The sequence below is a fragment of the Alteromonas lipotrueiana genome (assembly GCF_019249245.1).
Classification (GTDB): domain Bacteria; phylum Pseudomonadota; class Gammaproteobacteria; order Enterobacterales; family Alteromonadaceae; genus Alteromonas; species Alteromonas lipotrueiana.
In genome coordinates this window covers 1-57,671 of the sequence record NZ_JAESDK010000004.1, presented here as the reverse complement: position 1 = coordinate 57,671, position 57,671 = coordinate 1, and the positions used below count along the sequence as shown (strand labels likewise).

Sequence of the window (57,671 nt, the reverse complement as noted above, 5' to 3'; positions counted from 1 at the left end):
TTATCATCAAGCCCGTTATTCAGAATAGCGGGTTTTTTAATAGCCTGAATTTGTATCGGTTAAACAGCGTAATGGCTTGTTGCCAAACCGGCCCTGGCATTCCTGTACCTACCGTGTGCTCTGCAATACTGACAACCGGAGTAATTTCTTTACTCGAACTTGTTAACCATACCTCCTGAGCATCAAGCAACATAGCTTTACTTATCGCGGTTTCTACAACGTCAATACCTTCTCTTGCAAGGCTATTAATAACCAGCTGTCGGGTAATGCCTGGCAATAACTGATAGTCCAAAGCAGGGGTATAGATGGTATTGTCATGTACTACAAAAACATTGCACGAACTGGCTTCTGTTACTTCATCATTGCGGTTAAGTAAAATAGTTTCCTGTTTACCCTGAGCCCTGCCCTGCTCAAAATGCATGACATTGCCTAATAGCGAGGTAGACTTTATATGGCACCGCTCCCAGCGCCGGTCTTTTTCCAGGGCCACCTGTAAACCCGCTACCTGATCGATGGTACATTGCGGGGGGGCCGGCAGTGAAAATCCATAGCCGAAAATAGTGGGGGTGATATTTTCAGGAAACGCATGGCCCCGGGTCATTTGGGTTCCCCGGGTTATCTGTAAATAAACACCTATATAGTCGCTGGCTAAGTGTTCGCGATTTTTACTGATTAGTGTATCGATGACCGATACCCACTTATCCTTCGTAAAGGGATTTTTAATCTGAAGCTCTTGTAGACCGGCGTCCATGCGCTGTAAATGCGCGTTTATCCCTATCGTGCGACCATAATGGCTGGGAATAACTTCATAAATGCCATCTCCAAATAAAAAACCCCGGTCCATAGGTGATATTGTGGCTTGTTCTAAGGGCACGTATGCGTTGTTTAAAAACGCTGTTGTCATAACTAATTTTTACCTTCAAATAATTGTCGATCGAGCCGGTTTCTGAGTAACCATTTGGAGCGGGCATTATCAATATCAACCTTGGAAAAGGTAATAATATCGCCCGGCACAGCCTGAGCCAGCCGATAAATGTCGTATTCAGCCACACACCCAATTTTGGGGTAACCCCCCAGCGTTTGTCGGTCAGACATCATAACGATGGGCTGACCATCAGGCGGTAACTGTATGGCGCCAAAATTAATGCCTTCTGAATACATTGTACTTATTTGAGGCTCAATGGGCTGTCCTTTTAAACGGTATCCCATTCTGTCAATCTGGTGGGTGACCTGGTATTCACTGGCCAGGAATAACGGCAACTGCCAGCCTTCAAATGTTTTAACCTGATAACCAGGAATCATTTCTAATGGAGCGTTAAGACTGTAATCAGGAATTTCACGGTCTTTTAAGTGACGATGCGTATGTGTAGCCGCTTGCAGTGTATCAACTACAATTTCATCATTCGCTTTTAAAGGTTTACCGGCGTTGTTCAGGCCCCCGGCGTGTTCGCGCATTACAATAGACTGGCTTTGCGCTACATAGGGTAAGGCCCATTTACCCGCAATACCAACATAGCTGCGGGTGCCTAATTTTGCCGGAGTAACAGTTACATTGTCACCTGCAGCAAGTTGCTGTGTTTGCCATGCCTGAGCCGGGCTATCATTAATATGTAAACTTAAGTCCGGGCCTCCAACAGCAATAGTACAGGCGGCATCTACGCTAAAGCAAAATGTACCAATGACCTCGAATGTAGCACTATGGCGGGGATCGCCACACAGCCAGTTTACCAGATGATAACTACGAATATCAGCGGCCCCTGAGACGCAAAATCCGACTTCCTGCATGTTTACGCTACGCCCGGCATCCACAACCAGTGCCAGCATGCCCGAGTCTACTATTTTAACGGTAATATTACTCATTACACAGAGCCCTGTAGTGTTGCTCGTCTATGGCGTAAAACCGGACAGTATCGCCAGGCTGCAATTTAACCGGTTGCTCCCAGTCTAAATTGAACAACGGCGTTGGACATAAACCCAGCAGATGCCATCCGCCTGGTGATTCACTGGGATAAACAGCGGTCTGCCGATCGGCGATAGCCACCGCTCCCTTAGGAACCCGATTGCGTGGGGTGGCCAGACGCGGACAGCTCAACGCTTCAGGCAGCTCGCCCATATAACCAAAACCGGGCGCAAACCCGATAGTAAATACCTGAAAATCAGACTGAGTATGTAAGTCTATAATTTCTTCCTGACTCAGCCCGGTATGCTCACAGACCAAGTCAAAGTCGTTGGCCTGAGGTGCCTGATACCAAACGGGAAGCTCAAAATGCTGAGTCTTATCTTCGCTGCCCTGCTCTGGTACCGCATTACGTAATGCCTGATAAACGGTATGAACATCGGCTTTTTGCAGATCAAATAATACTAATAAAGAATCATACCCTGGAATAGCAGCGTTCAGCCATTGCGGGTAATGCTTCTTTAACGCAAGTTTCATTGCCTGAACTGCCTGGTTGGTCTGCGTCAGCGTCGGCCGCTCAAAATAAACAATAAGACCGTCAATTCCCGCCGGTTCGATGCGTTTTATACTGCCAAACGCTTGCATGGTATTTATCCCTCTGCGTTGGTGATGATTTGTTGTCGTATGGTTTTGGCCATCGCTACTGCTCCGGCGGTGTCCCCATGCACACAGAGCGTATCCACCTTCAGCTTAAGTTTACGGTGGTTCTGAGTAACAATAATACCCTCGTTTATCAAACGCTGGGTCTGGGCGATGGCATCATCATAACTGAGTACCGCGTCGGCACAATTTCGCGAGACCAGATAACCCTCATCGGTATAGCGCCGGTCTGCGAACGCTTCAAACATAAGGTCAACATTGTATTGCCGGGCTTCTTGTTGAAGCTGCTCGTAATCGGGATGCGCCTGTACCATCAGACTAAGCTGGTGATGGCCAAAACTACCAACCGCTTCAAATACAGCCTCTCGCAGATGACGCTGTTGCATCATGTCATTGTACAAGGCGCCATGCGGTTTAACATAAGTAATCTGCCCCCCCTGCACGGTAGCCATACCGCTCAAAGCGCTAATCTGGTACTGCAATGCAGCGATAATCTCGGGGTTACTCATTGCCATACTTCGCCGGCCAAATCCTTCACGGTCAGGATAGGAAGGGTGTGCCCCCAATGACAGCTTGTTTTTTATGGCCTCGGCCAGCGATTGTTGCAAGGTTACCGGGTCTCCCGCATGAAACCCGCACGCAATATTGGCCTGGTCAATTAATGGCATAATGGCCGAGTCTACGGGCATCTTCCAGGCACCGTAGCTTTCTCCTAAATCGCAATTTAACCACATAGTTTCTTCGCTCTTATTTCCATAGTGCGATATCATAGTAACTGTAATTTCACAGACAGTCAGGTTCAATGATACAGGTTGGTAAAATAAACGAGCTGCAGGTATGCAGCCAATTTCCTTTTGGTTTTCAGTTGCGTGATCCGAATGCTGAAGATCAGTTTGACGAACAAATGGTCACCTTGCTTAGCAGCGATGCTCCTGCTGAACTTAAAACAGGTGCAACCGTAAATGTGTTTGTGTTGCCCGATGAAACCGGCGCATTGGTTGCTAAAACTACGCCCCCTGCCATTTTAGCGGGTCAGACAAAAGTATTGAGAGCCGTGAATGCGACCCATTTTGGCGCCTTTTTCGACTGGGGTTTAGACAAAGACTTGTTGGTACCCACTCAGTATCAGGAAGCGTCTATTGATCCAGGTCGCTATTATGTAGTGCATGCTTTTTACGATAAAAAAACGCAACGGATTTTGGGCGCCACCCGTCTTCATTATTTTCTGGAAGAACACAACGACGACCTTGCACCTAAACAAAATGTTAGCGCACTGGTTTATGCAAAAACTGAACTTGGTTTTAAAGTGGTCATAGATGAGCGCTTCACCGGTGTTATTTTTCACTCTGATGCTTTCAAACCCCTTCGTATTGGCGAGCAGGTCGATGCTTTTGTAAAAGAGATCCGCGAAGACGGTAAGCTTAATATTGCACTTCAGCGCACCGACAAAGTGGGCCGCAGTAATCTTGAAGAAGCAATTATTGAAGATTTAGAAGCCCATGGCGGCATTTCCACGCTCACAGACAAAGCCCAGCCAGACGAAATATACTCTCGTTTTCAGGTGAGCAAAGCAGCATATAAAAAAGCATTAGGTGCGTTGTACAAACAGCGCAAAATTGTTATCGACAAACAGGCTGTGCGCCTGAACAGCAATAAAGGATAAAACATGAAAGCGACGGTTTCCTGGAATCAGGATCTTAGTTTTACCGGTGTCACTGAATCAGGGTACAAAACGGTTATGGACGGTAATGGTAAAGCCATTTCGCCTATGGAATCAGTACTACTGGCAGTCGGTGCATGTTCAAGTATCGATGTGGTCGATATTCTTAAAAAAGGTCGAAATGATGTCACCCACTGCGAATGCGAACTTGACGCTCAGCGCGCTGAAGAACCCCCTAAGGTTTTTACTTCCATTCATGCTCACTATGTAGTGACGGGTCAGGATTTAAGTGAAAAAGCCGTATCGCGCGCAGTAAAATTATCGGCTGAGAAATATTGCTCGGTCATGCTGATGGTAAAAGATACTGTTACCATTACCACCAGTTTTACGCTGAACACCGCGCAACAATAACCCATCAATGAAAGCTTAGGTAAACTCTTACAACCTAAGCTTTTTAGCGTTATTCATAAGTACGCGCCCGTTTGGTAACTATGGTGTCAATGTAGGCGTGCCAGGTGGCATACCCCAACAGCGGCATCAGCACTAAAAAACCAATAAAGCCGGTGATAAAACCTAGTATTACGGTAAAAAAGATAATGCTCGCCCAAATTATCATTGGTAATTTGTTCAGCCACACCGCATTGACGCTGGTAAGTAAGGCGGTGGCCAGGTCCACTTTGCGTTCCATCAAAATGGGCTGGGTAAACGCACTGATAAATAACAACAGCAGCGCAAAGACGGCTCCAATTGCAGAGCCAATAATTATGAATGGCCACAGATCACTTAAGGTTTCATCAAGATACGGTGGATATAGTGCGTGAATCAGTGACGCTACCCGCAGCCAGAATATCATCAGAATCAGCAACACTACGGCAAAACCCCAGCCGTTTACGGCATTCCGCTTTATTGCTTTTAGTGAATGACCAAAACTCGGCCGATGCCCTTTTTCCAGCTCCCAGCTAACATCATATAATCCCGCAGCTATAAAGGGCCCTATCAGCATAAAACAGACAATGGCCGGCATAATAATTAAATGCCACCCGGTAAGGGTCACGAGATACGTTATAAGTAACGGTACTAACGTAAATACGACGCCATACACCAGGGTATGTACCGGCGCGCGTTTCATATCGCGAGCTGCCAGGGTGAGCCATTTTAACGGATCGCGAACAGATAATTGCCGACACGGTATTACCCGTGCAATGCCACTGTCGGTAATCGCATTATGGGGCGTTTCTTTAAACGGTTGTGACATGAGCCGGCCTCGCGGTTAAATAGGTGTGTCAGCGCCCTTTTGCAAAATAAACCTCGAATTTGCTGTTTTAACCATAGCGCAACCACCAGTTTTAACAAGTCATTAACGTTTGTTATCATTAATTTTAAAATGATAAATGTTTAATTCATCCGTTTAAAATTAACCGACTAAACCGACAGGTGTTTCTTTTTGATTATAAATTGAGAGCTAATTTGAAGATTTAGAATAAATCATGTGTTTATGATTGTTTTAGCATACTTTTTTTACAGAAATGCATATATACCCATCGCAAGTAATTGGGCTTTACGATAGTCTGAATGTTCCATGTATTGATTAAGCAGGATCATGAAGCCAGTAGCTCGTTCACATAAACTTGATAATGTTTGCTATGACATTCGCGGCCCTATCGCTGCCCGGGCTCGCAAAATGGAAGATGAAGGTCATCGTATACTCAAACTAAATATTGGTAACCCGGCACCTTTTGGTTTTGAAGCACCTGATGATATTGTCAAAGATGTTATTTATAACCTGCCTACCTCGCAGGGCTATTCAGACTCTACGGGTATTTATGGGGCCCGCGTGGCGGTGATGCAGTATTACCAGCAGATGAATGTTAAAAACCTTCAGACCAGCGATGTATTTATCGGCAACGGCGTCAGTGAGATGATCATGATGTCGATGCAGGCGTTGTTAAACACAGGGGATGAGGTATTGCTGCCTGCTCCTGATTATCCGCTATGGACCGCCGCGGTAAGTTTGTCCTCTGGCACACCCGTGCACTATCGCTGTGATGAGCAGGCCGACTGGTTTCCCGATATTGACGATATTAAAAGCAAGATTACCTCGCGCACCCGGGCTATCGTTCTTATTAATCCGAACAACCCCACGGGGGCGGTGTACAGCGTAGCACTTTTAAAAGAGATTGTGGCACTTGCGCGCGAGCATGGGCTGGTCATATTTTCAGATGAGATTTATGACAAAATTTTGTACGACGGCCATCAACATACCTGTATAGCATCGCTGACCGACGATGTGTTTGTGGTTACCTTAAGCGGACTTTCAAAAAATTATCGGGTGGCCGGCTTTCGGGCTGGCTGGATGGTGGTTAGCGGCAACAAACGTATTGCTAAAGACTATATCGAAGGACTGAATATTTTGTCGTCCATGCGAATGTGTGCAAATGTACCTTGTCAGGCTGCGATCCAAACCGCATTAGGCGGGTATCAAAGTATTCAGAATTTAGTGAGCGAAGGTGGCCGGTTACGCCAGCAGCGTGATGTTACGGTCAATATGCTTAATCAAATTGAGGGAATTCATTGTGTTAAACCTAAAGGGGCTATGTATTGCTTTGCCCGGGTCGACGCCGCTAAATTTAATATCAACAACGATGAACAAATGATATTTGATTTGCTGAATGCCGAAAAAATATTGTTAGTTCATGGACGTGCATTTAATTTAAACGAAGGTATTTACTTTAGATTGGTTTTTTTACCGCATGTTGATGTACTGACACCGGCATTGACCAAAATAAACACGTTTTTTTCTCGTTACCAACAGGTTTGATGTACCCGATGACCGAACAAAGTCACTTTTTTGCGCACCTGGCCCGAATGAAGCTAATCAATCGCTGGCCCCTCATGCATAACGTTCGTACCGAAAACGTACAGGAGCATTCGCTACAGGTTGCTATGGTTGCGCATGCTCTTGCATTAATACGTAACCGTTTTTTCGACGGCAATTTAAATGCCGAACGTATTGCCACGATAGCGCTCTTTCACGATGTTTCAGAAGTGATAACCGGTGATTTACCCACGCCCGTTAAATATTTTAACAGTACAATTGCCAACGAATACAAAAAGATAGAAAAAATAGCTGAACAAAAGCTGATTGGTATGGCACCGGAAGCGTTCAGACAGGATTATGCTGAACTTATAGATGGTCAGCAGCACAGCAAAGACGAAGCATTCGTGGTTAAAGCGGCAGATGTGCTATGTGCTTATTTAAAAACATTGGAAGAACTCAACGCAGGTAACCAGGAATTCAAACTGGCAAAAAACAGGCTTGATAAGCTGTTAAAAGAATATCAGTCTCCAGAGGTTAACTATTTTGTAGAAAAATACGTACCTAGCTTCTCGTTAAGTCTGGATGAAATAACCCAGGACGATGCTCCTGAAAACTAAATGCTGATTGGCTAATTTACGTAGACGAGCCTATGACCCAAACCAAAGTATCTGAACCTTCTTCACCTTGGGAAGCCCGGCTTCTGCCCCGAAGCATTGTGCGAGACGGTGATCATCGCGACAGTTTTCAACGTGATAAAGCCCGGGTACTTCATTCTGCTGCGTTTCGGCGCCTACAGGCTAAAACCCAGGTGTTGGGGGTTGGGTTAAGCGACTTTTATCGCACCCGCCTTACCCACTCATTAGAAGCTGCGCAAATTGGTTCAGGCATTACCGCGCAGCTACATTCAAAATATCCTGAACTAACTCAGCAACTTGGCCTTGATAGCAACCTTATAGAAACACTCTGTCTTGCCCATGATATTGGACACCCACCGTTTGGACATGGCGGTGAGGTAGCGTTGCATTTTATGATGCACAAATATGGAGGATACGAGGGCAATGGTCAGACATTTCGAATTGTGACGCAACTTGAACCTTATACCGCCGAACATGGCATGAACCTATGTCGTCGTAGTATTTTAGGGCTGGTTAAGTATCCTAATTATATCGAAACGCTGACGAACGCACAGTGTTATGGCAGTGTCGATGGTGCCCTGCGAACAATTAAAGCTTCGCAATGGTATCCCCCAAAAGGGTTGTATCGGTGCGATGAAAACAGGTTTAACTGGTTACTTGAACCACTCACCCACAACGACCGCGAAACCTTTGTTCAATACCATTTTAAAGAAGGTCAGCATCACCACACTTGTTTCAAATCGTTTGACTGCACCATTATGGAGTTGGCCGATGACATTGCCTACGGAATTCATGACTTAGAAGATGCTATTGTTATGAATATGGTGAATAAAGACCAATTTATAGCGTATGTTGTTAAACCCTTAAGCGAGCTTGAAGTTCAAGGTTTATCTAAGCAAATAATGCCTCTTTCGGACCAGCTGTTTAGCCAACATCCGTATGAGCGTAAAAATGCTATTGGTGCGTTGGTGAATGTATTTATCACAGCGATACGTATTGAAGAAAATCCTCGCTTCGAACTCGACTTGTTACGCTATCAGGCGTGTCTTCCCTCCTCTTTTGAGTCAGCTTTAAGTCTTTTCAAAAAATTTATTTATGAACAAGTCATTTGCCAGTCACAAGTGCAGGTTTTAGAGTACAAAGGACAGCAAATTGTTATGTCTTTATTTGAAGCTTACAGCAGCGATCCAGAACGTTTATTGCCTGAAAACACAAAAAAACGCTGGCAAAAAGCCCAGGACGAAAATAATGGTCATCGCATTATCGCAGATTATATTTCGGGTATGACCGATGAATTTGCTTCCAGACATTATTCAACTTTGTTTGCAGCCAAAGGTAATTTTTAGCCCCGTTAACATGAAAATTATGTAACGTTGACATGATTTGTGCTCATCTTCGGGTCTGCTTCGTAATACAACCTATGTTTGTTATGCCAGGTTACCTATAAAAACATGCCCGGAACCGGATGCCACTATTGGAGTTAACTATGCCAAAACCTTTCAAACCCTCTGTACGTCTCACTGATAACGATGTTACTGACGAAGATGTTTATAAAGACCGTCGACGCTTACTAAAATCAATGGGGTTTGTGGGAGCCAGTGCGTTATTAGCAAATAAAGCCCATGGGATTGGTTGGTTTGACGATGATGAAAAAGAACCCTTTAAAGGCAAGCCGTTAGAGTTTTCAACTAACTCTGAGTACAGTACCGAACAAGCGCAAACGCCTTATGACAAAGTGACCAGCTACAACAATTTTTACGAATTCGGAACAGACAAAGGTGACCCGGCTGAATACGCCGATAAGCTGACCTATAACCCCTGGCAACTTAAGGTAGACGGGTTAGTTGAGAACCCGGTTACCCTTAATTACGATGACTTACTTAATACTTACTCACTTGAAGAACGAATTTATCGTCTGCGCTGTGTAGAAGCCTGGTCTATGGTGATCCCCTGGACGGGTTTCGAATTAGCCAAATTGCTTAAACAAGCCAAACCATTATCGGGAGCGAAGTATGTTGCTTTTGAAACCTTATATCGCCCGTCTGAAATGCGCGGCCAGAATAGCCGGTTTGTGGGCGGCGGCGTAGAGTATCCCTATGTCGAAGGGCTGCGGCTAGATGAAGCAATGCATCCGCTTACGTTAATGTCGGTGGGGGTATATGGAAATACATTACCTCCACAAAATGGCGCCCCTATCCGACTTGTAGTGCCATGGAAGTATGGATTTAAAAGTATAAAATCGGTAGTGCGCATCGCGCTGACTGACAAAGAGCCGCCGACCACCTGGAACCGCCTGGCTTCAAACGAGTATGGTTTTTACGCCAACGTAAACCCCAAAGTTGATCATCCACGGTGGAGTCAGGCAAGCGAGCGCCGTATCGCTACCGGCGGGTTGTTTGCCAGAAACCGCATTGAAACCAAAATGTTTAATGGTTACGAAGAAGTTGCACCGTTATATAAAGACATGAACCTGTCGCGTTACTATTAATTTATGCGACGTCTTTTATCACGCCCGGCACGTTTGACCCGAGCCCAAATAATCACAGGAAAAACGTTAGTCCACCTTATACTGTCTGGGTTGTTGGCCTTTCAGTTTTTTCTTGGTGTGACTAATCAGTTAGGGGCGGACCCAGTAGAAGCACTGATTAACTTCACCGGGCTCAATGCTATTCATCTGCTGTTTATTACTCTGTTGGTTTCGCCGGCAGCCCGCCACTTACCGTGTGGCGATATTATGCGATACCGGCGCTTGCTGGGCCTGTACGTTTTTGCCTATGCCGTATCTCATTTACTGGTATACATTTTCTTTGAGCTACAACGTGACTGGTCGTTGCTTGCGAGTGAGATTATCGAACGTCCCTATATTATCGTGGGGCTGTGTGCGTTAATGATACTCACTGCCCTGACTGTGACCTCTTTTGAATCGCTTCGCAAAAAAATGGGACGACGTTGGCAATCTCTGCACAACCTGATTTATGTATGTCTGGTACTGGTATTACTGCACTTTAGCTGGTCGCAAAAAACAATTATTGCAGAGCCGCTTATTTACTGGGCTGTAGCAGCAATACTCCTATTACCCCGCAAAGACAAAATTAAAACCTGGTTTGGGTTTTCCAAACGAAAGCGCCGTTAATCAGCCGTACTTTTTACCGGCGCCCTATAACGTAGAGCACATCAGCATAACCGTGGGCGCTGTTTAACAAAGAAACAACAAAGCATTAAATTAACTGACTTCATCAAAATGATAAACTTGTCGGTCTAGAGCGGCCTGACGCCCTATTCTTAGAATCATTAACGAGGTCAGATATGAAGCATGCAGAACACTCTGCTCCCCCGGCGGCTGAACAACAAGGCTATTCATTGCGTGTCGTCACTTTCTGGCTGGCGTTCGGTACTTTTGTGATTGGGTGCAGTGAGTTTGCGGCAATGGGACTGCTGCCCTATTTTGCTAAAGATTTTGATATCACCGAAGAGGTAGCCGGGCATGCGATTAGCGCTTACGCCCTGGGTGTTGTTGTTGGTGCTCCACTAATTACGCTGCTTTTTTCGCGACTGGCCCGCCGCACCATGCTTATCTCTATGATGATTTTTTACGCCGTCGGGAATCTGCTTACCGCCCTGGCCTGGTCTGAATGGGCTATGAACGCTGCTCGTTTTATCGCGGGCTTACCTCATGGTGCCTATTTTGGTATTGCCATGTTATTCGCCGCAGATATTGCCGGTAAAGACAAAAGGGCTCAAGCAGTCAGCAATGTCATCATGGGTCTAGCCATCGCCAATATTATTGGCGTACCGGCTATTAGCGGAATCGGGCAGTTGTTTGGCTGGCGTACCGGCTTCTTTTTAATCTCAGCCTTTGCATTGATAACATCGCTGATGGTCTGGAAAACAGCTCCGTTTCGTGGCTCAAATTCTAACGCTAAACCCCTAACAGAATTGCAGGCTTTAAAAAATAAAGATGTGCTGCTGGTTTTACTGATGGGCGCGATTGGGTTTGGCGGTATGTTTTCAGTGTATTCCTATTTTAGTGCTTCTTATCTTAATACTACTTCAGCGCCCGAATGGGGCATTTCAGTTACATTGCTGATCTATGGTATCGGCGTGACGTTAGGTAACATTATTGCAGGCCGTTATTCTGAAGGTCGCTTGCTGCGCAGTGCGATATTATTTCAGGTACTACTGGGCCTGTCTGCTGCTGCGTATGCTGCGTCTATGGGTAATGCATTTTTGATGACCGTATCATTGTTTTTCATCGGCATTGGAGGGGGCATGGTAGTGCCGCTGCAAACCCGTTTGATGGACGTTGCCGGTAATGCGCAAACACTTGCCGGAGCTATGAATCACGCTGCATTTAATACAGCCAACGCGCTGGGACCCTGGCTGGCCGGAATGGCGCTGTCGGCCGGTTATGGCTACGCTTCTACGGGTTGGGTGGGTCTGGCTTTGGCTGGGGGCGGTGTTCTGGTCTGGATTCTTATCGTACTGAGTCAGTCTGCTAAAACTAGCCAGCCTGTAGAGCAAGGTGCCGGTTAATCGTTCTCAATAAAATCAGAGGCAGGCTTTGTTAAATAACAGGGCCTATTTCATGTGAACCTTACCGCCAATCATTTTATAGGCGGGCGCGCCCCTAATCATGGTTTCGCGGGCAAACTCCTGGCCGCAGCCCGGACAATGGCAGGGTGACAGGGTGTGATCTTCAACAATGCGTTCAATAAAACATTTCACCAGAGCGCCCTTTCCGCCTTTTCGATATTTAAAAATAACGGCTTTGCATTGCAGACAAGAAATTTGTACGGTGCGTACCGGTCCTTTTTTTCGTGGCTTGGCCATAACCTACATTGTTTGTCGATTGATGGCTCACAGGGTAGCGATTTCACCAATAAAATGCGAGCACACAAAGTATCGTTATCAATGCTTTATGTTTGGTTGAAACCAATAGGGCTTTTAGTTGAATTTATGCGTCTTTTTTAAACAAGCTGCCTTTTAAAAACTAAACAGAGTTTTTACTTTATAGTTTGAATAGCAGATACGATAAGTTCATTCTGTCTTCCAGTTTATAAAGGTGAGTCGTTGTCAGTCACGCAATTTTTAGGTATACACCGCAACAAGGTTTCGGTTAAAGAAAAAGCAGTCGCCACCTTCACCGGGGCCCTCGGTATCGGTTTAGTCATATTCTCGGCGACGCTGGCAAAAGCGCAATCGCCAATATTTATAAGTACCGCTGTGCTTATACCTATTGCCGCTACCGCCGTACTCGTTTTTGCAGTACCGCATGGGGCGTTATCACAACCCTGACCAGTAATTGCTGGCAACACTTTTAGCGCCATTGTAGGTGTTCTTTGCTTTTCTATGTTAGGGGATAGCATATACAGCATGGCAATGGCGCTAGGAGTGGCTGTGCTTATTATGAGTATAAGCCGGTGTTTGCATCCCCCAGGCGGTGCTACGGCGCTTAGCGCAGTAGCAGGCGGCGAAGCAATAACCACTTCTGGTTTTGAATTTGTATTATTTCCGGTATTTTTTTGTTCTGTTGTAATAGTTCTTGTGTCGGTGCTGTTGAACCTGCCTTTTAAATGGCGTTTGTATCCGGCGCATTGGTTTCACTTAAACAAAAAGGTTGAACCGGTTACCACAAAAGACCGGGATGCCGAGCTCACCTCAGAAGATTTTTTGCTGGCGGTCCAGCAGCATGATTCTTTTATCGACGTTACTGAAGACAGCTGGGTAGAATTGCTTGAGCAGGCTAAAGTAAATGCGCAAAAAAAACCTCAGCATCCCGAACACATCAAACCTGATGCGTTTTACAGCAACGGAAAACTTGGAAAAAATTGGCAAATTCGACAGGTCGTACGGTTAGAAAGTGAGACATATCCCAAGGCCAAACTGGTGGTGTATCGTACACTCAAAAATAACTCCCCTGGCGTCGAGCAGGTCCAGTCGCTACATACTTTTTTACAATGGGCGCGTTTTGAAGTGATTTATGAAAACCATCACTGGAAAAGAGCTCGGCAGTAGCCGGTATTTCACTCCAAACTCAGCCTAAGATGAAATCACTTCACTTCTATCAAAACTTCATTGCGCCGAAACATAGGCAGTGTAAATGGGCCGTTATAAGCTGCAGTCATTGCTTCGCCCTGAATCTGTAAATTCTGTTCAGCAACCCAGTCTTTGAGCCTTTTTGTGTGTTGCTGCTTATTGTCTTCACTCAACGTGCCGCTAAATGTAATCGCAGCAACGCTTAGATTGGAAACTTCACTGACCCAAATATCCGGACTGGTTGGCTCAGGCGTTGACTGACGGGTGAAATTCTGGGGCATGACGAACGACATAACCGACTCACCGCGGCTACTATTCATAAAAACGGGCGCGGTCATAGCGATGTTCTGACCTTGCTGAGCCTTATTCTCATTTTTGTTTTCCTGCCTGTTCATAAAAACCGGCGCGGTCATTGCAATCTCTGAAGACGCTTTATTCGCCCCTGAAATATAATCAAACAAACGCTTGAAGGCTTCGCCGTCTTTATCGGGAGCCATAAAAGTAGATACCAATACCATTTGTTTATATTCACGAAGCTCAATATCATTGTCTTTACTTGCTTTTACAACGGTATAAGGAGCATGGTTGACATCGCTTTTGCCTACTACTGAACATCCCGATATTAAAGTGAGCAACAACATCGGTAATAACTTTTTCATCAGACTCTCCATTGTAAATAGCGTGCGGTCACCAAGTTATGCAAAAAGCCTCGGTAGCCATTTATCGGTATAATTACGCGTGAGTTCGACAAAGGCATCAGTAATAAAAGATTAACTCTGCGTAAGCTATTTGCTTGAGCTGTGACAAACAAGCGTTACTAATTTGGGGTGTTTTGCTGAGCCTTCCACAATTTAGCGTAATGCCCCTGTAATTGCAGTAACTCACTGTGCCTGCCCTGCTCCACCAGTACACCGTGGTGTAATACTAATATATTGTCGGCATCGGTTATGGTAGAAAGTCTGTGCGCTATGACCAGACTGGTGTGAGCCTGAGCAGCTTGCTTTAAGGCGTGTAAAATAGCCTGCTCACTTTGACTGTCCAAAGATGATGTAGCTTCATCAAAAACCAGAATACGCGGATTTTTTAATAATGCTCTGGCAATAGCAACACGCTGTTTTTCGCCGCCCGAAAGTTTAAGTCCGCGCTCGCCTACCTGGGTCTGAACCCCGTTGGGTAAACTTTTTATAAAGTCGTCCAGCGCGGCAAGTGAAATAACCTTATGTACTGCTTCATCACTGGCCTGCGGGTTACCGTAGCGTATATTTTCAAGTAAGCTGTCGTTAAATAAAACGGTATCCTGGGGAACAATACCCAACGCTTCACGAACACTGACCTGCGTACAGTGCATCAGATTTTGTCCATCAATAGTTACACGCCCTGCGGTAGGGTTATACAAGCGGAATAACAACTTAACCAGGGTCGACTTACCCGCCCCGCTGGCGCCCACTACCGCGACTTTTTCGCCTGATTTTATTTTAAAAGAAACCCCCTTTAATATGGGCCTTTCAGGGTGATAATCAAAAGCCACCTGCTCAAAGCTTATCTCGCCGTGCTCGGCAACCAGTGTTTGTGCATTGGGTGAGTCCTGGACCTTCGGGTCGCGTTCGAGCAATTCAAACAAGTTGTGAATGTTGGCCATAGCGCCGCGTATTTCACGGTAAACAAACCCTAAAAAGTTTAGTGGCATAAAAAGTTGCATGGTGAATGCGTTGATCAGTACAAAGTCACCTAATGTCATTTCGTTAGCCATGACACCTAACGTCGCGTTCACCATCATGGCGGTAACCGCAATTGCGATAATAAGCGCCTGGCCTGAGTTCAACGCAAACAAAGATAGCCGGTTTTTTCGGCGGGCCTGTTCCCACTCTGCCAGCGAATCATCATAGCGACGGGCCTCAAACCCGGCATTATTGAAATATTTAACCGTTTCAAAGTTAAGCAAACTGTCTATCGCACGGGTATTTGATGAAGAGTCGGCCTGGTTTAATGCATGTACAAAGCGTGTGCGCCAGTTGGTCGCTTTAACCGAAAAAGACACGTAGGCGATAACCGCTGTTACAATAATCAGGGCGAAAGACAAGCCGTATTGCTTTAGCAATATACCTACCACAATAATAATTTCTAAACAGGTAGGCAGAATATTGAATACCAGAAAACGTAGTAAAAAACTGATGCCACTGGTGCCTCGTTCAATATCTCTGGAAAGACCGCCTGTCTGCCGGCTTAAATGAAAATCGACATCCAGCGCATGCAGGTGATTAAAAACTTTTAACCCCAAACGTCGCATAGCACGTTCGGTTACCCGACCAAATAATGTATCGCGTACTTCGCTCAATATGGTATTTAGAAACCGTAACGCGCCATAAGCTATCACCAGCGCCACAGGTACGCTTAACGCTATCGCTGCAGGGTTTTCAACATCCAGCGTGTCGACCACATGTTTAAGCACAAAAGGTAAGCCGATACTGGCCAGCTTTGCGGCAATAAGGCAACCCACCGCTACCACTACCCTTTTTTTAAACTCAAACAAAAAAGGGAGTAATTGCGATAAAGTGTGCCAGCGCACGGGAGTATCAGACGGAGCAGAAAAACGATGGCGGGGCATAGCGCCTCAAATATAGGTGCGTAGAAAATAATATGCTATCGCATCGACATTCTCAGAGCTATAAGCATGTTTGCGTAAATAATGTCGGTTCAGAAGAAAAAGTATCGCGGTAATACTACGAGCGAATTTAGGATCACGTGGGGTAACGCTGCTGCAAAATAAGCATAGTTAAATGAATGCTTTTGCCATATCATATAACTATGGGTAAAAATAAAAAAACTAAAAATGGTACCAAAAAAATTCATCGGCGCAATGATTGCGTGTAATCCACCCCATATCAACGCACTTATTATACAAATCATCAAATGCGACATTTTCAGGTGCTTCATCCCGGCGACCATGAGTACTATAAGAAATGTTTCTATAATCGGCGCTAAAACGATATAACCAAATACGTCAATCAACAGTACTGAAGCATCGTTGTTGTCGGGTATTAAATTAAGAGAAAAAATTTCGTTAGTGGCAAATATACCTGAGATTATTATCAGAGAACCAAAAAATGCAAATACACTCGCAGCTACTACATAAAATTTGAAAGTACTAATATTAAAAATAAAAAAGTTGTTGTTCATAATTTTGTCATAAAAAGCGAACGGGTCCCCTCCTTCTATTGATAGTTAAATTCTATTTGTCGCGGCGCCAAAGCTGGTTGCATTATGATCTAATCCAATCATTTCACCTCCTCCTGCTTTTACCGCATCCCAAAGCATTCCACCACCAACTGAGCTGAAGAAAAATCTGGCCATTGATGAAAATAGCCACCGCCAATCTCATTGAGTTCAGCTTCGTTCAAATATTCCATGGTTAATTCCTTTTAGTTTAAGTATGACATTCAGATATGATGTTCAGGCATACCGTTCTTGTGCGGTTACTTACTCTTTGTCTTTCAATGGTAAATAACTTCAAGTACATAGTGTCACCAGAATATTGAACAAAGTACTGATCAGAGGTACAGAATTTCTGTCATAAACTGCCCGTCGCATTAACTTCGAAACTTTAGTAACCCACTTTTATCAACGAAGACCGGCTTTTGCTAAAGATACAGCTGTATTTCGATTGATAAAGGCTAAAAAATGAACAGGGTTTTGCATTATCTTTACTTATTGACGGTATTTTTACATGTCATACGTAACCTTGTATTACCGAAAAACCGAAACATTCGTAAATCATTTGTCTTTTTTAATCATCGATAACTTATCAGTGAAACTGTCTTTTCCTTCTACTGCCTGGCCGTGCACAAAAGCGGGATACACTTTTTTATACGGTGCATCTAACGCGTACACCGTACCGCAGTCAAAATTGGCTTAGACTATGTACATAAATTAATCACCCATAAGCATCACAAAATGCTTGCATGTTTATTTATACAGTACTACTGTATAAACACACTGTATAGATAAACAGGCCTTATTATGATTGAACAAGTAGCTAACACACTTCAGCTCCCCCTGCCCCCTGAAAGTGGCGTCGCTTCGCGCGGTAAAACCAAGGTCTGGCGCTATTTGCTGGCAAGTTCGGTTACATTTTCTAAAGAGGTGGAATACGGCATTCGTATTCAGAAACCCTGCGATCTCAAATTGGGACTTTGGCTGCAGCGCTTAATTGTCAGTCGCCAGTGTGCAACAATATATGTAGAAAATTTATCGTTATCTAAAACAGAAAAGCATTCCATTTTGCAACTTTGCGATGGGTATGATGTGGAGCTTGTAAACTTAATAGTTGATAGTTCAAGTCAGGGTAATGTAGTTATTGGCCCTTGGTAATTGTATCTATTGGCGGGTAAACTGGCGTGTTTTAAAATTCTGATTCAGGCTTTATATGCGCTGTTATTGTTGTAGTTCATTATCATACTCTCATTGTTGTGAGCCCATTTTACTCAAACAACAAACTGCTGGCTCTCCTGAAGCATTGATGCGGTCTCGGTTTACTGCATATTGCTTACAAAAGTATCAATATATTGTAGATACCTACAGTGAAAATGAGCGAGCTGGAATTACTGTAGAAGATATTGCACAGAGTGCGTCAGATACTCGCTGGTTCGCACTGAATATTAATAGTACAGATACCACAGCGCAGATCGTAGAGTTTACTGCATTTTATTATGAAAAAAGCAAAACGGGTATATTGCACGAATCGTCAACGTTTGTTTTAGAGAACAGTGAATGGCGATACAGTACCGGTATTATTCATGACAATACCGGCATGATAAAAATTGGCCGTAATGATCCTTGCCCGTGTTTAAGTAACAAAAAATTTAAACAATGCTGTTCAAGGATCAGATAATTTTCGTTGAGAAATTATCTGACGCTACATAAAAAATACATTAAAAGCACAATGTTACAACTAACGCTTTTCAATTCTGACCTAACGAAACTGTGAAAGAAACGATGTTTTGCGCCATAGTAAAACTACACCCTTTGAGTCTGGGCTTATAGCAAAGCCATTGTGGGTTAATTGATTATTTGTATTTACAGCATCAGCGTAGACATGAATCTATGCTGTGGGTGGTTTCGTAGTCTGATGGGTTCGGTAGCATTTAGCCAATTGCCATTTAATGCTTTTTTGTTCAAAATGCAGTGAAATCAGCCCACCAACTAACACAGAAGTTCCAACGATAAACCAGTATAGCGGCGAGCTAAAAGACACCAGGTCAGCGGCATACAGATATACGTTAAGAGGTAGCACAATAAGTAGCGCGCCAAGGGTTTTTACTGCTTCTCTGAAAAGCTCATTATCAGATTTTACTTCTTCAATTTTAATCAGAAGTTTTTCTTCATCAAAATTATGCATTTTAGGAAAATTCCTTTTTACCCAGCTTACATAGTCCATATTCTGTCCCTGGTTACTTAGATATCATTACCTTTCGTTAAATCCGGTTTTTATGCCGAACTGTGTGAGGCGATTTTAAAAAATAATATTTGAGAATACCTTTGCTCGGATTACAAAGCAACGATATGTAGATACAGAATCTTGGATGGTACGCGCACTCTCGCATAGTCACCTCCCTCTCACTTTCAGAGCCGACAACCGGGCTTAGCTTTTTAAGTGCTATAGGGTAGGTATCTTAATTCAGGCACTGAAGCGGTTTTGATAAGTAAGCTTAGAACAAGCGAAGCCAACATTTAAGAGATAAACATAAAAAAAGCGAACCCGAGGGTTCGCTTTATAAGTCTACAGATATCTCGATTCAGCCGCGCTTCCAAAAGCGAATATCACGCAATTGAGTGATAAAGTCAGACGGCGTCGTCTTATCAAGGTCTACAAATCCTTTATCAATTTTAGATGTCATATTTAGCTCATCTAGCAAAGGTTTGGTACCGTCAATGAAACCGATGAATTTATTATGGGCAAATGCATCCATAACAAAATCTTTAGCTTCGGGAACTTTCGCCTGCTCTTTCGCGCCCTCTTCGGTCAATAGTACCGCTACCGCGTCATAAAGAACTGAAGGACCACCATCGATTACCTGGTTACCTTTAATGTGTTTTCCACCAGCGGTTTTAATACCATTAACGGTGGGAGCAACAATTTCATACATAGCACCTTCGTCTTTCAGTGCCTGTAATAGCCCTTCAAGCAGCTCATCTTCTACACCCGAGCAGCAGAAAATACCCAGTTTTCTACCTTTAAAAGTATTTGGCGCATTCTTTAGAATACTGAGTTTGTCGGATACTGCTAAGTCATCTCGAGGTGCCATAGCGGCTTCGGCTTTGTCCGGCATTTCTTCCAGACCCAAACCTTTAGCAACCCCTTCAGCTAATGTCTCATCAACGTTGCGCAAGTGGGATACCACACGTTCACGAATGGCAAGTTTTTCAACTTTAGACAATTCAAAAACAAAGGCATCACGCATATGAGTCTGCTCAACCTCAGTCTGGCTTTTGTAAAATTGAATTGCCTGGCTGTAATGGTCAGCAAACGTTTCTGAACGATAACGCAACTTGTCACCTTCCACTGGTTCACTAGAACTTTTATAGCCATGCTCAGGGCAAGCGCGTGGATTGTCCTCGCTTTGCTCCCATGAATTGGGTTCGTAATTAGCACGGCCCTTAGGCGTGTGCATTGCCATGTGCCCGTCTTGCTGGAAATTTCGCATTGGACAACGGGGGGCGTTTACCGGAATCTGCGTAAAGTTCGGCCCACCCAGACGTTTTAGTTGCGTATCAAGATATGAAAAATTACGACCTTGTAATAGCGGATCAGGCGTGAAATCGATACCGGGTACAATATTTTGAGTACAGAAGGCCACCTGCTCTGTTTCAGCAAAGAAGTTATCGACCATGCGGTTCAATACCATTTTACCAATTTTCTTAACCGGCACCTGTTCTTCAGGAATGATTTTGGTCGCATCAAAAACATCAAACTCAAAGTTGTCAGCAAACTCCTGGTCGAAGATTTGAACTCCCAGCTCCCACTCCGGGAAGGCTCCGGCCTGAATTGAGCTCCATAAATCGCGACGATGAAAGTCGGGATCTGCCCCGTTTATCTTCAGAGCTTCATTCCATACTACCGATTGCAAGCCAGCAGTTGGCTTCCAATGGAACTTAACGTATTTTTCTTCGCCATTGCTGTTAATCAACTTAAAGGTATGAACACCAAACCCTTCCATGAAGCGAAATGAGCGTGGTATTGCGCGATCTGACATGATCCACATTAACATGTGTACCGATTCTGGCGACAAACTCGTGAAGTCCCAGAAATTGTCATGGGCAGTTTGTGCCTGGGGAAAACCACGATCTGGCGCTTGTTTAGCGCTATGTATCAGATCAGGAAATTTGATTGCGTCCTGAATAAAAAACACCGGGATATTGTTACCAACTAAATCCCAGTTGCCTTCGTTCGTATAAAATTTAACCGCAAAACCGCGTACATCACGCGCTAAGTCGGGTGAACCTTTGTTTCCTGCTACTGTAGAAAAGCGCACAAAAACGGGCGTTTGTTCGCCTTTTCGCTGAAACAAATCAGCGCAGGTAACGTCAGAAAAGTTATCGTATGTTTCAAAGTAGCCATGGGCGCCATAGCCGCGAGCATGGACTACTCGTTCTGGAATACGCTCGTGGTCAAAATGAAACATTTTTTCCCGAAAAATATGATCTTCGAGTAAGGAAGGGCCACGTTTGCCCGCTTTTAACGAGTTTTGATTGTCACTTATAGGGCAGCCCTGAGCAGTGGTCATCACTTCATTTTCGCCGGAAGGGACCTGGTGTAATTCGCCACCATTTCCTTTTTTACCAGAATATTTGAAAGACTCAGCCATAGTCGTTACGTTCCTTATCAGCATGGGTTAACACGATATCTCGTAAAGTTGAATACTGTCATTTTTCTAAAATGGGTTTACTGAACTTCATTAAACTTTTAGGTCATCCGTTATAATCGATATAAACCCAATAAATCACAGCCTTACAAAACATAAGTTATACCTAATGTATCCAAGAGCCCTTAAATTTGGTTATTTTACACTCCAAAAAATTGCGGGGTAAGCGCATTGCTACATGCAGATACCGCTGTGGCTAAGCACTATTTTTGTTCTCTGTATTTTTACTGTTTGTATTAGCCCTGAATTGCGAAAACCACCCTGCATTCTATTTGATTTGGGCTTCAAACCTACCAGACAGTGTCGGCGTATCACCGCGATAGTCTATCTGCAATTTGATCTTCGGCGCCTCAATAACAGAACTAATACTATATTCAAAAAAAGGAGAACAGCATGAGTAACATTCTGGTGATAGGCGCTTCAGGCCAAATTGGCAAACAGGCTACACAAAAATTATTGGATGCCGGTCATAGTGTTACCGCTCTGGTTCGTAGCAAAGATAAACTTTCAGACTTTGATAGCGCTTCACTGTCTATTTTTGAACAAAATTTAGAAGAGGACTTTTCAAAGGCATTTGAAGGGCAAGAGTCAGTTGTTTTCTGTGCAGGCTCGGGTGGCAATACCGGTCCCGAAAAAACCCTGCTTATCGATTTGTGGGCTGCGCGTAACGCGGTTGAGTTTGCTAAAAAAGCCAATGTTAAGCATTTTATTATGGTGAGCTCTGTAGGCGCTGATGATCCTGATGCTGCTGACTCTCCGATAAAGCCTTATTTGGTCGCCAAGCATATGGCCGATGAGCATTTGCTAAATAGTGGTCTTAATTACACTATATTGCGCCCGGGTTCTCTTACCGATGAACCGGGTACAGAATATGTTCAGGAATCTATGCCTGAAAAAGATGAAGACAGAAAGGTTCCGAGAGAAGACGTTGCCACAGCGATTTTATATAGTGTGGACCAGCAAAAGGCGTCAAACCGAATTATAGGTTTGTTTACCGGCGACCAACCTTTAAAAGCTGTATTTCAATAAGCTTTCACATCGTGAATAACTTTGTACGCAAAGTTGGCGACTTAGCCGTCGCCAGTTTTTCGGTGCACTAATGACGCTACCGCTAATCCACAGTAATACAGAACAGATTGATTGTTTCAGGGTAGCGGTTTCAGGGGATTATGGGTTGTGAGACCCATTTCCCACTGCTATCGAGCCAATGTTTTTCGCGATATTGCGGGTTACCCTGTAACGATAAGTAATCCACACTTTTAATAAGTAGTTTGAGCACACAAAAGTGTTCTGGCGGATGACTCATATCTTCAGTGACTCTCAGGGGTCCGTTACTTTGTTTTACGCTACCGGGTTGCCCCCAGAAGTATTGTTTACGCCCCGCATCCGAAAGTTTTGACCATTGTTTGTCTATAAGCTCCGGCGCGGTCTCGCGGGTATACCCTTCACCATGCACAATAAAGCGATATTGCTCCCGGCTTTTCGAAAAATACCAGCATACAGACGCTTTGGGTTGTAATGACAGCTCAGACCATTTAGCAGAACGCGTGTCAGCCACCACCACTAAGGCGTTGTCAACGTTGTCCAGATAACGAAATACTACAGTACGATTTGCCGGAACCAGGTCCTCTGTCAGGGTGGCCAGTTGAAAGTACCGGCTCTCGGGCTGACTGCGGGCCTGATGCAGACTTTTGGTCAAACGTAAGGTCCAGTCTGACATAACCTATACCTGCGCAGATGATTTGACACGGCTGAATAATCGATAGAAATTTTCAGTCGTGGCCTTCGCCAGCTCGGCCACCGAGATCCCTTTAAGATTTGCGACAAACTCGGCAACTTCTACAACATACCCTGGTTGATTTTGTTTACCTCTGTGAGGTACAGGGGCTAACCAAGGCGAGTCTGTTTCTATCAGCAAACGCTCAAGTGGAATCGCTTTAACAACTTCCTGTAAGTCTGACGCAGAATTGAAAGTAACAATACCTGAGATAGAAATATAAAAATCCATGGCTATAGCAGCTTGTGCCATTTCAAGTGACTCAGTAAAACAATGCAATACTCCCTGGGTCGCCGGCGCTTTGTATTGCTTTAACATCGAAATAGTATCTTCACGGGCATCACGGGTATGAATAATCAGCGGTTTTTCAACCGCATTTGCCACTTTAATGTGGTCAATAAACGACTGCTGCTGAATCTCTTTAGTATCAGCACTGTAAAAATAGTCTAAGCCAGTCTCGCCAACAGCAACCACTTGCGGCTTGGCCGCTTTTTGCAATAACGCCTGATAAGTACAGGCGTCTTCCTGGTGTAACGGATGTACACCGCAACTTACTGAAACATCATCAAATTGACTTACCTTAGCGTACATTTCGTCAAAATCTTTTACCGAAACGCTTACACATAAAAAGTGCTCTACACCACGGTTACGGGCAAAATTAAGCGTATCGATAAGTTGTGAGTCGTTCATTTTTAAACGATCTAAATGACAGTGAGAATCTACAAACAAAAATAACCTCTTCTAAGCGATAGGCTTCAACAATTAGCCTGTTTGTTTTATTTCGGCTAACAAACAACTAAGGATCATGGATTTATTGATACCCGGATTTTGCAATATTTTGCGAGCCTGGGTACAGGCTTCATATAAGTGTATTGTTTGTTTATCGGGGTACTTTATACACTGGCTATGCATGTATTGTTGCAACCAGCCGACTACCCGTTCAGCATGTTCCTGCCAATCTATGGATAACGAGACTGCGTCTTTACTACCTGCCAGCAACGAGTCTAAACCTTCAGTAAAAGCGCGATACTCTAAACCTTTGTCTTGGTGAAGTGACTCGACAATAGCAAAAGGGGCTCCCCCATAGGCATGCAGCAATGCTTCAGAGGCATCTTTAACACCCTGTTGTTCTAACCATTTTAAAGCATCCGCTGTCACTGGCGCTGGAAATATGTGTTTTTCACAGCGACTTACAATAGTGGCGAGCAACTGTTGGGGTCGATTAGTCAGCAATAGAATGAACGTATTATTAGTGGGTTCTTCCAGTGTTTTGAGCAAAGCATTAGCGGCTGCTTCAGTCATTTTTTCAGCTTTTGGAATAACCAGAACCTTATTGCCACTTAATTGCGCCGTTGAATTAAGCCGCCCGATACCCTGACGTATGGCGTCAACGCCAAGTTGTTTATCGCTGACCAATTCAGCCATATCAGGATGACTTCCTGCTTCGTAAAGCAAGCAGGCCTGACATTGTCCACAGGCACCAGTGGTACTATTGTTTTTGCATAGAATAGTCTTAGCCAGCTCACGTGCCAGCACATGTTTGCCTATACCTGCCGGTCCGGTTAATAGCAAACCATGATGCAAACGCCCCGCTTGCAACCTGCGAATAAGTTTTTCATAACGTGATAAAAGCCAGTCTGGAATTAGCATGTTAAAAAATTTTCTACTGTGGCAACGACATTAGCATGTACCTGCTCTATAGGTTGCATAGCATCAATTGTGATAATTCGCTTATCGGCTGCGGCTAATTCAAGATAACGCTGACGGGTTCGTTCGAAAAATGCCAGTCCGGATAACTCAATCCGGTCTAACGCGCCCCGCCCTTTTGCGCGTTCAAGTCCAACTTCTGGCTGAACATCTAAATACAACGTCAGGCAGGGTTTAAACCCGTTAAGAGTGATATCACTCAACATCTGCATGGTTTTGACACAAATTTGTCTGCCTCCACCCTGGTAGGCTTGCGAAGATAAATCATGTCGATCGCCAACAACCCATTGTCCTGAAGCCAATGCAGGTAATATCTGGTTAACCATTAATTGTTTTCTGGCTGCATACATCAGCATCAGCTCTGTTTCTTCGGCCACCTGTTCCTGCCAAGGCTGTTTTACGCATTCGCGAATGGCTTCTGCCATAGGTGTTCCGCCAGGCTCGCGAGTGGTTATACAGTTTATTTTAGCTTTTTTTAAACGCGCTACAATCAGGTCGATTACCGAACTTTTACCGGCTCCTTCCAGGCCTTCTACTACGATGAACTTGCCTTGCATAAATTTACCTGTTTTGAAGCTGATATTTGCGTACGGCAGCATTGTGCTGCTGAAGTGTTTGAGAAAACTGATGCGAGCCATCACCTTTTGCTACAAAATAAAGCGCATCGGTACCAGCCGGCTGTAATGCTGCTGTCACTGCGGCGCGTCCTGCCATAGCAATTGGGGTGGGCGGTAAACCTTTAATTACATATGTGTTGTAGGCGTTTTTTTGGCGCAAATGTGCCCGGGTAATGTTGCCATCAAACGACTCACCTATTCCATAAATAACGGTAGGATCGGTTTGCAGACGCATATCAGAACGTAAACGGTTAACAAACACCCCGGCTATTTCGCCACGCTCGGCAGGTACCGCGGTTTCTTTTTCAATAATTGAAGCCAGAATAAGCGCCTCATAAGGTGAATCGTACGGTAAGTTGACCGCCCTTTGCTGCCATTGAGAGGTCAAATAATCACTCATTGCCTGCATTGCTCTGCGTAATATTACCGAAGCCCGGGTGTGGTGCGTAAAGTGATAGGTATCTGCTAAAAATAATCCTTCTAGCGACAAAGGCGCAACCGAAAATGTCTTCTGCCACTTTGCCTTAAGCTGGCTGAGGGTGTCGGCGGTTAAGTCATCTTTAATATTGGGATGCTGCTGTAACGATTGCTGCCACTGAGCAAGGGTGAGTCCCTCTATCAGGCTGACTGAAAACTGAGCTTCGTCTGCCTGACTGAAACGTTCGAGCGCAGCTTCTAAATTCATACCAGGCTCTAGCCAGTAAGTTCCTGCTTTCACACCGGAGCTAAGCATACCGGCTTTCATCCCGAGTTTGATTACTAAGGTGTTTACCGGCAATGCATCACGTTGTTCAAGCTTGGCAACCACTTGATGGGCTGAGCTGCCCTTTTCTATAGTAATAAGTTGTGGCGAATTCAATTTAAGCGGTGCTGACAGCTCTTGAGCCATATAATATCCGCCCGCCACCAAACACAGTACGCCTATAAATAACGCAATAAATATTGTTTTAAAGACTGCCATACTCACCCTGATAAGCTGCTTGCCATTTGTGCCACATTTGTGTGACCGGGGCGACACTGAAACGTAATGTATTGTCCGCCAATCGTAATGTGTGAACCGGTACAATTTGCATGAGTGCATTACAGATAAACACACATTTTCCATGTTGCAAACTCTGAAGATTATAACGTCCTACTTCAAAAGCCATGTTGTCGCCACTTAGCTGATCAATAACAAAACTACGCATCACCCCTGCCACTCCACATTGATTTATTTGCGGAGTATACCAACGATTTCCGGTCTGCCAGAATACATTTGCAGCGCTTGCTTCTACCAGGCAACCCTGCTCATCACATACCAAAACATCATCAACATCATCGGGAATCGCTTGTTTTATTAATACCTGTTCTAGCCGGTTTGTGTGCTTCAAACCACCTAAAAGAGGTTGTCTGGCTAACGCTATATTGCTGATCCCCAGCGTAATCCCATTGCTTTGCCAACCTGAATAATAGTCTGGCAGCGGCGAAAATGAACAATGCAACCCAGGACGATTAAGATGGGTACGAGCATACCCGCGACCCCCTTCCCCCGCGCTAATAAGTACCTTTAATGTACCTTCTGCAAGTTGTTTGGCTTGTTCAAGAATTTCACGTCGTAATGATTGCTCATCAAGGGTTAGCCCTAAGCGATAAGCGTCATGAAGTAAACGGGCAATATGACGCTCGTACAGCGCAACCTGCTGTCGCTGTACTTTCATCGTAGAAAACAGACCGTCGCCATAATTTGCTGCCCGGTCATTAATAGCAAATTCAGTCACGCTGAAAGACCCCTCTGCTAACAAGAAACTAAGTATATCAATGGCAATAATCGCCGCATAGCTAAGTAAATCGTCACCTACAAAAAAAGCAGCTCTAAAGCTGCTTTTTATTCATACTGGCTAAAGATTACAACTTTTTGAAAATCAATGTACCATTGGTACCGCCAAATCCAAATGAATTACACAATGCATAGTCAGAATTAAATTCTTTTGCTTTATGGGCAACAAAATCCAAATCACAGCCTTCATCTGGATTATCAAGGTTAATGGTCGGCGGCGCAATTTTGTCTCGCAAAGCCAGCAGGGTGAAGATTGCTTCGACCGAACCAGCCGCCCCCAACAAATGCCCTGTCATTGATTTAGTCGAACTGACCAACAGGTTGTTTGCATGAGCGCCAAAGACACGCTTAACCGCAGCAACTTCAGCCTTATCACCAGCCGGAGTCGATGTACCATGCGCATTAATATATCCAATTGCCGTTTTATCAATGCCAGCATCGTTCACAGCGTTTTCCATAGCCGCAGCGGCCCCTTCGCCATCTTCTGGCGGTGAGGTCATATGATGTGCATCGCCGCTCATACCAAAGCCAACAAGCTCACCGTAGATATTTGCCCCGCGTGCTTTAGCCGACTCATACTCTTCAAGCATGACCACCCCGGCACCTTCGCCCATAACAAAACCGTCACGGTCAGTATCCCATGGGCGGCTGGCTGCCTGGGGCGAGTCATTACGTGCTGACAGCGCGCGTGCTGACGCAAAACCTGCCAAAGCTAAGGGGGTAATTGAGGCTTCTGCCCCACCGGCTAACATCGCATCTGCATCGCCATAAGCGATGGTACGTGCCGCAATACCTAAATTATGAACCCCTGTGGTACAGGCCGTAACCACATTAAGGTTTGGCCCTTTCAATCCTTCCATTATAGAAAGAAAACCAGAAATCATATTCGTAATAGTAGACGGAACAAAAAATGGAGAAACCCTTTTGGGTCCACTTTTCAGCAATTTTTGATGATTTTGCTCAATCAGTTCCAGGCCGCCTATGCCAGAACCAATTGCAACGCCAACGCGTGCTGCGTTGTCTGCATTAATCTTCAAACCAGAATCCGACAGAGCCTGCTTACCAGCTGCAATACCCAGCTGAATAAACCGATCCATTTTTTTCGCTTCTTTTTTATCGATGTACTCTTGCGGGTCAAAATTATCAACCTGACCGGCAAAACGAGTGGAATAGTCACTGCAATCGAAGTGGGTTATCTCACCGATGCCGCTTTCGCCAGCAAGCAGTTTGCGCCAGGTTTCATCAACCGATTGCGCTAATGGAGACAACATGCCAAGACCAGTAACCACTACGCGACGTTTTGTCACAAAAAGCCCTCGCATTGGAATTAAGGTAGGAATACAGAAAAAAACGGCTCGAAAGAGCCGTTTTGCTAAATAAGAGGCTTACGCGTCTTTGTTTGCGTTGATGTAATCAACAGCAGATTGAACAGTAGTAATTTTTTCAGCTTCTTCATCTGGAATTTCAGTGTCGAATTCTTCTTCCAGAGCCATAACCAGCTCTACAGTATCAAGTGAATCCGCGCCCAAATCGTCAACAAAAGAGGCTTCAGGTTTTACTTCTTCTTCTTTCACGCCAAGCTGTTCGATGATGATCTTTTTAACGCGTTCTTCGATGTTACTCATAATTCTAGGTTTCCCTTAACGTAACTAGATATAAAAACTGTCGCTAGTTTATTTTGCAAGACTACCTCTTGCAAGCACCAGAGCCAACTAATTGGCTGGTCTAACCAGCAACGAACTAAAAATTATTAAACAATTTTTTCACATTTACTAAAATAATGCACGGTTTATAATAACTAAAAACGTCTATCGACGTCTTAGTTCATATACATACCGCCATTAACATGAATAGTTTCGCCAGTAATGTAAGCTGCACCGTCACTCACTAAAAATGCGACGGTCTTGGCGATTTCTTCAGGCTGACCAAGGCGATTGGTGGGAATATCTTTTGCAATTGCCTCGCGCTGGTCATCTGACAAGGCTTTCGTCATGTCAGTATCTATAAAGCCCGGGGACACAACATTAACAGTAATGCCGCGAGATGCTACTTCACGTGCCAATGATTTACTAAAGCCAATAACGCCCGCCTTTGCTGCTGCATAATTAGCCTGTCCAGGATTACCTGAACTACCCACTACAGAGCCAACATTAACGATACGCCCATGCTTTTTCTTCATCATGCCGCGTAAAACAGCTTTCGACAAGCTGAAAATCGAATTTAAATTAGTATTAATGATATCCTGCCACTCATCATCTTTCATGCGCATTAGCAGATTATCGCGGGTTATACCGGCATTATTAACCAATATATCTACACCGCCAGCTTCGTCTTTGATCGTTTGCAGCACCGCATTTACAGAGTCAGTCTCGGTGACATTTAAGCGCAACCCTTTACCTCCAGATGCATGTAAATAGTCACTAATGGCCTCAGCGCCCTTATCACTAGTGGCGGTGCCATAGACTGTTGCGCCCTGACTGGCTAATTCTAACGCAATAGCTTTGCCAATGCCTCGGCTGGCTCCGGTCACCAATACAATTTTGGCTGTAAGTTCCGACATATCAAATCCTTGCTATTATTTTATAGTGTTTCAAGCGAAGCTGGCGTATTTACCGCCACCGCCTGAATACTTTTATCTATGCGCTTGATTAATCCGGTAAGTACTTTGCCCGGACCAACTTCAATAATTCGTTCTACGTTTTGGCTGGCCAAATACTTTACGCTGTCGGTCCATTGAACCGGACAGTAAAGCTGGCGTATCAGCGCATCACGAATTTTCGCTACATCCTGCTCTACCCGTACGTCAACATTATTGACCACATCTACTTCAGGCGTATTGAGGGTAAGTGCTTCTAACGCTTCTTCAAGCTTGTCTGCGGCAGGACGCATCAGTTCACAGTGTGAAGGAACACTTACAGATAACGGTAATGCTCGTTTGGCACCAGCGTCTTTGCACGCCTGGGCGGCCTGTGATGTTGCGCTTTTTTCACCTGCAATAACGACTTGTCCGGGCGAGTTATAATTTACCGGGGCGACCACTTCACCCGTCGAAATTGCTGTTTGCTGGCAAATATCACGAATCTTGTCATCGTCTAAGCCAATAATGGCAAACATGGCCCCTGCACCGGCTGGTACAGCCTGTTGCATAAACTGACCACGGGCTTCAACCAGCTTAACTGCTGCCGGGAATTCTAAGGTGCCCGCACACACTAATGCTGAATATTCACCTAAGCTGTGGCCTGCCATGAAGTCGGCAGTGATACCTTGCTGTTGCAGCACCCGAAAAATTGCCACACTGGCGGTCAGTAAAGCCGGCTGAGTCACATGGGTTTCGTTTAATTTGTTGTTAGAGTCGTTTTGCACGACATCCCATAAATCGTACCCTAGCGCCTGTGACGCTTCATTAAACGTTTTTTCTACCTCGGGGTAGCTTTGAGCTAACTCTTTTAGCATTCCTGGTGTCTGGGAACCCTGGCCCGGAAATACAAAGGCTGTACGAGTCATAGTTAATCCTTTTTTGCTAATCTTTTAAAATTACTTAATATTTAACCAGTGCAGAGGCCCAGGCGAACCCCCCGCCAAAGGCCTCAAGCAATAGGTTCTGCCCCCGTTGAATTCGACCGTCACGTATTGCGGTATCCAGTGCTGTAGGCACTGTAGCGGCAGAAGTATTGCCATAATTCTCTAATGTCATTACCACCTGATCAAGAGGCATATTGAGCTTTTTGGCCGTGGCTTTAATAATTCTGAAGTTTGCCTGATGAGGTACCAACCAGTCTAGCTCTGACTTATCCATGTTGTTGGCGGCTAATGTCTGCTCAACCAATTGCGAAAGTTTTGTCACCGCTACTTTGAATACTTCATTACCTTTCATGGAACCCCAATTGGCATGAACAGACTCTTCGTCACCACGCGTTGGGTTACCAACATACAACAGGTCTTTGTATTTTCCTGAAGCCTGAATATGGGTCGATAAGATTCCGGGCTCTTCACTGGCTTCGATAATCACTGCCCCAGCAGCATCACCAAATAAAATCACCATAGTGCGATCTGCCGGGTCTATCAAACGGCTGAGACAGTCGGTACCGATAACCAGAATTCTTTTGGCCATGCCCGACTTAACATATTGGTCAGCAACACTAAGGGCGTAGCAAAAACCGGCACACGCTGCGGCCACATCAAAAGCCGGAATGTTGTCTACCTGCAATTCTTGCTGTATTTCACAAGCGGTACTAGGTAAAGAATAGCGGCCACTGGTGGTGGCACACACAATCATGTCTATATCCTGGGCAGTCAAACCCGCTGCTTCCAGGGCTTTTTTACTGGCTTGCGCACCCATGGTTGCCGCCGTTTCGTCGGCTCCGATTAGTCGGCGCTCTTTGATACCAGTGCGATCGGTAATCCACTCATCGGTGGTATCTACCATAACCTCTAAGTCTGCGTTGGTACGCACTTCGCTGGGATAATAACTGCCGGTTCCAATAATTCGTGAATAGTTACTCAAAGTTGCTCCAACAATACCGTTTCTATTTTACTTTTTATTTGTTCGGGAACACGTAAACGCGCTTCCTGCATAGCCTGTAAAATTGCATAATAAAATGCGTCGGCTGAAGCGTTTCCGTGACTCTTTACTACAATGCCGCGCAATCCTATCAGACTGGCACCATTATACTGGTCGGGGTTCACACGATTATAGATAGATTTCAGTAATGGTAAGGCAATTCGGGCCATTAAACGTGAGCCGAAATTACGTGACGACTGTTTTTTAACCTCATTAATCACGAGTTTGGCTAAGCCTTCGCTGGATTTCAGAGCAATGTTGCCGGTAAAACCATCGGTCACCACCACGTCTGCGTAGTCGGTAAAAATATCTCCGCCTTCCACATACCCAATGTAGTTAAGGGCCGGAACATTGCGTAAATATTCATCTGCAAGTTTTACCAGGGGGTTGCCTTTTATATCTTCTTCGCCAACATTTAATAACGCAACTCTGGGGGTTTTCTTACCCAGCATGTGTTCGGCAAGGACTGAGCCCATCACCGCATACTGAAACAACGCTTCGGAGGTACAGTTAACATTGGCGCCCAGGTCAAGCAATAATACCCGATGATGTCCTGCCGTAGGCATAAACGAAACCAGTGCAGGCCGATCAACGCCCTGTAGAGTCTTGATTAAATAATAGGCCAGACACATGAGTGCACCGGTGTTGCCGGCACTTACGCAGGCATCAGCCTGCTTACTTTGTACCGCTTCAATGGCGCGGCGCATCGAGGAATCTTTTTTCTGACGTAAAGCCTGGGCGGGCGAATCAGACATCAAAATAATATCGTCGCAGTGACGTACCGTCACGCGGGCGCGTTCAGATTGAGATAATGAGCGCAATTGAACATCAATCAACTCGCGGTTACCGCAAAGTATAAAATTAAAGTCAGAATGTAGGCGAATCGCCTTGAGGGCAGCTGAAAGGATAACTGGGGGACCATGATCGCCCCCCATAATATCTAACGCTATGGTTAGCTGAGACAAAATATGTCACCAAACGTTATTAACGTTCGATAACCTTTTTGCCTTTGTAGTAACCATCAGCGGTCACGTGATGACGACGATGCGTTTCACCTGACGTTGAATCGACAGACAAAGTCTCGCATGTCAATGCATCGTGTGAACGACGCATACCACGCTTTGAACGCGTTTTACGATTTTTTTGTACGGCCATAACTTACTCCTGGTCTTGCTTAAGTTCTTTCAAAACCGCGAACGGATTTGGACGCTCTTGTTCCGGTTCGATTTTACCAAATGTCATATCTTCCTGACCTACTGGGCACACCTCCTCTGCATGAAGGGGTACAATAGGCAGTGCTATAATCAATTCGTCTTCAAGTACTTGAAATAAATCGACGATTCCATGGTCGTTGACCTCTACCGGATCGTAAGCTTCGGGTAACGTATCGGCCTGGTCCTGCCCCTGCACTGGGCTGAAACAAAAATCGATATCAAGTGAATGATCAAATTCACCGTTACACCGCTCACACATCAGTGATACCTGCGTTTTAAGATGGCCGTGAAAAACAGTAAGACCCTGCGCGTCTTTTTCAAACTGTACTTCGGCGTCCACCCATTCAGCGCAGCTAACTACAGCACCCTGTAAACGTGGCATATCTTTGCTGGCAATAACACCCTCATAATCAGAGCGTTTGACAGCGCTTTTAACCGGATCAACCTGGTAAGGTAATTTCACTTTCTGCATAGGGCGCGCATCTTATAGTCTCAAGCCATGCGTGTCAAAGGTTTAATCCACGCCGGCAGGCAATTTTGTTCACAGTCACCTTCACCGCAAACCGTCAATCTTCTTTACATGCTACATGCACTTAGTAGACTTACGCCATGTTCGTCAGCTTTGGTCATTTTTACATGCAAAAAATTATTCTTGCCTCTTCATCAGTCTATCGGCGTGAGCTGTTATCAGGCTTAGGTGTGCATGCTGAGACTAGTTCTCCGGACATAGACGAGACGCCTTTGCCTGATGAAACCGGTGAGCAACTTGCGCTGCGACTGGCTGAACAAAAAGCCGCTAAAGTTGGTCGTCTGAATCCCGAGGCTATCACGATTGGCTCTGACCAGGTCGCAGTGTTGACCCACCCCGATCGCTCGTTCAGCTTGTTGGGTAAACCCGGTACCATCGATAATGCTGAATCTCAGTTGCTGGCGTGTTCGGGCAACAAGGTTTCATTTTATACTGCGGTGAGTTTATACACCAAAACCAAGAATATGAGCGCGTGTGAAACAACGCATGTATGGTTTCGCAGCTTGACCGAAAATACCGTTCGGGATTATGTCAGGTACGAGCAGCCTTTAGACTGCGCGGGCAGTTTTAAATGTGAGGGCCTAGGTGCGCTATTGTTTGAGCGTATTGAAGGGCGCGACCCAAACAGTCTGATTGGGTTACCCGTTATGTTGCTGCGCGACATGTTTGAACACTTCAACATCGATTTGCTAGCGCTGGCCACTAGCAAACCTGAATAAGCCATTATTATACCACCCGGCATTACCCAAAATAATGGATTTAAAACGCGTTAGCCTAATAAATAGCGGTGCAACTCAGGTACAGAGTTGACCACCGCCACTGGCATATGGTTGTTTAATTGTTGTGAATCATGCACGCCATAGGTAACACCTATGCGATCCATTCCAAGTTGCTGCGCCATTTGCATGTCATATACCGTATCGCCAATCATCACTGCCTCGTCTACCGCCACGCCGGTTTCACTTAACAGTTGCTGCAGCATATCACTGGATGGTTTTGACTGAGCGTCACATGCGGTACGGGAGGCCACAAAGTAATCGCCAGTAGCGGTATGTTGCCATGCGCGATCAAGCCCCCGCCGAGCTTTGCCGGTCGCTACTGCAAGTTGTCGCCCATTGCTATGCAAAGCTTTAAGAAGTTGTGTCGCGCCTTCAAACATCGGACACGGCCTTTGGTCTTTAGTCACGTACGCTGTTTTGTAAGCGGCAACTATCGACTCTATTTTTTGCTCATCTTTGAGCCCAAACAACTGCGCCACCGCAGGATGCAAACTAATACCAATGATATTACCTACCTGCTCGGCGCTGGGTACTGGCTCGCCGCACTGCGCTGCAGCCTGCTGCATGCACTCGACAATTTTACCGACCGAGTCCATCAATGTCCCGTCCCAGTCAAAAATGACTAATTTATAGTGTTTCATTTTAGCCGCTCCAACGTGGTTGCTAATGTTTTATCCAAAGGGGCTTTAAACGTAACTGACTCGCCGGTTTGAGGATGCTGAAAACGGATACTGGCAGCGTGAAGAAACAACCGATTCAGACCCGCTTTTTTCATAGACTGGTCAAACGCTGTGTCACCATATTTATCATCGCCTGCAATCGGATGACCGGCATGTAAACAATGCACCCTAATTTGATGGGTTCGTCCGGTGATGGGTGAGGCTTCTACCAATGTTGCTGACGAAAAATTTTCCAGTATACGGTAGCGTGTTTCTGAAGGCTTGCCGTCATCGCTTACACTCACTAAACGCTCGCCCGACTGCAATACATTTTTGCGCAGCGGGGCCTTTACCTTGAACCGGTTTTGTGGCCAGCTTCCGGCCACAAGCGCCTGATAACGTTTGTCCATTTGCCCCATTCGTAACTGTTCGTGCATATTACGTAACGCCGAACGCTTTTTGGCAATAAGGATGCATCCTGAGGTATCCCGGTCTAGCCGGTGCACCAATTCCATAAAGTGGGCATCAGGTCGTAACGCGCGCAATCCCTCAATAAGTCCAAAGCTTAATCCGCTGCCGCCATGCACGGCAATACCTGAAGGCTTGTTGATCACCATAATACGGTCATCTTCAAATAAAATATGCGATTCTAACGTAGCAACTTTGTCTAATTTAGGATTTACCGGGGCGACAGCTTCGGTCACTCTGACTGGAGGCACGCGCACAATGTCATCGGTCTTTAATTTATATTCGGGTTTCACCCGGCCTTTATTCACCCGAACTTCACCTTTACGTAAAATTCGGTAAATCATGCTTTTGGGCACCCCTTTTAACTGGGTGCGAAGAAAGTTGTCTACCCGCTGGCCGGCTACATCGGCATCAATGGTGACAAACTGAACTGAAGGAGCGGTATCTTTATTCATGGCGCCGATTATAAAACAAATGTCAGCACGAACCTAAAAAAGTTTCTGTCTCAGATTACTGATGCTCGCTTACCCTCCACAAACCACCCTGAAAACCTTATCAGAACCGGGTTGACGAATGAAAACTAAGCTATTAAGACCGGCATTTTTACTGACCAAGAACTTTGCTTGCCTAATTGAAGATTTTGGTGCGATAATCAGGAGGTTTTAACGCGCCTAAAAAATTAAGTGCGCTGTTGAAATAGCAAGAACTGAAAAGTTAATCAATTGGCTGTAATGATTCGGCATAATACTATTATCCAATGCCTGAGATGAGCAAATTTAATGACGGTAGTACTAAAACTGTCACTCATTAGAATATTGCAGCCCTAAAACACCTAGTTCGCCGCTTAGCAAAACAGAATTGAAATGACAATTGCCTTAGGCTGAAAGGTTAGTGTTACCACAGCCAGGCGATGCGACAACATAATATTGGAAGGGCCATCGTTCCCGACACCCGCTAATAAATAATAACACCTGCATTACGTAGCTCAGGTAATTAGCAATAATGGGTAATACGACAATACAACAAATTTCATACCATGCCGGGAGGCGTTGTGGTGAAAATTTGCACATGTCAATTTGGTTTTGTGTCTAAGCGGCTGTTCAAAATACAGAGTTAGATACAATGAAAAGAATGTTAATTAATGCAACTCAACAAGAAGAGTTGCGCGTAGCGCTTGTTGATGGACAGCGCTTGTATGATTTGGACATCGAAAGTCCTGGCCACGAGCAAAAAAAAGCCAATATCTACAAGGGCAAAATCACCCGTGTAGAACCTAGCCTGGAAGCCGCTTTTGTTGACTATGGCGCTGAACGTCATGGTTTTTTACCGCTAAAAGAAATTGCCCGCACTTATTTTCCTAAAGGTTATAAATTTGATGGCCGTCCTAATATCAAGGATGCGATCAAAGAAGGCCAGGAAGTCATCATCCAAATCGACAAAGAAGAACGAGGCCAAAAAGGCGCGGCGCTGACCACCTTTTTATCTTTAGCCGGCAGTTATCTGGTACTTATGCCTAATAACCCCAGAGCGGGTGGAATTAGCCGTCGTATAGAAGGTGATGAGCGTACTGAGTTAAAACAAGCGCTTAGTAAGCTGGATATTCCAGATGGTATGGGTTTGATTGTACGTACCGCGGGTGTGGGAAAATCTTATGAAGAGTTAGACTGGGATTTGCGCGTATTGCTCAAACACTGGGAAGCGGTGCGCGAAGAAGCTGAAAAACGCTCTGCGCCCTTTCTTATTCATCAGGAAAGCAATGTTATTGTTCGCGCCATCCGCGACTATCTGCGTCGTGATATAGGCGAGATACTGGTCGACAAATCCGCTATTTTTGAACAAGCCCTGCAGCACATCCAATTGGTTCGCCCCGACTTTGCTAATCGCGTTAAAAAGTACGACGGCGATGTCCCGTTGTTTAGTCATTATCAAATAGAAAGCCAGATTGAATCAGCATTTCAGCGTGAAGTTCGTCTTCCTTCAGGCGGCTCTATTGTTATCGACCCCACTGAAGCACTTACCTCAATTGACATCAACTCTGCCCGTGCTACCAAAGGCGGCGATATTGAAGAAACGGCATTAAATACTAACCTTGAAGCTGCCGATGAAATTGCGCGGCAACTGCGCTTACGCGATGCCGGGGGCCTGGTGGTTATCGACTTTATCGATATGACCCCGGTTCGCCATCAACGCGAAGTTGAAAACCGCTTGAAAGAAGCCGTACGCTCTGATCGTGCCCGCGTACAGCTGGGACGTATTTCACGCTTTGGTTTGCTTGAAATGTCGCGTCAGCGTTTACGCCCTTCATTAGGTGAGTCAAGCCATCATGTATGTCCTCGTTGTTCTGGTCACGGTACAATTCGAGGCACCGAGTCGTTAGCGCTTTCAATTCTTCGTATTATGGAAGAAGAAAGCATTAAAGATAATACTGGACAAATTGAGGCGCAGCTGCCGGTACCGGTCGCCACTTATTTGCTTAACGAAAAACGTAGTTCGGTAAATGTCATTGAAAAACGCCACGATGTTAATTTACTAATTATTCCAAATGCGAATTTAGAAACGCCTCATTACGAAGTAAATCGCCGCCGCCCCGAAGAAATACTTAAAGATGCCAGTTATGATGTTTCTTTGCTTGAAGCTAAAGGCTCAGAGACCGATAAACCTGCCGCTGCAGTGGTTAAGCGCGAAGAGCCGGCAATAAAAGGGATGGTGGCGCCTGATGCAGCACCAGTCGTTCCAGCCAAACCACAGACTCAACCAAAAGCACAGCAAAAAGATACGTCTACGTCATTGCTGGGCCAGCTGTCGAAATGGTTAAAAGGTTTGTTAGGCTCTGACGATTCAAAGCAAGAATCTGATACTGGTACGCAGACCAGCGAATCAAAATCACAACACTCGCGTTCGCGTAATCAACATGATCAACGTAATCGTAAACCTCGCAACAATAAACAGCGCCGGGGCCGTCAGGGCGAACAAAGCGAACGTGACGAAAACCAAAACCAGGGCAACAAAGCTCAAGGGCAGAACGAACGTCGTCCGAAGAATGCTCAGGCAAATCGTAAACCCCGCAAACCTCGTGAAGACAAAGCAGAAGTAAAACACGAAAACAAAACCACTGAGGTATCGCCCAAAGCTGATACCGTAGATAATAAAGAAACTCAGAGCGCACCGAAGAAAAAGCAATTAGCCGAGCGCCGTAAGCGCCGTGATATGCGCCGTAGTGTCCGCGTAGACAGCAACTCTGATAAAACACATGATTCAGCAAATGCTGATAACCAGACCTCGCCTCAAGATGGGACAACTACGTCTCAACCAAAAAGCGAAGCGGCTAAGCCAACTGAATCAAAAGACACCAGGCAACAAAACAGCACATCTGTCGACCAGGAACAATTCAATGACACAGGCAATAACGGCCAGTCAGAGTTTGGTGACGAGAGCAAACGAGAAGGTAATGGCAATCGTAGCCGCAGCCGTCGTTCTCCTCGTCATGTTCGTGCTGCCGGCCAACGCCGCAAAAAAGAGCAAAACGATAACGATTCAACGTATGACAATAATGGGGCAGCACAATCAGCTCCAGTGGTAGAACAACAACCACGTCCTATTGCCGAAGATCGGGTATCAAATACAACCACGTCTGCGGACGATGCTTCGCAATTAAGTGGCAGTTCAGTAGCAGAACAACCTCGCTCTGATATTAATGAGACTATTGCACAGCCTGTAGAGCAACCATCGCGTCTTGACAGTGAAGAGTTCGACGCACCATCGGAGCAAACCGAAAGTAAAGAGCCGGAGGTCATGCCAGAACAAAAGGCAACAACCAGCTTTGCGCAAAAGCCGCGTGAAAAATACCGCGTTGAAGGTATGCATTCAAATGAGTCTGAATCTTCTGTCAGGTCTGAAACCAAAACTCAGGAAGAAACTGATCAAAAAGTCCAGAGCCGCGCCGATAGCAGTAACGATCAATCTACAACTGACAATGTTGACGCTGATGAAAAAGCTTCTGAGTCGCCTGCTGAAAACGTAGCAGCGCCTGTCGAGGCTGCAATGGTTGACCAGAAATCTACCGCTCCTGCAACCGTTGAAGATGACTCTGATGCTCAATCTGATGATGACTCAAATGCTAGCACTACAACTACAGCGCCGGCCGCCACGTCTGGTGAGCAGCAAAAAACAGACACTACGGTAAGTAATACCGCAGAGCGTGAAAGTGCGAAAGCCCAGGCGCCCGCGGCTGAGCAACCTCAACCTGAAGTTGCTCAGACACAAAAAACCGCAACAGTGAAATCGCAGCCGGTCGAGGGTGTTGTGATGGCCAGCAGTCGGGGCAAATTGAACGCTTCGCATCCTATGGCATCACCCACGCCAATCAACGACCAGTTTAAAGAGGTTGAGCTTACTGCACGAAACAGCAACGCGCGTCCTGGTATAGATACGTCGGGACGCTCTGCGGTTATAGCGCAAAGCAAATCGAAAGCGTCTGCGCCCATGGCAAAGCCCGCTAGTAGTGACTCTCTGTAAATAAGACAGGTAAAAAGCTCATAGTTTAACTATGAGCTTTTTTTGTTGTGTCACCGTAGGTTGATCCTAATCTAAAAAGCCAGGTTGCCAAATTACTTGGCGACGACGAATTGTTTGACTGTACGTTGCTTCAGACATTATGGAGCGGTTACGGCCAGTGTTTTCGATTTCGTTCTAAAAATCACCCGGGTTACCGCGTGGCAAAAGTAGTAACCCCTACCCGTCCGTCCTCTCACCACAAAGGGTGGAGTGATCAACATAGTCATCAGCGAAAGTTAACGTCATATCTTGTTGAACAATCTTTTTATCAACAGTATGCAAGGATTACAAAAGCCGATGTTCCTAAGCTTATTGCGTGTTCGCATACCCAAAAAGGTTTTATCACAATTCTTGAAGATCTGAATGGGCGTGGTTACAGTAATAGGCATGAACAACTGTCGGTAAACCAAAGCATCAGTGTTCTTCAATGGCTTGCCCGTTTTCATGCTGATTTCTACACTTGCTCTTCTGAAAAGTTATGGCCGCAAGGGGCATACTGGCATTTGGCTACTCGTTCGGCCGAATTACAGGCTATGGAAGAAGGCCCGTTAAAAGACGCAGCGACTAAAATTGATATTACTTTACAACAGGCAACAGCCAAAACGCTGATTCATGGCGATGCAAAGGTAGCTAACTTTTGTTTTGATGATTCTGCAGGCAAGGTAGCCGCTGTCGATTTTCAGTATGTAGGCGCAGGCGCAGGAATTGTGGATATAGCCTATTTTATGGGGAGCGCGTTAAGTCAAAAGGACCAGGCCAACCATTATGAATATTGTCTCGATATTTATTTTGATGCATTAGCGGCTGCACTTAACAAACATGACTGTGATAGTGAACGCATTATCAATGAGTGGCGCGCATTATACCCGTTTGCCTGTGCTGACTTTTTACGTTTTTTGAAAGGTTGGAGCCCCAGTCACTGGAAAATTAACCCTCACCTGTTGTCACAAAGCAGACACGCACTGAGTTTGCTTAAGGCATAAACCGAAAAGCATGCCGAGGATGTTGCTTGTATTCTTTGCCTTGTTCTTATCTTTTACATATAGACATCAAATATGTTCTGGGTGGTGTTAATTTTAACCGACTTCAATAATCCCCCCTGAGCCACCCCTGTCTATTTACCCTGAGGTAAAGAAAAGTTTAAAGATTAAAAAAAGCTGATTGCGTTATGCTGCAGATACCTTCTTTACTATGCCTCAGACTTATTACAATCCATTTACAATAATCACTTTTATTTATCCTTATGTTGCGTACTCTATAATTTCGGTTTTGTGTTATGGATGAAATGTCATGTCTGAAAAAAGTATGCAACAAAAGCTGACGATGGGTAGCGATAAATTTACTTTATTTGATACACCCGAATTTGACGATAGTCATCAGCGTCAATGTTATGAAAAACAACGTCTAGCTGCTGCTTTCAGGGTTTTTTCTTATTACGGTTTTGATGAGGGATTAGCAGGACATATTTCATTGCGCGACTGTATTGACCCAGAAACCTTCTGGGTTAATCCGGTAGGTATGCACTTTTCATTGATCAAAGCTTCTGACTTAGTCAGGGTCTCCCACGTTGGCGAGATAGTAGAGGGTGCCCGACCTATTAATAGTGCTGCATTTGCTATTCATTCTCGAATTCATGCTACCTACCCTCACATTAATGCTGTGGCCCATGCGCATAGCGTGTATGGTCGCGCCTTCGCAGCCTTAGGAGAAAAGTTAGCGCCTATTTCCCAAGATGCGTGTATGTTTTATGAAAATCATATTATGTTCAGTCATTTTGGTGGAGTGGTGGCTGACACTGAAGAAGGTGAAAAAATAGCCCAGGCCCTGGACAATAATATTGCGGCGGTCTTACAAAACCATGGATTACTTACCGTAGGTAGTAGTGTAGATGCGGCTGCGGCGAACTTTGTTATGCTGGATAGCTGTTGTCATAGCCAGCTATTGGCTCAGGCTGCTGGTAAATTACGCTGTATAGACTCAGAAACCGCGCGAAAAACGCGGGCTATGAATGCCTCGGATTTAGTAACATGGGGTAATTTTCAACCTATGTATCAAGCCATACTGGCGCGGGATGACAGCTTTTTAAAATAGCGGTATAAATCGAACCTATGGAAAATTCGCTACTTACTCAAGTTTTTCTACCGCTTGCTTTGGCTTTCGTCATGTTGGGCATCGGCCTGGGTTTAAAACCTGGAAATTTCCGACATTTATTAAAATTTCCCTGGGTTATAACCGCAGGCTTAGCAGGTCAGCTGCTTTTTATGCCCGCCTTAGCATTTTTGCTGGCCAGTATCTTGTCACTATCGCCAAGTTTAGCGGTGGGGGTAATGTTGTTGGCAGCATGCCCGGGGGGCACTACCTCTAATGTAATGAGCCAGCTATTGAAAGCTGATATGGCATTATCTGTTACTTTAACTGCGTTATCTACTTTGATTTGTATCGTAACAACTCCGGTTATATTAGGCCTGTCTTTGTGGGCATTTACCGGGCAAGATGTCGGTAGCATAGATGTGTCTGGGGTTACCCGCGGAATACTGATTATTGCATTATTACCGGTTATGCTGGGGATGTTTATCAGAGAAGCGCAACCGGCGATTGCAATTCGGCTTGAGCCATGGTGTCGAAGATTTTCATTAATCTTTTTAGTATTACTGGTCATTACTATTTTGGTCACTCAATGGACGATACTTACTCGTTACGGCGCGTTTGTAATCGTGTGTGCAACCATACTCAGTTTTGGCTCCTGCTTAATCGGGTGGAGCTGTGGATTTATTAGCAAAGCGAATGTTCGACAGGCCAGATCACTTTGTATAGAGGTGGGAATTCAAAACGCAGCGCTTGCTATAGTTATTGCTATTTCAATACTGCAAAAGCCAGATTACGCCGCGTTTGCTGGAATTTATGGTTTGGTAATGTATTTGGCACCTGTTTTTATTCTGAAAATGGCAATGTATTCTTCGCGACGTTCGGCAAAAGCGCAGTAACCGACCGTTCGCAGTAAATATAATGTTCAAAATAACCCACTACCTGCAGTAAACTCCGCCTTAGTGTAAAATTATAAAAAACAGGAGGAACCACGTGCAAATTTGGGTTGATGCAGATGCGTGTCCGGTCGCGATTAAAGATATTTTATTTCGGGCCGCACAGCGAACAAAGATACAAGTTACATTAGTAGCCAACCATTACATTCGTACACCTGCTTCTAAGTATGTGAATTTTATGCAGGTGACTCAAGGTTTTGACGTCGCCGATGATGAGATTGTTCAGCGCTGTGAGTCTGGTGATTTGGTTATTACCTCTGACATTCCTTTGGCAGATGAAGTTATCAGCAAAAACTGCCTGGCGTTAAGCCCCCGGGGTGAGCTATTTACTCGCGAAAATATAAAATCACGATTAAATGTACGGGACTTTATGGATACATTACGCAGTAGCGGAATACAAACCGGTGGACCAGCCGCCCTCTCTGGCACTGAAAAACAAGCGTTTGGTAACAAGCTTGACCAGTGGCTGGCACAACAGCGCTAAAGCATTTTTAATTAACGCTCCAATTTGTGCTCGCTTTTTTAAGCGAGAAAAAAGGGCCAGCTAATATTTAGCTGGCCCTTTTTGATACTATTGCGTTGGTTGTTTCTTCGTTTTCACAAAAAACGTTTAACGTCTGTCGTAATTAACCGGCTTTTGAGGGTTTTGGTAAAAACCTTGTTTGAGCAAACGTTTGAAACGCTGCATCTTTCCATCTAATGTAAGTTGTTCAATACCACGATTGAATAACTCCAGAACCAGGCGACTGTCTTGCTGATCTTTAGGGACCAACAGATGTGTGGTTATAGTAGAGATAAAAGGTTGTACGTGGTGTAATTCACGACGTTGTTCTTTACTAAATTCGCTTTGCAATAAATACCAGCCAGTCAACTCATCGATAGGGAATATATCGATATCACCGTTTAAAAGCGCATTGATATTGTCTTTGTCTGTTTTTCTTGTTGCAACAGATTCATTATCTTTTATGTATTTACTTAGCTCATCAGTGTAAAGATACCCTTCTGTCATTCCCATCGTATGAGCTTTCAAATCACCCAGGGTTTCCCACATATCAATACCACTGTCTTTACGGCTTAAAAATACGAGGTTTTCAGCGGTAATGGGTTTACTGTGCCAAAATTCGTCTTCACGCGTTCGGACAAAGTTTCCGTATGAAACTGCATCATATTTACCATCCAGCGTGGCTTTAAGAGCATCTTCCCAAGCCATAGAAGTGAACTCAACTACCACACCGGCCTCCAGAAAAGCCTGACGCGTAATATGATTAATATAACCGTCGTGCTCCATTTCAGTCGATGTGAACGGAGGGTATTCGGTAGTGGCAATACGCAGTTTTAACCATGCGTGTGCCCAGCTTTGGCTGGGTAGCAATAAGAGTGTAAAAAGGATGAGTGCGATTTTTTTCATAGTTATGTCCCTTAGAAGTAAATACCCAGACTGATGTTCAAGCGATGTGTGGTGTCTTGCAGGCCACCCAAATCAAGAGCTACGCCGGGGCCACCAGCAAACCACATGTTTTCGCCTTGAATGCTGTCTACGTAAACAAATAGTTTATCCCAGCCAAAGCTGCAACCGTTTGTCCACAAAGAGGATTTTTTTGCAGCGGCGACATCGCTGTCTACCCGGCTGTATTCACTATAACAGCTCACATCAGAAACTGCTTCAAACTGATAAGGAATTGAATAAACCAGGTTTGCTACATAACTCTTGCCTTCTGATGCCATTAAGAAAGGAAATGTAAATGAAGACAATGCAACACGGTCGGTGGCCTGCCCTTCTGGCGCAGCCAAATCATAATCAAAATCGGTATATTGTAGTTCAACCTTAAAGTCACCCTGGATATGCCGCAAATGGACCGCATAAGCAGTCATATCGCCTTCATCCATGGTATCAAGGTTTAAAATATTTCCGTACTGATACGATGCTCCGATATCAGTGGTAGCACCGCGAATCCACTTACCCGTGTAATTAGCCCGCAAATTTAACTGACCATCTTCCTGGTTTCTGAACTCGCCGTCATCTGCCAGGTCAAAGCTATAACGGTCTGATTCACTGGCATCGTTATATTCATCATTCAGAAAATAACCTGCGTGTAGCTCCCAGTTCCCGGTTTTATAGTTTGTGGTAAAGCCCGCATCGTAGTCATCTTCAAGACCGATGTAATAATTTACGCCAAACCAGAAGTTATTCGAAGCAAACGGAAGTAAGCCAAAAGGTACTTTAGTGATACCGCCGGTGATAGACAAATCGTCGCTGTATTTGTAGGTCAGATCAGCGTAACGAATGGTATCGAACTCGGTATTTTCATACCAGCGGTACTCAGCCTTGTAACTAAATTGTTCAGACTCACCAGACAAATTCAGGCGTATAGATTCAAACTCGAAGCCATCTCGAATTTGGCTTGGTTGCCAGTCAAGATGACCATAGTTGACCCGAATATGCCCACCAATATCAACGGGAAGCTTTTCTGCCTGTGAAGGTAAGGCAACCAGAATACTGGTTAAAAGTACCGGCAGTTTAAAGTGTAGGTTTCTCATTCAATAACCCTGGAGTTGAAGTGTGTTAAAAAGGTGATGTTTATCTTGTATGACACAATTGCACGAGCGTGTTTGACAAAGACAGGCATCACATCTTGGGCCTTATTAGCTGCTAGAGTAATTGGACAAATAACAATGTAGCCTCCAACGCACATGTTTATAACGTAATAAATAATCAACATTTACGTTACTTTGAACACAAACAATATCGCGCCAAGGTATTAAAAGGATCACTTATCGGCCTCATATTGTCAGCAACCGTTAAAAAAGAAATGCAATAATAACAACCAGAGCCGACGCTTATCAGGCTAACAGAAACAAGGTGGCGCACCATATCAAAGAGATACCGGACAACATAGGTGCTGAGATATCAACTGCTTATAATTACGTCAAAAAAGTATATATTTTACTACTTTTATATGATTGAAGTTTGCTATATTAGTCTTGGTCGATTAAGGAAGTCTGGGCCATACTTTTCATATAAAGGAATTAATAATGAGCAAGCGGCGCACAGCAGGTGCTTATCTGCAACATAAAGTAAGCGAACAAGAACTAAAACTAATGCTGGTGTTGATACCTGTGGCGACGTTGTTATTCGGGTTTGGCGTAGGACTGATAACAGGCTATCAGATTATGAGTTCACCTCAATTTTTGTTTGGCGTCATTGTTGTAGCCACACTGCCCGCTATTGGAACCTTGTATTGGGTTGTTCGTCATTATGCTAAAAAAGCAGGCGTTTCGCGGTTAAATGCTTAACCGCGAGGTTTGTAGTATTTTACGATAAAAGTGCCTGGCTGAAGCTAGTGGGTTACCAGGTCAAATCATCAGGGATCTGATATTCAGCGTACCAGTCGTCCTCTTCACCAGGAGCCGCAGCTTCTGTGGTATCTGCACGGTATATAACAGAGGCTTCATCGCGTTGCGATATTTTATCAGCAACGGGCATTGGCACTAAAAAGTATTCTTCATCCTGCTTTACCACAGCTAGCCTTCCCTGAGTCACTTGCTTGCGCACAGACTCGCCGACATACATGCGTTTTACCACATTATCGTCGGTAAAGTTTAACACCGACTCTGCGCCCCCCCGGTTTTGAATATTAACCGTGATAAGCTGGCGCACCTGCGCAACAATTGAGCGCTGCTCGCGCTCTAATTGTTGTTGTTCGTTTAGCTCCCGGTCACGTGCTTTTTTTTGCTCTGTTGCTTGTTGCGCTGCAACTTTGTTTTCATCCACAACATCTTGCTTACTTTTGTTTTTAAGCTTTTGTTTTTTACGCTTATCCTGACGCGCCTGACGCGCGCTCGATTTATCTGCCAACCCGGCTTTAAGCAGTTGATCCTGAAGTGATGCCACAACAATACTCCTTATTTACTTTTTTTACGGGTGTCTTTAGCAACCCACTTGCCGTTTTCATACCACGCTGACCAGCCGGTAGATTTGCCATTGTCATTTTCTGACATAACATACTGTTGTTTTGTTTTTCGGCTAAAGCGCACAATGGTAGGGTTACCATCCGGGTCGTTTTGAGGTGCGTCTGCTAAATAATAAAATTTAGAGGAAATACGGTCTTTAAACCGGGCCAGCTCGGCTACTTTTGGCGCTCGGGTTTCCCGTGACTTCGGAAAATTATGGGCTGCCATAAAAATCCCAGAAGCCCCATCGCGCAAAACAAAGTGCGCATCGGTTTTTTCACACGGCAATTCAGGTAAATCTACCGGATCTTCTTTTGGCGGCGCGGCTTCGCCGTTGCGTAACAACTTACGGGTATTCTTACATTCGGTATTGGTACAGCCAAAGTATTTTCCAAAGCGGCCATTTTTAAGCTCCATGTCGCTGCCACATTTATCGCATTCAATAATAGGCCCGTCATAGCCTTTAATTTTAAATGTGCCTGACTCGACGTAAGTGCCATCGCAAGAAGGAACGTTGCCACAAACGTGAAGCTTGCGGGTTTCATCTACCAGGTAGCTGTCCATAGCCGTACCACAGACCTGACAACGGCGTTTGGACCGCAAAACAGCGGTTTCCATTTCTTCTTCATCATCAACCTTGATAACTTCCTCGCCAGGAGTCAGATTCAGGGTGTTAGTGCAGCGTTCTTTAGGCGGTAAGTTATAACCCGAACATCCTAAAAATACACCGGTACTGGCAGTACGAACATTCATTTCGCGACCACAGGTACCACACTCAATACCTGCCGGAATAGCCTGGTTGGGCCGCATACCGCCTTCATCAGGATCTTTTTCGGCCTTTAACAGCTTAGTGTAAAAGTCTTCATAAAACTCGTTGAGTACCTGTTTCCAGTCTTTTTGCCCACCAGCAATATCATCAAGTTGCTGTTCCATGTTGGCGGTAAAGTCATAACTCATCAAATCGACAAAGTTGTCGGTCAGACGGTCATTGACAATTTCACCCATTTTTTCAGCATAGAATCGTTTTGAATCAAGCCGAACATACCCGCGATCCTGAATGGTCGAAATAATGCTGGCATAGGTAGAAGGACGGCCAATGCCCCGCTTTTCCAATTCCTTAACCAACGAGGCTTCGTTGAAGCGGGCAACCGGCTTGGTAAAGTGCTGTTTGGGATCAAGTGCTTTAAGATTTAGTGCATCACCTTGTTTAACGTCAGGCAACAGCAAATCTTCTTCGCCTTTTCGGCGCAGTTGTGGCTGAACTTTAGTCCACCCATCAAATTTTAATACTCGGCCTTTTGCAACCAGTTCATAATCACCTGCGGCCACTTTAATGGTGGTAGCATCGTATTTGGCAGGTGTCATTTGACAGGCAACAAACTGACGCCAAATCAATTCATACAGACGCTGTGCATCACGTTCCATATCGCCCAGGCTATCTGCCTTTACCACAACATTTGAGGGGCGTATGGCTTCGTGAGCTTCCTGAGCACCTTCTTTACTGCCGTAACGAATAGGATTATCGGGTAAGTATTTGTTTCCAAAACTATCGTCAATAAACGAACGGCACGTATCCAGAGCTTCCTGACTTAAGTTTGTAGAGTCGGTACGCATATAGGTAATATGACCCGCTTCGTACAACCGCTGCGCCATCATCATGGTTTTTTTAACGCCAAACCCTAATCGCGTACTGGCAGCCTGTTGCAACGTGGAGGTAATGTAGGGTGCCGATGGTTTACTTTGCGTGGGCTTAGACTCGCGGCTTTGTACCTCATAATCCTGGTTTTGCAGGGCATTAACAGCCTGGTCTGCCTGGTCTTTGTTTACCGGTTTAAAAGCTTTGTTTTGATACTTATTAACCAGCATCCGCAAGTCAGTTTTATTCTGTGCGGTTAAATCAGCGTGGATGTCCCAGAATTCTTCAGGAACAAACGCTTTAATTTCACGTTCTCGTTCAACCACCAGGCGTACCGCAACAGACTGAACCCGTCCGGCCGACAACCCCCGGGCAATTTTTTTCCACAGCAGGGGCGAAACCATAAACCCGACCACACGGTCTAAAAAGCGCCGGGCTTGCTGTGCATTAACCCGAGCCACATTTACCTCGCCTGGGCTAGAGAAGGCTTCCTGAATAGCGTTTTTGGTAATCTCGTTAAACACGACCCGCTGATAGGTTTTATTTTTTGACCCTAATAGCTCTTGCAAGTGCCACGCGATAGCTTCTCCTTCTCTATCCAAATCCGTCGCAAGATAAATAGTGTCAGCATCTTTAGCTAATTTTTTTAGCTCGTTAACAACTTTTTCTTTGCCTTGCAGAACCTGATAGTGTGCGTGCCAATTTTGCTGGGGGTCCACCCCCATGCGATCGACTAATTTTCGATACTCGTAATTACGCAAGTATTCAGAGCGTTCTTCATCAGATAATGTTTTGAGTTCTTTTGCCGGTTTTTTCGGCTCAACCTGCCCTAATGCCTTGGTTGGCAGATCTCGGACGTGGCCTACAGAAGATTTAACGATAAAATCTTTACCAAGATATTTATTTATCGTTTTTGCTTTGGCCGGGGACTCGACGATGACCAGTGATTTTGCCATATAATTGAAATAAACCTGTTTTAAATCTTAAGCTTAATTAGCTTAATTTTTGAATTTGGGGCCTGTCTTTGTGACCAGGTGGCGCTTATGCTTTTTTAACATATATCGACAAAGTGCATGGAAAACAAGTTCTTCTTAATAGTTATTCCATCAAGCGCTTTTTTTACAAGCAAAAACTGTTTGCTTTTCAGTCACCTTCATTGGCAAGCAGAATAAAAACCGTATAATGCGGTCCATCAATGATGCGGTACAAGCTTCGTTTTATGCTATACCCCTTGTAGGGGCTTACGCAATTAAACTCTGGTTGAACTGCGAAATTTAAGTGACACACATGGTGTGACAACGTAAAACTGAGGAACGCATGAAGCATTTTGAAGTAAATTTCGATGGGCTGGTTGGCCCTACGCATAACTACGCGGGTCTTTCATTTGGAAATGTTGCCTCACAAAGTAATGCAAACGCGGTTAGTAGCCCGCGACAGGCAGCCAAACAAGGCTTAGCGAAAGCTAAAGCGTTGGCCGATATGGGCATGACTCAGGGTGTTCTGGCGCCTCAGGAACGTCCTGACATCCAAACATTACGCCGACTGGGTTTTACCGGCAGTGACGCCACCGTACTTGAAAGTGCCGCTAAACAGTCTAAACAGGTTTTTCTGGCGTGTTGTTCAGCCTCTAGCATGTGGACAGCCAATGCTGCCACGGTGTCACCAAGCGCCGATACCGCCGACGGACGGGTTCATTTTACCCCGGCTAACCTGACGAATAAGTTTCACCGCTCGTTAGAGCCTGAAGTTACCGGCAGAATATTAAAAGGCACATTTGCCGATAATAAATATTTTGTGCACCATACTCATCTTCCAGACAACGAACACTTTGGCGATGAAGGTGCAGCAAACCATACCCGTCTGTGTAACGAATACGGACATGCAGGCATTGAGTTGTTTGTATATGGCCGCCATGCCTTTGACAGCAGCAAGCCTGCGCCCAGGCGGTTCCCTGCCCGTCAAACTCTGGAAGCCAGTAAAGCCGTTGCCAGACTTCATGGTTTAGATGATGATTCGGTCGTATATATTCAGCAAAATCCTGATGTTATAGACCAGGGTGTGTTTCATAATGACGTGATTGCTGTGGGCAACCAGAATGTCTTGTTTTTCCATGAGCAGGCTTTTCACAACAAAACTCAGGCCTTGGATGAAATAAAAGCCAAATTTGGCGATCACCCGCTGCATTTTATCGAGGTTGGCACGAATGAAGTGTCGGTACAGGACGCGGTTAAAACCTATCTGTTCAATACCCAGATAATTACGTTACCCGACAACAGTATGGCCATTATTGCCCCTACTGATTGTCAGGAAAACAGTGCAGTAAGTGCGTATCTTGATGGCCTTGTGAACAAAGGCACACCTATTCAGCAGGTTAAATATTTTGACGTAAAGCAAAGTATGCGTAATGGGGGCGGTCCAGCGTGTTTGCGTTTACGCGTAGCCCTGACCGACGACGAGTTGCGTCATGTTAATCAAAATACATTGTTATCAAACACTCAGTTTGAGCGTCTTAATACCTGGGTAGATAAGCACTATCGCGACCAGCTGACTGAAGATGACTTACGGGATCCACAACTACTGACAGAGTCACGGACAGCGCTTGATGAGCTGACGCAGCTGTTAAAGCTGGGATCGGTGTATCCTTTTCAGCAAGATTAATCGTAAAAAAAGCAAACAGACCCTGCTTATGCGGGGTCTTTTTTTACTCGTACGTTTTTACCAGCCGCTATAACGCCTTAAATAGCGTTGACATCGATTCTTTTGTTTATTGTGTTTGTTAACCATTGACCGCTTATCAAAGCGGTCAATGGGCTTGCAGACGCAACAAAGCGCTGTCTCGAACTTCTGTATTACCCACATAAAAAAGCCCCGATACCCGGGGCTTGTAGTTATTTCAACAATCGAGAAGATGTTTAGCGAATACTGCTGCAATCAGCGTTGGCACCAAACGGATTAGCCGGGGGCGGGCTGGCTTCAGAGCTGATATCGCTCGCCAGTATAGATAACATATAACGTGTATAAGCTGATGCTTCACTTGATGTAGAACGTGCGAACACAGCAATTTCAACATCGGTAAAAACAGCGTACTCTTTAGGGTAACGATATTGCAGCGTGGCCTGGCCGTTATCGTCCGTAATTCCATCGCCTACAAAGCGAATACTGCCTACAATACCCGGAGTGAGTAACTGATCATTATTAGTGTCTTCGCCTGCGTCTAAGTTTCCATTACTGTTTATATCTTCATTGGCACAGCTTGCAGTAATTTGCGCCTCCCATAGTGACTTTTCGTCATTCCACAACCAAAAACCTTTTCGGTACTCGCCTTCAGCTGAAAATTTCACGGGCGTAACCGAGACCGTTAATGCTTCACCTGAAACTGGGCGCCCTGCCGAGTCGGTCACAAACACTGCGAACTCTTTGAGGTAAGTCGAATTGTCGGGTGCTTCCAGCAAATTGCCTGTACCCACTGAGATATCAAACGGGCGGTTTCCGACGGTCAGTACAACATCGTCAGATACCGCGGTGTCATTTGCTACCTGCGCAGTGACAACGACTGCATCTTCGCTGGTCACAGACCCAGAGGTAAATACGGTTGAGGCCACGCCGTTACTGTCAGTCGTCGATTGTGACGGGGCAATAGAGCCGGTGCTGGTATCGTCTACGTTAAAGGTAACCACTGAATTTTTCACCAGATTACCATTTACATCCCGCACAATCGCAGTGATGGTACTTTTCTGTCCATCCGGCCCCAAAATATCCGGGGTCGCATCTGCCTGCAAAGTCGCAGGCGTAATGGCGATAAATTCAACATCTATTCTGGCGCTGACTTCTTCGCCATCATTGTCTATACCCGTGGCAGTAATCGCCGCCAGGCCGGCATTGTCAGACTCTATTGTAAAGCTGGCTTCGCCCTCGCTGTTGGTTTGAGTATCGGCCGCGCTAATGATTCCTCTTGACGCGGTAAACGAAACACGACCACCTGTAAACGGCGCATCGTCTTTTAACCAACTAACTGACAAGGTACTTGGGGTATTTAACGACACCTCTGTAGCGGGCGCCTGGCTAAATAGAAAGTCATCTTCTTGCACCGTAATGCCAAAGCTAGCCTCGGCATTTAGCGAGGCTGCCGTAATTATATCTTTGCCTGATGCCGTACCCGTATAATTAACATTAGCCTGCCCATCGTTGCCCGTTTGAATTGAGGCAGCCGAAAGTTGCCCGTTTTGGGCAACAATGTCGATGGTTTGGTTGGCAATGGCTACACCATCTGAGTCTTGAACACGCAAAGTCAGCGTAACTGTATCATTTAAAATAACCGACTGTGTGCCATTAATAGTGACTTCGGTACCCACAATTTCAACCTGAATATCCTGAGTCAGTTCGCCCACGCGAGCGGTCACTGTAATTGTTCGGTTTTCAGCATTATTTTCGGTCGACAAAGTAGCTAAGGCCCGTCCGCTTGGATCGGTCTGAGCCTGTGTAACCGCGATTTCAACACCCGAATCGCTGGGCGCTGAAAACGAAACAGGAACATCCTGCATCAAAACGCTTTGGGCATTTTTAACCAATGCGGTAAGTTGCGCAGTATCTGAACCGCTTGAAGAAAGTTGTACTTTGCTGGTGTATAAATCCAAAGTGGCGGCCTGAACACTCTCCTGAGTGCTGCCTGTTGAAGAAAACGTAATGTTTCCCTCTTCACCCTCGGTGGTTGTTGCGGTTATAAGTCCATCGCCGGCCAGCGCACCAACGCTCAGCCCAATAGTGGCCACCCCGTTTTCATCGGTTCGGGCCGTGCCTGTGTCGTTTGAAAAAACAGCTAATTGGTCATTTGATAATACAAAGGTAACCAGAGTATCGTTGCGCACATTCCCATCACTGTCTGCCACGGTAACTGAAACCGTTAAGGGATTGTCCTGACTAAGATCTTTATCGGCAGTACCTTCATTGTTTTGTAACGACATATCGACCGAATACACAAGCTGACCTTCTTCGGTTCCGGTATCCGTTTCCGTATCAGTAGTCGTATCGGTATCGGTTTGACTGGTTTCACCTTCTCTTTCCAGCTCACCACCGCCACCACCACAGGCAGTTACCAAACCTAAGGTGGTAACGAATAACAGCGACTTGGCTAATTCACGCATATTCTTCTTCCTGAACCTTTATTCTTAAAGTTTGTTGTGCTTTTGTTATTTCAATCTGTTGGGAATCTGGCACACTATCCGCGTTATAAATATAAAAACAGAAGTTTCAGGGAACATTCATGTCTCAAAACGCACACAAGTTTAGTTTAACCGCCCGAATATTTATCGGCATGGTCGCCGGAATCTTGATTGGCTTGTTACTCCAACTGATTTTTGATGATAGCGGAGATTTACGCTTTTCGGTATTTGGTTATACCTTTTCGACGTATAACATTCTGGTAGATGGTATATTTTCTACTTTAGGACAGCTTTTTATAGCCAGTTTAAAGATGCTGGTTGTACCGCTGGTTTTTGTATCGCTGATTTGTGGTACTTCCAGTCTGACCGAACCCAGTAAGTTAGGTCGCCTCGGAATAAAATCTATCGGCCTGTACATTTTCACCACCGCTATCGCTATCTCACTGGCGATCAGTTTTGGCTTGCTAGTATCGCCAGGTGTCGGCGTAGAGGCTCCAACCGACGCGGTCTACGAAGCAAAGCAAGCGCCTTCCTTTGCGCAGGTTATCATTGATATGTTTCCGACCAATCCGGTTAATAGTCTGGCAGAAGGTAACATGCTGCAGATTATTATCTTTGCGGTATTGCTGGGTGTGTCTATGGCAATGTGTGGTGAGCCGGGTAAACGTATCGCAGGTTTCTTTGAAGACTTAAATACCGTTATTATGCGACTGGTTACCATTATTATGAACCTAGCACCTTATGGTGTGTTTGTTTTGATGGCTAAGTTATTTTCGTCGATTGGCGTAGACATGCTTGGCAGCCTGGGCAGATACTTCGCTCTGGTATTATTTGTGCTTATCCTACACGGTCTGCTTACTTACTCGATATTGCTAAAAACCTTTACCGGATTAAACCCGATACATTTGTTTTTAAAGATGCGTGATGCCGCCCAGTTTGCCTTCACTACCGCCAGTTCTAGTGCCACATTACCGGTGACTATGGAAACAGCTCAAAATAAACTGGGTGTCAGCAAATCGGTTTCTTCATTCACCCTGCCCCTCGGTTCAACCATCAACATGGACGGTACCGCCATAATGCAGGGGGTTGCTACGGTCTTTATTGCACAGGTATACGGTGTTGATTTAGCGCTGGCTGACTACCTGATGGTAATACTAACTGCCACGCTGGCGTCAGTTGGAACCGCGGGTGTACCCGGGGTTGGTCTGATAATGCTGGCAATGGTATTGCAACAGGTAAACCTGCCGGTAGAGGGTATTGCCTTGATTATCGGGGTAGACAGACTACTTGATATGACCCGTACGGCGGTGAATATTACCGGTGACTGTACAGTAGCCTGTATTATCGCAAAGAGTGAAAACGAGTTAGATGAAGCCCGCTTTAATAACAAAAACGCGGGCTTAAAAGAAGAAAATGTCGATTTAAAGCATTTTAAAGAAAACAGCTAAAGCGTGTTTCCGGCTAGCCATTTAATGCGCTGGCCGGAGCTACTTTTACTGCTTTTCTTGCCGGATAAAGCGTAGACAACACCACCAGAAACAACGCTACGCCTACCGTTAAAACTACATCGGTAAATTGTAGGTGAGAGGGCAGGAAATTAATAAAGTAAATATCGCCCGATAAAATCTCGGTATTAAATAACGCTTCAATTGCTTTCACTATTGCGGCTAAGTTAGGCGCAATAATTACTGCCAAAAGTGTTCCTACCGCAATACCTATAATGCCGTTCATCAATCCCTGCAATATAAAAGCCTGACGAATAAGGCCATCGTGCGCCCCCATGGTTTTGAGAATAGCGATAGCCGCACGCTTTTCTCGTACCGACATAACCAGCGTGGACACAATATTGAAACATGCCACCGCAATAACCAGTGTCAGTACAATATAAACCATTGTACGGACCAGCTTGATGTCGTTATATAAATAGCCTTGAGTACGGGTCCAGTCAGACATATACACCGCTTGAGAAAAATTATAACCAATTTCCCGCATTATCGTTTTTGCCTGATAGGGGTCGTGTAATCGAAACCGAAGGCCTTGGGCGCCCGATTTTATCGCTGCGGCTTTTGAGGCTTTAGAAAGGTGCATAAGACCCAGGTAGTTATCAAGCTCACCACCAATGGTTAAGCTACCTGCAAGGGTCAGCTTAACCAGTTCAGGGGCTTTAAATGCCATATTTTCGGTGGTAACCGGTACCAGTACGGCGATATTATCGCCAATCTTCAAACCAAATTTTTCAATCAATCCCTGCCCTAATAAAACACTATCATGGCTTTGCCTGAAACGATGCCAGTCATCACTCGTAATTTGCTGTTGCCAATGACTGTAATCTACCGATGATACCGCCAGGCCGGTCAACTCTACCGGTTTTAAAGCGCCTTTATGTTGCAGCATGCCGGTAATTTTTGTATAAGGTTCAACTGATTCGAGCTGTTCGTTTTGCTGTAACTGATTGATAATTGAGGGCCAATTGTCAATTCCTTCGCTTGAGGTTGAGTACAGCTCACCGTGTGGAATGACCGTTAAGATACGCTGTGTAAGTTCACGCTCAAATCCGTTCATTACGCTTAGCAACGTGATTAATACAAAGCAGCCTAAGCCGATTCCGAATGTTGACGAAAATGAAATAAACGAAATATAACGATTTTTTTGCTTAGCTTGTCGAAAACGTCGCGCCAGTTGCCAGGCCAGTCTCATAATCGGCGTTCCACTTCTGTGTGCGTCATCTCGCCATCAACAATGGTTAGTGTTCTGTCCATTTGCGCGGCCAGCTCCGTATCGTGTGTAACCACAATAAAGCTGGTTTCCAGCTCCTGGCTGAGTTCACGCAACAATGCATAAACCTGAACCCCGGTCTGATGATCTAAATTGCCTGTAGGTTCGTCGGCTAAAACCAGAGCCGGCTCGCAAATTAAAGCCCGGGCAATGGCTACCCGTTGACGCTCGCCCCCTGACAACGCGGCAGGTTTATGCTTTAACCGATGAGAAAGACCCACCCGCTCTAGCACAGCGGAGGCTTTTTGATGAGCCAGGCTAACCCGACTACCGGCGATAAGAAGTGGCATAGCAACATTTTCTAATGCGGTAAATTCAGACAACAGATGATGAAACTGATAGATAAAGCCCATTTGCTGGTTTCGCAAAGTGGCAAGCTTTGAAGAGGTTAATGAAAATAAAGATTGATTTTTAAACAAAACATCACCTGATGTTGGTGTGTCAAGCCCCCCTAATATGTGCAATAAGGTGCTTTTACCCGAACCTGAGCTGCCCAGTATGGCGATATGCTCTGCGGCGTTCACCGTAAAAGAAACCCGATTTAACACCGAGGTGTCTACGCTACCTTCATGATATGTTTTGCTGACGTCTTTACAGACAAGAATTTCTTGCATATTAACCATTTAAAAATCAGGGATTACCAGCTTAGATGGTACCGTGATTAAGAAGGCTAACCAAGAAAATACAGGGAATTATTACAAGAAGAAAAAACAGAATAACGCAAGAAATGGCGGAGCGGACGGGACTCGAACCCGCGACCCCCGGCGTGACAGGCCGGTATTCTAACCAACTGAACTACCGCT

At 45.1% G+C, this 57,671-nt stretch carries 55 protein-coding genes; 22 read left to right on the top strand and 33 right to left on the bottom strand.

Annotation, left to right across the window (positions count from 1 at the left end; translation table 11 throughout):
• Positions 1-19: 19 nt before the first annotated feature.
• Genes JK130_RS04195 through JK130_RS04180 form a run of 4 tightly spaced genes read right to left on the bottom strand, consistent with a single transcriptional unit; the run spans position 20 to position 3,291 of the window.
• Positions 20-904 carry an aminotransferase class IV gene (locus JK130_RS04195; RefSeq protein WP_218352967.1) on the bottom strand — a complete coding sequence of 295 codons (885 nt, stop codon included), beginning with the start codon at positions 902-904 and terminating at the stop codon, positions 20-22.
• A gap of 2 nt (positions 905-906) precedes the next feature.
• On the bottom strand, positions 907-1,860 hold the full coding sequence (locus JK130_RS04190) for a 5-oxoprolinase subunit C family protein (protein ID WP_218352966.1): 954 nt from the start codon (positions 1,858-1,860) through the stop codon (positions 907-909).
• Positions 1,853-2,542, bottom strand: a complete 690-nt coding sequence (pxpB, locus tag JK130_RS04185; protein WP_218352965.1) for a 5-oxoprolinase subunit PxpB — start codon at positions 2,540-2,542, stop codon at positions 1,853-1,855. Before pxpB ends, JK130_RS04190 begins: the two co-directional genes overlap by 8 nt.
• A gap of 5 nt (positions 2,543-2,547) precedes the next feature.
• Positions 2,548-3,291 carry a 5-oxoprolinase subunit PxpA gene (locus tag JK130_RS04180; RefSeq protein ID WP_218352964.1) on the bottom strand — a complete coding sequence of 248 codons (744 nt, stop codon included), beginning with the start codon at positions 3,289-3,291 and terminating at the stop codon, positions 2,548-2,550.
• 68 nt (positions 3,292-3,359) lie between these two features.
• On the opposite strand from JK130_RS04180, the gene JK130_RS04175 reads away from it, so the two are divergent.
• Together JK130_RS04175 and JK130_RS04170 are read left to right on the top strand one after the other, a co-directional pair.
• On the top strand, positions 3,360-4,220 hold the full coding sequence (locus JK130_RS04175) for a CvfB family protein (RefSeq protein ID WP_218352963.1): 861 nt from the start codon (positions 3,360-3,362) through the stop codon (positions 4,218-4,220).
• A 3-nt stretch (positions 4,221-4,223) separates the two neighbouring features.
• A complete protein-coding gene (locus tag JK130_RS04170) occupies positions 4,224-4,628 on the top strand; it encodes an OsmC family protein (protein WP_218352962.1) in 405 nt (134 codons plus the stop codon).
• A 49-nt stretch (positions 4,629-4,677) separates the two neighbouring features.
• Here JK130_RS04170 and JK130_RS04165 read toward each other — a convergent pair whose 3' ends face one another.
• Positions 4,678-5,472 carry a DUF2189 domain-containing protein gene (locus JK130_RS04165; RefSeq protein ID WP_218352961.1) on the bottom strand — a complete coding sequence of 265 codons (795 nt, stop codon included), beginning with the start codon at positions 5,470-5,472 and terminating at the stop codon, positions 4,678-4,680.
• 345 nt (positions 5,473-5,817) lie between these two features.
• On the opposite strand from JK130_RS04165, the gene JK130_RS04160 reads away from it, so the two are divergent.
• The 6 genes from JK130_RS04160 to JK130_RS04135 all read left to right on the top strand — a co-directional run bounded on the left by JK130_RS04160 (position 5,818) and on the right by JK130_RS04135 (position 12,203).
• Positions 5,818-7,035, top strand: a complete 1,218-nt coding sequence (locus JK130_RS04160; protein WP_218352960.1) for a pyridoxal phosphate-dependent aminotransferase — start codon at positions 5,818-5,820, stop codon at positions 7,033-7,035.
• Between the two features lie 8 nt (positions 7,036-7,043).
• The gene (gene yfbR, locus JK130_RS04155; protein ID WP_218352959.1) at positions 7,044-7,652 is read left to right on the top strand and encodes a 5'-deoxynucleotidase; all 609 of its coding nucleotides are present in this window, start codon (positions 7,044-7,046) and stop codon (positions 7,650-7,652) included.
• 32 nt (positions 7,653-7,684) lie between these two features.
• Entirely contained in the window at positions 7,685-9,016 is a 1,332-nt protein-coding gene (locus JK130_RS04150; RefSeq protein WP_218352958.1) for an anti-phage deoxyguanosine triphosphatase, read from the top strand.
• A gap of 140 nt (positions 9,017-9,156) precedes the next feature.
• Positions 9,157-10,158, top strand: a complete 1,002-nt coding sequence (msrP, locus tag JK130_RS04145) for a protein-methionine-sulfoxide reductase catalytic subunit MsrP (protein WP_218352957.1) — start codon at positions 9,157-9,159, stop codon at positions 10,156-10,158.
• A gap of 117 nt (positions 10,159-10,275) precedes the next feature.
• Entirely contained in the window at positions 10,276-10,803 is a 528-nt protein-coding gene (locus JK130_RS04140) for a protein-methionine-sulfoxide reductase heme-binding subunit MsrQ (protein WP_343210977.1), read from the top strand.
• Positions 10,804-10,976: 173 nt separating this feature from the next.
• A complete protein-coding gene (locus tag JK130_RS04135) occupies positions 10,977-12,203 on the top strand; it encodes an MFS transporter (protein WP_218352955.1) in 1,227 nt (408 codons plus the stop codon).
• Between the two features lie 45 nt (positions 12,204-12,248).
• Here JK130_RS04135 and JK130_RS04130 read toward each other — a convergent pair whose 3' ends face one another.
• Positions 12,249-12,500: a hypothetical protein gene (locus JK130_RS04130; protein WP_218352954.1), complete on the bottom strand. Its 252-nt coding sequence runs from the start codon at positions 12,498-12,500 to the stop codon at positions 12,249-12,251.
• A gap of 240 nt (positions 12,501-12,740) precedes the next feature.
• Between JK130_RS04130 and JK130_RS04125 the strand changes: the two genes are divergently transcribed.
• Positions 12,741-12,965, top strand: a complete 225-nt coding sequence (locus JK130_RS04125) for an HPP family protein (RefSeq protein WP_218352953.1) — start codon at positions 12,741-12,743, stop codon at positions 12,963-12,965.
• Between the two features lie 6 nt (positions 12,966-12,971).
• Positions 12,972-13,685, top strand: coding sequence for an HPP family protein (locus JK130_RS04120; protein WP_218353087.1), 714 nt, complete (start codon positions 12,972-12,974; stop codon positions 13,683-13,685).
• A 35-nt stretch (positions 13,686-13,720) separates the two neighbouring features.
• On the opposite strand, the gene JK130_RS04115 is transcribed toward JK130_RS04120, so the two are convergent.
• Positions 13,721-14,365 carry an SOUL family heme-binding protein gene (locus tag JK130_RS04115; protein ID WP_218352952.1) on the bottom strand — a complete coding sequence of 215 codons (645 nt, stop codon included), beginning with the start codon at positions 14,363-14,365 and terminating at the stop codon, positions 13,721-13,723.
• A gap of 158 nt (positions 14,366-14,523) precedes the next feature.
• Positions 14,524-16,311 (bottom strand): ABCB family ABC transporter ATP-binding protein/permease, encoded by a 1,788-nt coding sequence (locus JK130_RS04110; protein ID WP_218352951.1) that lies wholly within the window; start codon positions 16,309-16,311, stop codon positions 14,524-14,526.
• A gap of 1,412 nt (positions 16,312-17,723) precedes the next feature.
• Here JK130_RS04110 and JK130_RS04105 point away from each other — a divergent pair.
• Together JK130_RS04105 and JK130_RS04100 are read left to right on the top strand one after the other, a co-directional pair.
• Positions 17,724-18,074: a deoxyguanosinetriphosphate triphosphohydrolase gene (locus JK130_RS04105; protein ID WP_218352950.1), complete on the top strand. Its 351-nt coding sequence runs from the start codon at positions 17,724-17,726 to the stop codon at positions 18,072-18,074.
• 55 nt (positions 18,075-18,129) lie between these two features.
• Positions 18,130-18,594, top strand: coding sequence for a YchJ family protein (locus JK130_RS04100; protein ID WP_218352949.1), 465 nt, complete (start codon positions 18,130-18,132; stop codon positions 18,592-18,594).
• Between the two features lie 210 nt (positions 18,595-18,804).
• On the opposite strand, the gene JK130_RS04095 is transcribed toward JK130_RS04100, so the two are convergent.
• Positions 18,805-19,101 carry a hypothetical protein gene (locus tag JK130_RS04095; RefSeq protein ID WP_218352948.1) on the bottom strand — a complete coding sequence of 99 codons (297 nt, stop codon included), beginning with the start codon at positions 19,099-19,101 and terminating at the stop codon, positions 18,805-18,807.
• Positions 19,102-19,498: 397 nt separating this feature from the next.
• Entirely contained in the window at positions 19,499-21,568 is a 2,070-nt protein-coding gene (locus JK130_RS04090; RefSeq protein ID WP_218352947.1) for a catalase, read from the bottom strand.
• Positions 21,569-22,018: 450 nt separating this feature from the next.
• Between JK130_RS04090 and JK130_RS04085 the strand changes: the two genes are divergently transcribed.
• Positions 22,019-22,654 (top strand): SDR family oxidoreductase, encoded by a 636-nt coding sequence (locus tag JK130_RS04085; RefSeq protein ID WP_218352946.1) that lies wholly within the window; start codon positions 22,019-22,021, stop codon positions 22,652-22,654.
• 130 nt (positions 22,655-22,784) lie between these two features.
• Here the strand turns inward: JK130_RS04085 and JK130_RS04080 are convergent, their stop codons facing one another.
• From JK130_RS04080 to yceD, 14 genes are all read right to left on the bottom strand, one after another.
• The gene (locus JK130_RS04080) at positions 22,785-23,345 is read right to left on the bottom strand and encodes a pyridoxamine 5'-phosphate oxidase family protein (protein WP_218352945.1); all 561 of its coding nucleotides are present in this window, start codon (positions 23,343-23,345) and stop codon (positions 22,785-22,787) included.
• Between the two features lie 3 nt (positions 23,346-23,348).
• Entirely contained in the window at positions 23,349-24,131 is a 783-nt protein-coding gene (locus tag JK130_RS04075; protein ID WP_218352944.1) for a TatD family hydrolase, read from the bottom strand.
• Positions 24,132-24,164: 33 nt separating this feature from the next.
• Positions 24,165-25,052, bottom strand: a complete 888-nt coding sequence (gene holB, locus JK130_RS04070) for a DNA polymerase III subunit delta' (protein ID WP_218352943.1) — start codon at positions 25,050-25,052, stop codon at positions 24,165-24,167.
• Positions 25,046-25,666: a dTMP kinase gene (gene tmk / locus JK130_RS04065; protein ID WP_218352942.1), complete on the bottom strand. Its 621-nt coding sequence runs from the start codon at positions 25,664-25,666 to the stop codon at positions 25,046-25,048. Before tmk ends, holB begins: the two co-directional genes overlap by 7 nt.
• A gap of 4 nt (positions 25,667-25,670) precedes the next feature.
• Positions 25,671-26,687: an endolytic transglycosylase MltG gene (gene mltG, locus JK130_RS04060; RefSeq protein WP_218352941.1), complete on the bottom strand. Its 1,017-nt coding sequence runs from the start codon at positions 26,685-26,687 to the stop codon at positions 25,671-25,673.
• Entirely contained in the window at positions 26,674-27,483 is an 810-nt protein-coding gene (gene pabC / locus JK130_RS04055) for an aminodeoxychorismate lyase (protein ID WP_218352940.1), read from the bottom strand. The genes mltG and pabC overlap by 14 nt, the downstream gene beginning before the upstream one ends.
• 127 nt (positions 27,484-27,610) lie before the next feature.
• Positions 27,611-28,849, bottom strand: coding sequence for a beta-ketoacyl-ACP synthase II (fabF, locus tag JK130_RS04050; protein WP_218352939.1), 1,239 nt, complete (start codon positions 28,847-28,849; stop codon positions 27,611-27,613).
• A gap of 78 nt (positions 28,850-28,927) precedes the next feature.
• Positions 28,928-29,167 (bottom strand): acyl carrier protein, encoded by a 240-nt coding sequence (acpP, locus tag JK130_RS04045; protein ID WP_108566146.1) that lies wholly within the window; start codon positions 29,165-29,167, stop codon positions 28,928-28,930.
• A gap of 194 nt (positions 29,168-29,361) precedes the next feature.
• Entirely contained in the window at positions 29,362-30,102 is a 741-nt protein-coding gene (gene fabG / locus JK130_RS04040) for a 3-oxoacyl-ACP reductase FabG (RefSeq protein ID WP_218352938.1), read from the bottom strand.
• 20 nt (positions 30,103-30,122) lie between these two features.
• Positions 30,123-31,046, bottom strand: a complete 924-nt coding sequence (fabD, locus tag JK130_RS04035) for an ACP S-malonyltransferase (protein ID WP_218352937.1) — start codon at positions 31,044-31,046, stop codon at positions 30,123-30,125.
• Between the two features lie 34 nt (positions 31,047-31,080).
• Positions 31,081-32,046 carry a beta-ketoacyl-ACP synthase III gene (locus JK130_RS04030; protein ID WP_218352936.1) on the bottom strand — a complete coding sequence of 322 codons (966 nt, stop codon included), beginning with the start codon at positions 32,044-32,046 and terminating at the stop codon, positions 31,081-31,083.
• A complete protein-coding gene (gene plsX / locus JK130_RS04025) occupies positions 32,043-33,068 on the bottom strand; it encodes a phosphate acyltransferase PlsX (RefSeq protein ID WP_218352935.1) in 1,026 nt (341 codons plus the stop codon). Before plsX ends, JK130_RS04030 begins: the two co-directional genes overlap by 4 nt.
• Positions 33,069-33,087: 19 nt before the next feature.
• Complete coding sequence (gene rpmF / locus JK130_RS04020; protein WP_018981471.1) at positions 33,088-33,258, bottom strand: 50S ribosomal protein L32; 171 nt, start codon at positions 33,256-33,258, stop codon at positions 33,088-33,090.
• A gap of 3 nt (positions 33,259-33,261) precedes the next feature.
• Entirely contained in the window at positions 33,262-33,789 is a 528-nt protein-coding gene (yceD, locus tag JK130_RS04015) for a 23S rRNA accumulation protein YceD (protein ID WP_218352934.1), read from the bottom strand.
• A gap of 164 nt (positions 33,790-33,953) precedes the next feature.
• On the opposite strand from yceD, the gene JK130_RS04010 reads away from it, so the two are divergent.
• Positions 33,954-34,565 carry a Maf family protein gene (locus JK130_RS04010; RefSeq protein WP_218352933.1) on the top strand — a complete coding sequence of 204 codons (612 nt, stop codon included), beginning with the start codon at positions 33,954-33,956 and terminating at the stop codon, positions 34,563-34,565.
• A 50-nt stretch (positions 34,566-34,615) separates the two neighbouring features.
• On the opposite strand, the gene JK130_RS04005 is transcribed toward JK130_RS04010, so the two are convergent.
• On the bottom strand, positions 34,616-35,266 hold the full coding sequence (locus JK130_RS04005) for an HAD family hydrolase (protein ID WP_218352932.1): 651 nt from the start codon (positions 35,264-35,266) through the stop codon (positions 34,616-34,618).
• Positions 35,263-36,207, bottom strand: coding sequence for a 23S rRNA pseudouridine(955/2504/2580) synthase RluC (gene rluC, locus JK130_RS04000; RefSeq protein ID WP_218352931.1), 945 nt, complete (start codon positions 36,205-36,207; stop codon positions 35,263-35,265). The genes JK130_RS04005 and rluC overlap by 4 nt, the downstream gene beginning before the upstream one ends.
• Positions 36,208-36,874: 667 nt before the next feature.
• On the opposite strand from rluC, the gene rne reads away from it, so the two are divergent.
• The 5 genes from rne (at position 36,875) to JK130_RS03975 (ending at position 43,831) form a co-directional block, all read left to right on the top strand.
• On the top strand, positions 36,875-40,267 hold the full coding sequence (gene rne, locus JK130_RS03995) for a ribonuclease E (protein ID WP_218352930.1): 3,393 nt from the start codon (positions 36,875-36,877) through the stop codon (positions 40,265-40,267).
• Between the two features lie 197 nt (positions 40,268-40,464).
• Positions 40,465-41,289, top strand: a complete 825-nt coding sequence (locus JK130_RS03990) for an oxidoreductase family protein (protein WP_343210976.1) — start codon at positions 40,465-40,467, stop codon at positions 41,287-41,289.
• 307 nt (positions 41,290-41,596) lie between these two features.
• Positions 41,597-42,397, top strand: coding sequence for a class II aldolase/adducin family protein (locus JK130_RS03985; protein ID WP_218352928.1), 801 nt, complete (start codon positions 41,597-41,599; stop codon positions 42,395-42,397).
• 17 nt (positions 42,398-42,414) lie between these two features.
• Positions 42,415-43,290 (top strand): bile acid:sodium symporter family protein, encoded by an 876-nt coding sequence (locus tag JK130_RS03980; protein WP_218352927.1) that lies wholly within the window; start codon positions 42,415-42,417, stop codon positions 43,288-43,290.
• A 94-nt stretch (positions 43,291-43,384) separates the two neighbouring features.
• Complete coding sequence (locus JK130_RS03975; protein WP_218352926.1) at positions 43,385-43,831, top strand: YaiI/YqxD family protein; 447 nt, start codon at positions 43,385-43,387, stop codon at positions 43,829-43,831.
• 126 nt (positions 43,832-43,957) lie between these two features.
• On the opposite strand, the gene JK130_RS03970 is transcribed toward JK130_RS03975, so the two are convergent.
• Together JK130_RS03970 and JK130_RS03965 are read right to left on the bottom strand one after the other, a co-directional pair.
• A complete protein-coding gene (locus JK130_RS03970) occupies positions 43,958-44,755 on the bottom strand; it encodes a substrate-binding periplasmic protein (RefSeq protein ID WP_218352925.1) in 798 nt (265 codons plus the stop codon).
• An 11-nt stretch (positions 44,756-44,766) separates the two neighbouring features.
• The gene (locus JK130_RS03965) at positions 44,767-45,885 is read right to left on the bottom strand and encodes a porin (protein ID WP_218352924.1); all 1,119 of its coding nucleotides are present in this window, start codon (positions 45,883-45,885) and stop codon (positions 44,767-44,769) included.
• Positions 45,886-46,380: 495 nt separating this feature from the next.
• Here JK130_RS03965 and JK130_RS03960 point away from each other — a divergent pair, with 495 nt between their 5' ends.
• Positions 46,381-46,641 carry a hypothetical protein gene (locus JK130_RS03960; RefSeq protein WP_218352923.1) on the top strand — a complete coding sequence of 87 codons (261 nt, stop codon included), beginning with the start codon at positions 46,381-46,383 and terminating at the stop codon, positions 46,639-46,641.
• 52 nt (positions 46,642-46,693) lie between these two features.
• Here JK130_RS03960 and JK130_RS03955 read toward each other — a convergent pair whose 3' ends face one another.
• The gene (locus tag JK130_RS03955; protein ID WP_218352922.1) at positions 46,694-47,239 is read right to left on the bottom strand and encodes a DUF2058 domain-containing protein; all 546 of its coding nucleotides are present in this window, start codon (positions 47,237-47,239) and stop codon (positions 46,694-46,696) included.
• A gap of 11 nt (positions 47,240-47,250) precedes the next feature.
• Positions 47,251-49,890, bottom strand: coding sequence for a type I DNA topoisomerase (gene topA / locus JK130_RS03950; protein WP_218352921.1), 2,640 nt, complete (start codon positions 49,888-49,890; stop codon positions 47,251-47,253).
• A 361-nt stretch (positions 49,891-50,251) separates the two neighbouring features.
• Between topA and astB the strand changes: the two genes are divergently transcribed.
• A complete protein-coding gene (gene astB, locus JK130_RS03945) occupies positions 50,252-51,592 on the top strand; it encodes an N-succinylarginine dihydrolase (RefSeq protein ID WP_218352920.1) in 1,341 nt (446 codons plus the stop codon).
• Positions 51,593-51,846: 254 nt separating this feature from the next.
• Here the strand turns inward: astB and JK130_RS03940 are convergent, their stop codons facing one another.
• Positions 51,847-54,075 (bottom strand): Ig-like domain-containing protein, encoded by a 2,229-nt coding sequence (locus tag JK130_RS03940; protein ID WP_218352919.1) that lies wholly within the window; start codon positions 54,073-54,075, stop codon positions 51,847-51,849.
• A 119-nt stretch (positions 54,076-54,194) separates the two neighbouring features.
• On the opposite strand from JK130_RS03940, the gene JK130_RS03935 reads away from it, so the two are divergent.
• Complete coding sequence (locus tag JK130_RS03935; RefSeq protein ID WP_218352918.1) at positions 54,195-55,541, top strand: dicarboxylate/amino acid:cation symporter; 1,347 nt, start codon at positions 54,195-54,197, stop codon at positions 55,539-55,541.
• A gap of 13 nt (positions 55,542-55,554) precedes the next feature.
• On the opposite strand, the gene JK130_RS03930 is transcribed toward JK130_RS03935, so the two are convergent.
• Both JK130_RS03930 and lolD read right to left on the bottom strand, forming a co-directional pair.
• Entirely contained in the window at positions 55,555-56,790 is a 1,236-nt protein-coding gene (locus tag JK130_RS03930; protein ID WP_218352917.1) for a lipoprotein-releasing ABC transporter permease subunit, read from the bottom strand.
• Positions 56,787-57,482, bottom strand: a complete 696-nt coding sequence (gene lolD / locus JK130_RS03925) for a lipoprotein-releasing ABC transporter ATP-binding protein LolD (RefSeq protein ID WP_218352916.1) — start codon at positions 57,480-57,482, stop codon at positions 56,787-56,789. The genes JK130_RS03930 and lolD overlap by 4 nt, the downstream gene beginning before the upstream one ends.
• Between the last annotated feature and the right edge of the window lie 189 nt (positions 57,483-57,671).

What these genes read in the sequence shown, in the direction of transcription:
- JK130_RS04180 (WP_218352964.1), bottom strand. Translation starts at nt 3,291, where the DNA reads ATGTGGTTAAATTGCGATTTAGGAGAAAGCTACGGTGCCTGGAAGATG.
- pxpB (WP_218352965.1), bottom strand. Translation starts at nt 2,542, where the DNA reads ATGCAAGCGTTTGGCAGTATAAAACGCATCGAACCGGCGGGAATTGAC.
- JK130_RS04090 (WP_218352947.1), bottom strand. Translation starts at nt 21,568, where the DNA reads ATGGCTGAGTCTTTCAAATATTCTGGTAAAAAAGGAAATGGTGGCGAA.
- JK130_RS03940 (WP_218352919.1), bottom strand. Translation starts at nt 54,075, where the DNA reads ATGCGTGAATTAGCCAAGTCGCTGTTATTCGTTACCACCTTAGGTTTG.
- JK130_RS03970 (WP_218352925.1), bottom strand. Translation starts at nt 44,755, where the DNA reads ATGAAAAAAATCGCACTCATCCTTTTTACACTCTTATTGCTACCCAGC.
- yfbR (WP_218352959.1), top strand. Translation starts at nt 7,044, where the DNA reads ATGACCGAACAAAGTCACTTTTTTGCGCACCTGGCCCGAATGAAGCTA.
- JK130_RS03985 (WP_218352928.1), top strand. Translation starts at nt 41,597, where the DNA reads ATGTCTGAAAAAAGTATGCAACAAAAGCTGACGATGGGTAGCGATAAA.
- fabD (WP_218352937.1), bottom strand. Translation starts at nt 31,046, where the DNA reads ATGACTCGTACAGCCTTTGTATTTCCGGGCCAGGGTTCCCAGACACCA.
- lolD (WP_218352916.1), bottom strand. Translation starts at nt 57,482, where the DNA reads ATGCAAGAAATTCTTGTCTGTAAAGACGTCAGCAAAACATATCATGAA.
- fabG (WP_218352938.1), bottom strand. Translation starts at nt 30,102, where the DNA reads ATGTCGGAACTTACAGCCAAAATTGTATTGGTGACCGGAGCCAGCCGA.
- msrP (WP_218352957.1), top strand. Translation starts at nt 9,157, where the DNA reads ATGCCAAAACCTTTCAAACCCTCTGTACGTCTCACTGATAACGATGTT.
- JK130_RS04130 (WP_218352954.1), bottom strand. Translation starts at nt 12,500, where the DNA reads ATGGCCAAGCCACGAAAAAAAGGACCGGTACGCACCGTACAAATTTCT.
- JK130_RS03930 (WP_218352917.1), bottom strand. Translation starts at nt 56,790, where the DNA reads ATGAGACTGGCCTGGCAACTGGCGCGACGTTTTCGACAAGCTAAGCAA.
- JK130_RS04010 (WP_218352933.1), top strand. Translation starts at nt 33,954, where the DNA reads ATGCAAAAAATTATTCTTGCCTCTTCATCAGTCTATCGGCGTGAGCTG.
- JK130_RS03965 (WP_218352924.1), bottom strand. Translation starts at nt 45,885, where the DNA reads ATGAGAAACCTACACTTTAAACTGCCGGTACTTTTAACCAGTATTCTG.
- JK130_RS04175 (WP_218352963.1), top strand. Translation starts at nt 3,360, where the DNA reads ATGATACAGGTTGGTAAAATAAACGAGCTGCAGGTATGCAGCCAATTT.
- JK130_RS04135 (WP_218352955.1), top strand. Translation starts at nt 10,977, where the DNA reads ATGAAGCATGCAGAACACTCTGCTCCCCCGGCGGCTGAACAACAAGGC.
- JK130_RS04115 (WP_218352952.1), bottom strand. Translation starts at nt 14,365, where the DNA reads ATGAAAAAGTTATTACCGATGTTGTTGCTCACTTTAATATCGGGATGT.
- JK130_RS04165 (WP_218352961.1), bottom strand. Translation starts at nt 5,472, where the DNA reads ATGTCACAACCGTTTAAAGAAACGCCCCATAATGCGATTACCGACAGT.
- JK130_RS03980 (WP_218352927.1), top strand. Translation starts at nt 42,415, where the DNA reads ATGGAAAATTCGCTACTTACTCAAGTTTTTCTACCGCTTGCTTTGGCT.
- JK130_RS04085 (WP_218352946.1), top strand. Translation starts at nt 22,019, where the DNA reads ATGAGTAACATTCTGGTGATAGGCGCTTCAGGCCAAATTGGCAAACAG.
- topA (WP_218352921.1), bottom strand. Translation starts at nt 49,890, where the DNA reads ATGGCAAAATCACTGGTCATCGTCGAGTCCCCGGCCAAAGCAAAAACG.
- JK130_RS04160 (WP_218352960.1), top strand. Translation starts at nt 5,818, where the DNA reads ATGAAGCCAGTAGCTCGTTCACATAAACTTGATAATGTTTGCTATGAC.
- rluC (WP_218352931.1), bottom strand. Translation starts at nt 36,207, where the DNA reads ATGAATAAAGATACCGCTCCTTCAGTTCAGTTTGTCACCATTGATGCC.
- JK130_RS04170 (WP_218352962.1), top strand. Translation starts at nt 4,224, where the DNA reads ATGAAAGCGACGGTTTCCTGGAATCAGGATCTTAGTTTTACCGGTGTC.
- holB (WP_218352943.1), bottom strand. Translation starts at nt 25,052, where the DNA reads ATGCTAATTCCAGACTGGCTTTTATCACGTTATGAAAAACTTATTCGC.
- JK130_RS03960 (WP_218352923.1), top strand. Translation starts at nt 46,381, where the DNA reads ATGAGCAAGCGGCGCACAGCAGGTGCTTATCTGCAACATAAAGTAAGC.
- JK130_RS04095 (WP_218352948.1), bottom strand. Translation starts at nt 19,101, where the DNA reads ATGCATAATTTTGATGAAGAAAAACTTCTGATTAAAATTGAAGAAGTA.
- yceD (WP_218352934.1), bottom strand. Translation starts at nt 33,789, where the DNA reads ATGCAGAAAGTGAAATTACCTTACCAGGTTGATCCGGTTAAAAGCGCT.
- JK130_RS03935 (WP_218352918.1), top strand. Translation starts at nt 54,195, where the DNA reads ATGTCTCAAAACGCACACAAGTTTAGTTTAACCGCCCGAATATTTATC.
- acpP (WP_108566146.1), bottom strand. Translation starts at nt 29,167, where the DNA reads ATGAGTAACATCGAAGAACGCGTTAAAAAGATCATCATCGAACAGCTT.
- JK130_RS04110 (WP_218352951.1), bottom strand. Translation starts at nt 16,311, where the DNA reads ATGCCCCGCCATCGTTTTTCTGCTCCGTCTGATACTCCCGTGCGCTGG.
- JK130_RS04190 (WP_218352966.1), bottom strand. Translation starts at nt 1,860, where the DNA reads ATGAGTAATATTACCGTTAAAATAGTAGACTCGGGCATGCTGGCACTG.
- JK130_RS04150 (WP_218352958.1), top strand. Translation starts at nt 7,685, where the DNA reads ATGACCCAAACCAAAGTATCTGAACCTTCTTCACCTTGGGAAGCCCGG.
- JK130_RS04105 (WP_218352950.1), top strand. Translation starts at nt 17,724, where the DNA reads ATGATTGAACAAGTAGCTAACACACTTCAGCTCCCCCTGCCCCCTGAA.
- mltG (WP_218352941.1), bottom strand. Translation starts at nt 26,687, where the DNA reads ATGGCAGTCTTTAAAACAATATTTATTGCGTTATTTATAGGCGTACTG.
- astB (WP_218352920.1), top strand. Translation starts at nt 50,252, where the DNA reads ATGAAGCATTTTGAAGTAAATTTCGATGGGCTGGTTGGCCCTACGCAT.
- JK130_RS04005 (WP_218352932.1), bottom strand. Translation starts at nt 35,266, where the DNA reads ATGAAACACTATAAATTAGTCATTTTTGACTGGGACGGGACATTGATG.
- tmk (WP_218352942.1), bottom strand. Translation starts at nt 25,666, where the DNA reads ATGCAAGGCAAGTTCATCGTAGTAGAAGGCCTGGAAGGAGCCGGTAAA.
- JK130_RS04195 (WP_218352967.1), bottom strand. Translation starts at nt 904, where the DNA reads ATGACAACAGCGTTTTTAAACAACGCATACGTGCCCTTAGAACAAGCC.
- JK130_RS04100 (WP_218352949.1), top strand. Translation starts at nt 18,130, where the DNA reads ATGCGCTGTTATTGTTGTAGTTCATTATCATACTCTCATTGTTGTGAG.
- JK130_RS04080 (WP_218352945.1), bottom strand. Translation starts at nt 23,345, where the DNA reads ATGTCAGACTGGACCTTACGTTTGACCAAAAGTCTGCATCAGGCCCGC.
- rne (WP_218352930.1), top strand. Translation starts at nt 36,875, where the DNA reads ATGAAAAGAATGTTAATTAATGCAACTCAACAAGAAGAGTTGCGCGTA.
- rpmF (WP_018981471.1), bottom strand. Translation starts at nt 33,258, where the DNA reads ATGGCCGTACAAAAAAATCGTAAAACGCGTTCAAAGCGTGGTATGCGT.